The 47,449-nt window shown below is 72.8% G+C and carries 40 protein-coding genes; 18 read left to right on the top strand and 22 right to left on the bottom strand.

The annotated features are described in order from the left end of the window. Positions 1-81: 81 nt before the first annotated feature. Positions 82-543, bottom strand: a complete 462-nt coding sequence (locus ABZ234_RS26145) for a MarR family transcriptional regulator (protein ID WP_267949177.1) — start codon at positions 541-543, stop codon at positions 82-84. Positions 544-621: 78 nt separating this feature from the next. On the opposite strand from ABZ234_RS26145, the gene ABZ234_RS26140 reads away from it, so the two are divergent. Next, on the top strand, positions 622-1,713 hold the full coding sequence (locus ABZ234_RS26140; protein ID WP_355013782.1) for an NAD-dependent epimerase/dehydratase family protein: 1,092 nt from the start codon (positions 622-624) through the stop codon (positions 1,711-1,713). A gap of 50 nt (positions 1,714-1,763) precedes the next feature. Here the strand turns inward: ABZ234_RS26140 and ABZ234_RS26135 are convergent, their stop codons facing one another. The 6 genes from ABZ234_RS26135 to ABZ234_RS26110 all read right to left on the bottom strand — a co-directional run bounded on the left by ABZ234_RS26135 (position 1,764) and on the right by ABZ234_RS26110 (position 9,643). Continuing rightward, positions 1,764-2,624: a hypothetical protein gene (locus ABZ234_RS26135; RefSeq protein WP_355013781.1), complete on the bottom strand. Its 861-nt coding sequence runs from the start codon at positions 2,622-2,624 to the stop codon at positions 1,764-1,766. A 159-nt stretch (positions 2,625-2,783) separates the two neighbouring features. Beyond that, a complete protein-coding gene (locus ABZ234_RS26130; RefSeq protein WP_267949180.1) occupies positions 2,784-4,877 on the bottom strand; it encodes a 3-hydroxyacyl-CoA dehydrogenase NAD-binding domain-containing protein in 2,094 nt (697 codons plus the stop codon). Then, positions 4,874-6,049, bottom strand: coding sequence for an acetyl-CoA C-acyltransferase (locus tag ABZ234_RS26125; protein ID WP_355013785.1), 1,176 nt, complete (start codon positions 6,047-6,049; stop codon positions 4,874-4,876). Before ABZ234_RS26125 ends, ABZ234_RS26130 begins: the two co-directional genes overlap by 4 nt. A gap of 379 nt (positions 6,050-6,428) precedes the next feature. Then, positions 6,429-7,430, bottom strand: coding sequence for a tetratricopeptide repeat protein (locus ABZ234_RS26120; RefSeq protein ID WP_267950331.1), 1,002 nt, complete (start codon positions 7,428-7,430; stop codon positions 6,429-6,431). Positions 7,431-7,635: 205 nt separating this feature from the next. Continuing rightward, positions 7,636-8,886, bottom strand: coding sequence for a ribonuclease D (locus ABZ234_RS26115; RefSeq protein WP_267950332.1), 1,251 nt, complete (start codon positions 8,884-8,886; stop codon positions 7,636-7,638). Positions 8,887-9,067: 181 nt separating this feature from the next. Beyond that, positions 9,068-9,643: a DUF3000 domain-containing protein gene (locus tag ABZ234_RS26110; protein ID WP_267949182.1), complete on the bottom strand. Its 576-nt coding sequence runs from the start codon at positions 9,641-9,643 to the stop codon at positions 9,068-9,070. A gap of 298 nt (positions 9,644-9,941) precedes the next feature. On the opposite strand from ABZ234_RS26110, the gene hemE reads away from it, so the two are divergent. Continuing rightward, the gene (hemE, locus tag ABZ234_RS26105; protein ID WP_267950333.1) at positions 9,942-10,967 is read left to right on the top strand and encodes a uroporphyrinogen decarboxylase; all 1,026 of its coding nucleotides are present in this window, start codon (positions 9,942-9,944) and stop codon (positions 10,965-10,967) included. Between the two features lie 108 nt (positions 10,968-11,075). Here the strand turns inward: hemE and ABZ234_RS26100 are convergent, their stop codons facing one another. Beyond that, complete coding sequence (locus ABZ234_RS26100) at positions 11,076-12,206, bottom strand: DUF4349 domain-containing protein (RefSeq protein WP_355013780.1); 1,131 nt, start codon at positions 12,204-12,206, stop codon at positions 11,076-11,078. 231 nt (positions 12,207-12,437) lie between these two features. Between ABZ234_RS26100 and hemG the strand changes: the two genes are divergently transcribed. Together hemG and hemQ are read left to right on the top strand one after the other, a co-directional pair. Then, positions 12,438-13,934 carry a protoporphyrinogen oxidase gene (hemG, locus tag ABZ234_RS26095; RefSeq protein ID WP_355013779.1) on the top strand — a complete coding sequence of 499 codons (1,497 nt, stop codon included), beginning with the start codon at positions 12,438-12,440 and terminating at the stop codon, positions 13,932-13,934. Continuing rightward, complete coding sequence (gene hemQ / locus ABZ234_RS26090; RefSeq protein ID WP_344181695.1) at positions 13,931-14,641, top strand: hydrogen peroxide-dependent heme synthase; 711 nt, start codon at positions 13,931-13,933, stop codon at positions 14,639-14,641. Before hemG ends, hemQ begins: the two co-directional genes overlap by 4 nt. Before the next feature lie 361 nt (positions 14,642-15,002). Here the strand turns inward: hemQ and ABZ234_RS26085 are convergent, their stop codons facing one another. From ABZ234_RS26085 to msrB, 3 genes are all read right to left on the bottom strand, one after another. Next, positions 15,003-15,812, bottom strand: a complete 810-nt coding sequence (locus tag ABZ234_RS26085; protein WP_267949186.1) for a CDP-alcohol phosphatidyltransferase family protein — start codon at positions 15,810-15,812, stop codon at positions 15,003-15,005. Continuing rightward, complete coding sequence (locus ABZ234_RS26080) at positions 15,799-16,467, bottom strand: phosphatidylserine decarboxylase (protein ID WP_267949187.1); 669 nt, start codon at positions 16,465-16,467, stop codon at positions 15,799-15,801. The genes ABZ234_RS26085 and ABZ234_RS26080 overlap by 14 nt, the downstream gene beginning before the upstream one ends. Positions 16,468-16,735: 268 nt before the next feature. Continuing rightward, complete coding sequence (msrB, locus tag ABZ234_RS26075; protein ID WP_344181691.1) at positions 16,736-17,179, bottom strand: peptide-methionine (R)-S-oxide reductase MsrB; 444 nt, start codon at positions 17,177-17,179, stop codon at positions 16,736-16,738. A 256-nt stretch (positions 17,180-17,435) separates the two neighbouring features. Here msrB and ABZ234_RS26070 point away from each other — a divergent pair, with 256 nt between their 5' ends. Then, positions 17,436-17,816 (top strand): hypothetical protein, encoded by a 381-nt coding sequence (locus ABZ234_RS26070; protein ID WP_355013784.1) that lies wholly within the window; start codon positions 17,436-17,438, stop codon positions 17,814-17,816. Between the two features lie 76 nt (positions 17,817-17,892). Here the strand turns inward: ABZ234_RS26070 and ABZ234_RS26065 are convergent, their stop codons facing one another. The 9 genes from ABZ234_RS26065 to ABZ234_RS26025 all read right to left on the bottom strand — a co-directional run bounded on the left by ABZ234_RS26065 (position 17,893) and on the right by ABZ234_RS26025 (position 28,427). Then, on the bottom strand, positions 17,893-18,672 hold the full coding sequence (locus ABZ234_RS26065) for a GntR family transcriptional regulator (RefSeq protein WP_267949190.1): 780 nt from the start codon (positions 18,670-18,672) through the stop codon (positions 17,893-17,895). A 166-nt stretch (positions 18,673-18,838) separates the two neighbouring features. Next, a complete protein-coding gene (locus ABZ234_RS26060) occupies positions 18,839-19,645 on the bottom strand; it encodes a pyrimidine reductase family protein (RefSeq protein WP_355013778.1) in 807 nt (268 codons plus the stop codon). A gap of 78 nt (positions 19,646-19,723) precedes the next feature. Then, the gene (gene glgX, locus ABZ234_RS26055) at positions 19,724-21,871 is read right to left on the bottom strand and encodes a glycogen debranching protein GlgX (protein WP_355013777.1); all 2,148 of its coding nucleotides are present in this window, start codon (positions 21,869-21,871) and stop codon (positions 19,724-19,726) included. Between the two features lie 349 nt (positions 21,872-22,220). Then, on the bottom strand, positions 22,221-23,852 hold the full coding sequence (locus tag ABZ234_RS26050) for an acyl-CoA dehydrogenase family protein (RefSeq protein WP_355013776.1): 1,632 nt from the start codon (positions 23,850-23,852) through the stop codon (positions 22,221-22,223). 169 nt (positions 23,853-24,021) lie between these two features. Next, a complete protein-coding gene (locus ABZ234_RS26045) occupies positions 24,022-24,726 on the bottom strand; it encodes a pyridoxal 5'-phosphate synthase (RefSeq protein ID WP_355013775.1) in 705 nt (234 codons plus the stop codon). A 229-nt stretch (positions 24,727-24,955) separates the two neighbouring features. Beyond that, positions 24,956-25,729 (bottom strand): sirohydrochlorin chelatase, encoded by a 774-nt coding sequence (locus ABZ234_RS26040; protein ID WP_267949195.1) that lies wholly within the window; start codon positions 25,727-25,729, stop codon positions 24,956-24,958. Continuing rightward, complete coding sequence (locus ABZ234_RS26035) at positions 25,726-26,427, bottom strand: phosphoadenylyl-sulfate reductase (protein ID WP_267949196.1); 702 nt, start codon at positions 26,425-26,427, stop codon at positions 25,726-25,728. Before ABZ234_RS26035 ends, ABZ234_RS26040 begins: the two co-directional genes overlap by 4 nt. Continuing rightward, positions 26,424-26,630 (bottom strand): hypothetical protein, encoded by a 207-nt coding sequence (locus tag ABZ234_RS26030; protein ID WP_267949197.1) that lies wholly within the window; start codon positions 26,628-26,630, stop codon positions 26,424-26,426. The genes ABZ234_RS26035 and ABZ234_RS26030 overlap by 4 nt, the downstream gene beginning before the upstream one ends. A gap of 99 nt (positions 26,631-26,729) precedes the next feature. Continuing rightward, complete coding sequence (locus ABZ234_RS26025) at positions 26,730-28,427, bottom strand: nitrite/sulfite reductase (protein WP_344181675.1); 1,698 nt, start codon at positions 28,425-28,427, stop codon at positions 26,730-26,732. 387 nt (positions 28,428-28,814) lie between these two features. Here ABZ234_RS26025 and ABZ234_RS26020 point away from each other — a divergent pair, with 387 nt between their 5' ends. The 4 genes from ABZ234_RS26020 to ABZ234_RS26005 all read left to right on the top strand — a co-directional run bounded on the left by ABZ234_RS26020 (position 28,815) and on the right by ABZ234_RS26005 (position 33,487). Beyond that, positions 28,815-29,825 (top strand): YihY/virulence factor BrkB family protein, encoded by a 1,011-nt coding sequence (locus ABZ234_RS26020; protein ID WP_355013774.1) that lies wholly within the window; start codon positions 28,815-28,817, stop codon positions 29,823-29,825. Positions 29,826-30,010: 185 nt separating this feature from the next. Further along, positions 30,011-30,787: a hypothetical protein gene (locus ABZ234_RS26015; protein WP_355013773.1), complete on the top strand. Its 777-nt coding sequence runs from the start codon at positions 30,011-30,013 to the stop codon at positions 30,785-30,787. 460 nt (positions 30,788-31,247) lie between these two features. Beyond that, on the top strand, positions 31,248-32,714 hold the full coding sequence (locus tag ABZ234_RS26010) for a hypothetical protein (RefSeq protein WP_355013772.1): 1,467 nt from the start codon (positions 31,248-31,250) through the stop codon (positions 32,712-32,714). 47 nt (positions 32,715-32,761) lie between these two features. Further along, the gene (locus tag ABZ234_RS26005) at positions 32,762-33,487 is read left to right on the top strand and encodes a DNA primase (RefSeq protein WP_267949202.1); all 726 of its coding nucleotides are present in this window, start codon (positions 32,762-32,764) and stop codon (positions 33,485-33,487) included. A gap of 121 nt (positions 33,488-33,608) precedes the next feature. On the opposite strand, the gene ABZ234_RS26000 is transcribed toward ABZ234_RS26005, so the two are convergent. Next, entirely contained in the window at positions 33,609-34,808 is a 1,200-nt protein-coding gene (locus ABZ234_RS26000) for an MFS transporter (RefSeq protein ID WP_355013783.1), read from the bottom strand. Between the two features lie 301 nt (positions 34,809-35,109). On the opposite strand from ABZ234_RS26000, the gene ABZ234_RS25995 reads away from it, so the two are divergent. Together ABZ234_RS25995 and ABZ234_RS25990 are read left to right on the top strand one after the other, a co-directional pair. Next, entirely contained in the window at positions 35,110-35,670 is a 561-nt protein-coding gene (locus tag ABZ234_RS25995) for a GNAT family protein (protein WP_344181669.1), read from the top strand. Positions 35,671-35,803: 133 nt separating this feature from the next. After that, positions 35,804-37,111 carry a phosphoribosyltransferase family protein gene (locus ABZ234_RS25990; RefSeq protein ID WP_355013771.1) on the top strand — a complete coding sequence of 436 codons (1,308 nt, stop codon included), beginning with the start codon at positions 35,804-35,806 and terminating at the stop codon, positions 37,109-37,111. Between the two features lie 150 nt (positions 37,112-37,261). On the opposite strand, the gene ABZ234_RS25985 is transcribed toward ABZ234_RS25990, so the two are convergent. Further along, positions 37,262-37,561 (bottom strand): WhiB family transcriptional regulator, encoded by a 300-nt coding sequence (locus tag ABZ234_RS25985; protein ID WP_017588640.1) that lies wholly within the window; start codon positions 37,559-37,561, stop codon positions 37,262-37,264. A 788-nt stretch (positions 37,562-38,349) separates the two neighbouring features. On the opposite strand from ABZ234_RS25985, the gene ABZ234_RS25980 reads away from it, so the two are divergent. From ABZ234_RS25980 to ABZ234_RS25950, 7 genes are all read left to right on the top strand, one after another. Then, the gene (locus ABZ234_RS25980) at positions 38,350-38,757 is read left to right on the top strand and encodes a YccF domain-containing protein (RefSeq protein ID WP_267949205.1); all 408 of its coding nucleotides are present in this window, start codon (positions 38,350-38,352) and stop codon (positions 38,755-38,757) included. Between the two features lie 126 nt (positions 38,758-38,883). Further along, positions 38,884-40,212, top strand: a complete 1,329-nt coding sequence (locus tag ABZ234_RS25975; protein ID WP_355013770.1) for an AI-2E family transporter — start codon at positions 38,884-38,886, stop codon at positions 40,210-40,212. Positions 40,213-40,496: 284 nt separating this feature from the next. Further along, positions 40,497-42,095: an ABC-F family ATP-binding cassette domain-containing protein gene (locus ABZ234_RS25970; protein WP_267949207.1), complete on the top strand. Its 1,599-nt coding sequence runs from the start codon at positions 40,497-40,499 to the stop codon at positions 42,093-42,095. 218 nt (positions 42,096-42,313) lie between these two features. Next, entirely contained in the window at positions 42,314-42,520 is a 207-nt protein-coding gene (locus ABZ234_RS25965; protein WP_267949208.1) for a helix-turn-helix domain-containing protein, read from the top strand. A gap of 73 nt (positions 42,521-42,593) precedes the next feature. Then, a complete protein-coding gene (locus ABZ234_RS25960) occupies positions 42,594-43,433 on the top strand; it encodes an enoyl-CoA hydratase/isomerase family protein (protein WP_344181663.1) in 840 nt (279 codons plus the stop codon). A gap of 418 nt (positions 43,434-43,851) precedes the next feature. Next, positions 43,852-45,465 (top strand): DEAD/DEAH box helicase, encoded by a 1,614-nt coding sequence (locus tag ABZ234_RS25955; RefSeq protein ID WP_355013769.1) that lies wholly within the window; start codon positions 43,852-43,854, stop codon positions 45,463-45,465. A 289-nt stretch (positions 45,466-45,754) separates the two neighbouring features. Next, complete coding sequence (locus tag ABZ234_RS25950; RefSeq protein ID WP_355013768.1) at positions 45,755-47,359, top strand: amino acid carrier protein; 1,605 nt, start codon at positions 45,755-45,757, stop codon at positions 47,357-47,359. The last annotated feature ends 90 nt before the right edge of the window (positions 47,360-47,449 follow it).

The following is a 47,449-nucleotide window of genomic DNA, read 5'->3' as shown; positions in this document are numbered from 1 at the left end:
TGCCGGGGGGCGGCGGTATCGCCTGTTTGGCCGCCGGGGGGGGGGGGGCCGCCCCCCCCCCCCCCCACCGACCCCTCCCGGCTACTCCTGCTTGGTCACCCGGGGGTGGGTGGCGAGCAGGCGCCCCGCCAGCTCGTGCAGGGTCCTGACCTCCTGTTCCGACAGCGTGGCGAAGAACTCCGACTCCGCCTCGGCGACGGTCTCGCGGGCCTCCTCCAGGATGCGCGCCGCCTTCTCCGTCGTCGTCACGATGTAGCGCCGCCGGTCCCGGGGGTTGCGCTCCCGGACGGCGAGCCCCTGCTCCTCCAACCTGTCGACGAGCCCCACCATCACGTTGGGATCCACGCCCAGGACCCGGCTCAGCTCCTTCTGGGAGGGGTTGGACATCGACGCCGCCGCGGACAGGACGTGGAACTCGCGCGAGGAGATCTGCTGGGGTCCGAAGATCGACGCGGTGGTCGCCTGGGCCAGTTCGCCCAGCTTGATCAGCCGGAAACCGGTCGTGTGCCACAGGGGGGTGTCCCACTCGGCCGCGTTCTCCATAACTCGGTCACCCTCACTCCATAAATAATCACGAGTAATGATTATAGATCAACTATATAATATTTGGGATGTGAAACCATGGCGGACACCCACACCACACCGCTCCCGGGGAGGGAGAGGGCCCTGGTCACCGGTGCGACCGGTCTCCTGGGCAGCAACATCGTGCGACTCCTGCTGAAGCAGGGGCAGGAGGTCGTCGCCCTGGTCCGCGACCTGGACCGCGCCCGTACGCTACTCCCCGCCGATCCCCGCCTGCGCCTGGCCCCGGGCGATGTCACCGACCCCGACTCCTACCGGCCCCTCTTCGCGGGGGTGGACGAGGTCTTCCACACCGCCGCCTACTTTCGCGAGTACTTTCAGGACCCCTCCCTCACCGAGCCCCTGGAGCGGGTCAACGTCACCGGGACGCGCCTGGTCCTGGCCGCGGCGGCCGAGGCGGGGGTGCCGGTGTTCGTCCACACCAGCTCCATCAACACGCTGGCGCTGCGCGGGCCCGAACAGCCCGCCGACGAGTCGACCCCGCCCCCGGAGAAGTATGCGGGGCTCCGGGTCTCGGAGTGCTACCCCTCCAGCAAGGTCCGCGCCGAGCGGGCCGTGGACGAGATGATCCGATCGGGGCGGACCGGGTCCACCCGCGTCTCGGTGGTCCTGCCGGGGTGGATGTGGGGGCCCGGCGACGCCGGGCCCACCTCCTCGGGGCGCCTCTTCCTCGGCGTGGCCAAGGGTGCGGTCAAGGCGGTGCCCCGGCTGTCCAACTACGTGGTGGACGCCCGCGACGTGGCGTTCGCCTGCGTGGCCGCCGCCCGCGTGGGCCGGCACGACCGCTACGTGGTGGCCGGGGTCAAGCGGTCCGTGCCGGGGCTGACCGGGGCGGTCGCCACCGAGACGGGCGTGCGCCCGCCCCGGGCGGTCCCGGCCGGGCTGGCGCTGGCCGCGGCGTCGCTCATGGAGCTCCAGGCCCGCCTGGGCGGCGGCGAGCCGACGGCGACCCGCGCCGGGGTGCGGGTCCTGCGCGAGGGCGAGGACCGGTACATCACCTCGGGGCTGGCCGAGCGGGACCTGGGCGTGGAGTTCCGCTCCGTCGCCGAGACCGTCGCCGCGACGGGCGCCTGGTACCGGCAGCAGGGGACGCTGCCCGCGGGGCCGCTCCGGGCGGCCACCGTCCGCTGAACGGCGGCGGGTCCGGGCGCCGAGGCGCCCGGACCCGCCCCGGGTTCAGGTCACTCGTCGAACAGCTCGTCGATGTGGGTGATGGCGGCGGATTTGTCGGCCCACGCGGCGAGTTGGCCGACGTCGCGGCAGCGGCTGATCCGTTCGCGCGCCCCGTCCGGGATGTCGATGCCCTTGGCTGCGAGGATCCTCAGGAGCATGTCGGCCTCACCCTCGGCCCTGAGACTGTCGGCCCAGGTGCTGCTGTACTCGTACGTGTCCGCCATCATGAGTGTCTCCAGTGCCTTCTGTCCGTTGGTGTCGGCGAGCAGGTGCAGCGAGTATCCAATGTACTTCGCCGCCTTCTCCGGGTCGATGACGCTCAGGCCGCTGTGCAGGGCGTCCAGCACGTCGGTCCTTCCGGCCCCGTGAGCCGCCGCCGACAGCACGCCCAGTGTCGGTGAGGCCGCCACGGCGCCGGGGTCGGTGACGACGGGGATGTCGTCCGGACCCACCACGAGGGGGCGCAGGACGAAGCCGGGATGGCCCAGGTGGATCGGTTCGGCGTACCAGTCGGCCACGGACTGTCGCGGACAGATCGTCAGCAGGGTGACCGGGCACTCGTGCCTGGACCGCAGGCTGGCCACGTATTCGGGCCAGGTGAAGCGTTTTCGCTCCTTCTGATCGCGCTGGACCTCCACGACGATGCCCATCAGGTGGTCGTGGGGGTCGTCCGGGCCGGGGCCGCGCAGCATGATCGCGACGTCGGAACGGCGCTCCACGGGATCGACGTGGCCGAGGTCGCACGAGGTGACCTCGCTCCGTTCGTAGTCGGGAACGTTCACGCCGAGGTCGCGCAGGAAGCCGACGGCCATGTCCGGCGCGTCGGCGAACAACTCGGCGTATATCTGGTGCTCAGGGGAGATTGCCACGAGGCAGACATTACACAGGGTTGCTGATTGGTATGTTGGAGTAGTTGAAATGTCTGTGAAGTGCGATTTCGCGTTCCCGGGGAACGCGAACGGGCCCGGCCGCCCCCGCTGTTCCGGTAGGGGTGGCCGGGCCCGTCCGCGCCAGGCGGAGCTCCTCGGTCAGAACGCCTTCGGGGCGCCCTCGTGGAACCGCTTGCCGTTCACGGCCTCGGACACGCCGACCTTGTCCAGGTACGGCGTGATGCCGCCGGTGTGGAACGGCCAGCCCGCGCCGGTGATCAGGCACAGGTCGATGTCGGCGGCCTCGGCCACGACACCCTCGTCCAGCATCAGCCGGACCTCCCTGGCCATCGCGCGCAGCGCCCGGTCCAGGATCTCGCTCTCCTCGGACGGCTTGTCGCCGCCGGTGAACAGCTCCCTCACCTCGGGGTCGATGGTGAAGTCCGGTGCGAAGATCGCCGTCTTGCCCGCCTTGACGATCTCGGCCAGCTCGGCGGAGACCGCGAAGCGCTCGGGGAACGCCTCGTGCAGGGTCTCGGACACGTGCAGGGCGACCGCGGGGCCGACCAGCTGGAGCAGCAGGAGCGGCGACATCGGCAGCCCCAGGGGCGCGACCGCGCGGTCGGCGACCTCGGGCTCGGTGCCCTCGCCCACGGCGCCCAGGACCTCGCCCATGAACAGGGTGAGCAGGCGGTTGACCACGAACGCCGGGGCGTCCTTGCACAGGACGGCGGTCTTCTTCAGCTTCCGGGCCGTGGCGAACGCCGTGGCCAGGGAGGCGTCGTCGGTCTTCTCGCCGCGGACGATCTCCAGCAGCGGCAGGACGGCGACCGGGTTGAAGAAGTGGAAGCCCACGACCCGCTCGGGGTGGCGGAGCCCGGAGGCCATCTCGGTGATCGACAGCGAGGAGGTGTTGGTCGCGAGGATCGCCTCGGGGGAGACCACCGCCTCCACCTCGGCGAACACCTGCTGCTTGACCTCCATGTTCTCGAACACGGCCTCGATGACGAAGTCGGCGTCCGCGAACGCGTCCTTGGTCAGAGAGCCGCTGACCAGGGCCTTGAGGTGGTTGGCCTTGTCGTTGCCGATCCGGCCCTTCTTCAGGAGCTTGTCGATCTCGCCGTGGACGTAGGCGACGCCCTTGTCCAGGCGCGCCTGGTCCAGGTCGGTCATGACGACGGGGACGTCGAGGCGGCGGGCGAACAGCAGCGCCAGCTGTCCGGCCATCAGCCCGGCGCCGACGACGCCGACCTTGGTGACCTTGCGGGCGAGCGACTTGTCCGGGGCGCCGGCGGGGCGCTTGGCGCGCTTCTGCACCAGGTCGAACGCGTACAGGCCGGCCTTGAGCTCGTCGCTCATGATGAGGTCGGCGAGCGCCTCGTCCTCGGCGGCGAAGCCCTCGTCACGCGTGCGGTTCCTGGCCTCGGCGACGAGCTCGACGGCGCGGGCCGGGGCCGGGGCGGCGCCGTGCAGCTTGCCCTCGACGGTGAAGCGGGCCATGTTGACCGCGTTGTCCCAGGCCTCGCCCTCGTCGACCTCGGGGCGCTCGACGACGACGTCGCCCTTGAGGACCTTCGCGGCCCAGCGCAGGGACTCCTCGACGAAGTCGGCGGGGTCGAACATCGCGTCGGCGATGCCCATCTCGAAGGCCTGCGGGCCCTTGAGCATCTTGTTCTGGGCCAGCGGGTTGTCGATGACGACCTTGAGGGCCTTCTCGGCGCCGATCAGGCGGGGCAGCAGGTACGTGCCGCCCCAGCCGGGCACCAGGCCGAGGAAGGTCTCGGGCAGCGAGAGCGCCGGCACGCCCGAGGAGATGGTGCGGTAGGTGCAGTGCAGCGCCACCTCGACGCCGCCGCCCATGGCGGCGCCGTTGACCAGGGCGAAGGTGGGCACGTGCAGCTCGCCGAGCTTGCGGAACACGTCGTGCCCCAGCTTGCCGATGGCCAGGGCCTGCTCGCGGGTCCGGATCGCCGGGACGCCGGTCAGGTCCGCGCCGACGGCGAAGATGAACGGCTTGCCCGTGACGGCCACGGCCGCGATGTCGGTGCGCGCACGGGCGGCCTCGATCGCGGCGTCCAGGCTGAGGAGCCCGCCGGGGCCGAAGGTGTTGGGCTTGGTGTGGTCGTGCCCGTTGTCCAGGGTGATCAGGACCGCCGTGCCCGCGCCGTGGGGGAGTTCGACGTCGCGGGAGATCGCGTTGGTGACGACCTCGTCCTTGAACAGTTCCCGCGCTTGTTCGATCGCGTTGCTCACTTGCCCCCCTCGTAGTTGGTGTTCTCCCACAGGACGGTCCCGCCCATGCCGAGGCCGACGCACATGGTGGTGAGGCCGTACCGGACGTCGGGGCGCTCGGCGAACTGGCGCGCGAGCTGCATCATCAGGCGCACGCCGGACGAGGCGAGCGGGTGCCCGATGGCGATGGCGCCGCCCCACGGGTTGACGCGGGCGTCGTCGTCGGCGAGGCCGAAGTGCTCCAGGAAGGCCAGCACCTGGACGGCGAAGGCCTCGTTGATCTCGATGAGGCCGATGTCGTCGATCGAGATGCCCTGGCGGGCGAACAGCTTCTCGGTCGCGGGGACGGGGCCCACGCCCATGACCTCGGGCTCGACACCGGCGAAGGAGAAGTCGACCAGGCGCATGCGGGCGTCGAGACCGAGCTCCTCGGCGACGTCCTCCGCGGCCAGCAGGGCGCCGGTGGCGCCGTCGTTGAGGCCCGCGGCGTTGCCGGGGGTCACGTTGCCGTGCGAGCGGAACGGGGTCTTGAGGCCGGCGAGCGACTCCATGGTCGTGCCGGGGCGCGGGGGCTCGTCACGGGTGGCCAGGCCGTAGCCCTTCTCCAGGGAGCGGACCAGCATCTCGACCAGGTCGGGCTGGATCTTGCCGTCGGCGTAGGCCTTGGCGACCTTCTCCTGGCTGCGCACCGCGTAGGCGTCGGCGCGCTCCTTGGTGATGCTCGGGAACCGGTCGTGCAGGTTCTCGGCGGTGTTGCCCATGACCAGTGCGGACGGGTCGACCAGCTTCTCGGAGACGATCCGCGGGTTGGGGTCGACCCCCTCACCCATGGGGTGGCGGCCCATGTGCTCCACGCCGCCCGCGATCACCACGTCGTAGGCGCCGAAGGCGATGCCCGCGCCCGAGGTGGTGACGGCGGTGAGCGCTCCCGCGCACATGCGGTCGACGGAGTAGCCGGGGACGCTGCGCGGCAGCCCGGCGAGGATCGCGGCGGTGCGCCCGATCGTGAGGCCCTGGTCGCCGATCTGGGTGGTGGCGGCGATGGCGACCTCGTCGACGCGCTCCGGCGGCAGGCCGGGGTTGCGGCGCATCAGTTCGCGGATGACGCGGACGACCATGTCGTCGGCGCGCGTCTCGGCGTAGAGGCCCTTGCCTGACTTGCCGAACGGGGTGCGCACCCCGTCGACAAACACGACATCGCGGGCAGTTCGCGGCACGATGGGCCCTCCTTCTCCAAGGGTGAGTGGACTTGTTGCGCCCATGCTACTCGTCAGTAACAAATTGTGCGAGCGGCGGGGCCGACGTCTTCGCGACATCCTGGGAACGGGTCCGGCCCATGGCCGCCGGCGGCGGTCTCCGACCCGGCGCGGTGCGGCCCCGGCGTGCGCCGGCGCCCCGGGGCGGACCGCTGCGGGCTCGGCCAGAGGGGCCGCGGGGTGCGCGCCGCCGCTCCGCACCGACCCGAGGCCCTGCGGGGACCGCGGCCGGGACCCGGCGCGCACAAGCGTCGGGGCCGGGGTGGTCCACCCCGGCCCCGATCGGACCCCTTCGCCTTCCGCCCCGCCTGCGCCGTCAGAGCAGCGCGTTGGCCTCGCGGTGGCGCCCGGCCGCGTTGTAGGCGCCGGCCAGGTCGCGGCGCAGCCGCAGGGTCAGGCGCCGCACCTCCGGGTCGCCGGAGGAGTTCAGCGCCACCCGGTAGGCCTCGCGCAGGCTCTCCACCGCCTCGTCGGTGCGGCCCGCCTGCGTGTAGGCGCGGCCCAGCCGGTGGTGCACCGCCAGGGTGTCCAGGTGGCCCTTGCCCAGGCGGCGGCGCCGCGCGGCCAGGACCATGCGGAGCTGGTTGATCGCCTCGTCGTAGCGCCCGGACATGTTGTGCGCCGCGCTCAGCCCCAGCCGCAGCTCCTCGCGCCGCTCGGTCGAGGCCACGTCCTCGATCGCCTGCTGGTAGTGCGCGACCGCCGCGTCCAGGCGGCCGCTGCGCCGGTAGCAGACGGCCAGGCGCATGCGCGCCTCCACGGTGTCCTCGTCGGAGGCGCCGAACTGGCGCTCGCGCTCGCGCAGCAGCAGCTCCCACTGCCCGGAGGCGTCCGCCGGGCGCCCGGCGTCCTCGTAGGCCCAGGCCAGGTTCTCCCGGATGATCTCGGTGCGCGGGTGCTCGTCGCCGAAGACCGCGACCGCCTCGGACAGCGCCAGCTCGAACTGCTGCACCGCCGCCTGGCGGCGCCCCATCTGCGCGTACTTGGTCGCCAGGTTGTTGCGGGCGGTGATGGTGTCGGGGTGCTCGGTGCCCAGCCGCTCCACGAGGGAGCGCAGGGCGCGCTCCAGGGAGGCGGCCCGCATGCCCGACGTGGGCGCGGGGGCGCCGTCCGGGGTGCTCTCGGAGCGCTCCTCTGCCAGGGAGAGCGTCTCGAACCCCCCGCCGCCGACGGGGGCCGGACTCGGCACAGGGGTCTCGGCCGGACGGGTCACGGACCGTTCCTCGCGAGCGGGTACGGCGCTGGCGGAATCGGCGGACCGTGTCCTGGTCGCACCCGTCAACCCGGTCTCGCGCAGCAACGCACGCCAGAACGACAGCAGACTCACCACATTTCCCTGATCGCGCAACCGCGGCCTCGCAGCCGACGGCCGTCACACCCGTAAGAGGTCAAGAAGCCCTGATATTCCAAGGCACGTTTCTATAACTTAATCGGACACGGGGCTACGGAACAGGCGTCAAACACCCTTATGGGTCGGTGACTTCCGTCACGTTTGGATTGATTGGGTGAGAAGCGGGTAAACGCTAGCTTTTCTCCGCGTCCCGCAAGGCCGTGGCCAGGGGTTCCGCGGTCAGGCCCACCTGCCACTCACGTGCCCCGCGCTCGCGCAGGAAAACCCCCACGGCGTCGGGGTCCACGGTCTCCGGGGGCGCCCAGGCGAGCCGGCGGACCGTGTCCGGCAGCAGGAGGTTCTCCGTCGGCATCACGATCTCCTCGGCGATGCCCGTGACCGTGGTCCGCGCGGCCTCCAGCCTCCGCGCGGCCTCGGGGGCCCGGTCCGCCCAGCGGTTCACCGGCGGCGGGCCGTCGCCCGGCGCGTTGGGCCGGGGCAGGTCGGCCTGCGCCATGTCGCGCGCGCGGTTGACCGCCTTGATCCACGTCGTCAGGTAGCGGCGGGCGAGCTTGATCCCGAACTGCCGGATCTTGGCCAGGTCGGTCGTGGAGCGGGGCATCGTCGTCGCCGCCTCCACGATCGCCGCGTCCGGGAGCACCCGCCCGGGCGAGATGTCCCGCTCCTGGGCGATGCGGTCGCGTTCGTACCAGAGCTCGCGCACGGCGGCCAGGGCGCGCTGGTTGCGCACCCGGTGGATGCCCGAGGTGCGGCGCCAGGGGTCGGTCCGCGGCTCCTTGGGCGGAGCCGCCAGGACCGCGGCGAACTCCTCGCGGGCCCAGCCGAGCTTGCCGGTCTCCTCCAGCTCGGCCTCCAGGGAGTCGCGGAGCTCGATGAGGATCTCCACGTCCAGGGCCGCGTACCGCAGCCAGTCCTCGGGGAGGGGGCGCTGCGACCAGTCCACCGCGGAGTGCTCCTTGGCGAGCCGGATGTCGAGCATCCGCTCCACCATGAAGCCCAGGCCCACCCTGGGATGGCCCAGGAGCCGCCCGGCCAGCTCGGTGTCGAACAGCCGCTTCGGGCGGAGGTTGACCTCGGACAGGCACGGCAGGTCCTGGTGGGCGGCGTGCAGCACCACCTCGGCCTCGCCCACCGCCGCGTCGAGCCCGCTCAGGTCCGGGCACGCGATGGGGTCGATCAGCGCGGACCCCGCGCCGTTGCGGCGCAGCTGGACGAGGTAGGCCCGCTGTCCGTACCGGTAGCCGGAGGCGCGCTCGGCGTCCACCGCCACGGGGCCCGTGCCGGCGGAGAGCGCCGCGATGACACCGGCCAGGGTCTCGGCGTCGGCGGTGACCTCGGGCAGGCCCTCACGGGGTTCCCGCAGCAGGGGCGCCCTCTCAGCGTCGTCGTCGCCTGGTTCGCGGGGGTCTGTCTTGGAGTTCAACGCGTTCGCCACACCACTACGGTATGCGCTGTCGCCACCGGACGTGGAAATCGGGTGGCTTCCGCGCAGCCGCGCACCCCTCCGCGCGCCCGGCCCCCGCCACCCGGGAGCCGGGGCCCCGCGGGCACGGGAACGGGCCGCCGGGCGCGCACCGCCGCCCCGGCGGCCCGACCGCCCCGGGTCAGGGTCGCGAACGCTGGCGGCGTATGTCGGCGACGTCCAGCGGGGGCAGTCCCGCCGCGGAGGCGAGCAGCGCCGCCCACGCGTCGGCGTGCACGGACAGGTCGTCGGACTCCGGGGTCCACGAGGCGCGCATCTCGACCTCGGTGGTGGAGCCCTGGTCCGACTTCGTACCGAAACCCTCGGTGGTCGCGCGGGTGACGGTGCCGCTCAGGGTGTGGTGCGTGGCCGCACTCGCCTCCAGGGCGTCGGTGAGCCAGCTCCACGCGACCGGTCCGAGCAGCGGATCGGTCGCGATGTCCGACTCCAGTTCGGAGTTGACCTGGCAGACCACTCGGAAGGGGCCGGGCCAGTCGCGGGTGTTCTCGGGGTCGTACAGCACGATGAGACGGCCCCAGGCGACCTCCTCGCCGTCCACCGTCACCTCGGCGGACACGGCGGCGGAGTGGGGGGCCAACCGCTGGGGGGCGGGTATCTCCCGGACGGTGATCTCGGGGCGGTGGAGGGGTGAGTGCAGGGCCTCGACCGCTCGCCGGAACGTCTCATGCGCGTCCTCGGCGCTACCGACATCGGGCATGGTGGAAACGTCAGCCTTCGTTCTCTGGTGATCACGCACCGGCGGGTGTCGTCTGAACGTGCTCCGCCGTCCCGCCGCGGGCGGGGGGAGGGGCACGCACCCGACCGTGGCACGAGTCACCGGTCGCGGGTCGGAGTTGGAGCGGCGTGTCGGTGTTTTGTGATGATCTTGGGACCGGGTCGCCTTCTACCGCGCCGGTTCGGGACCTTCGGCCGTCCCGGGGCCCCGCCGCCGCCACCCCGCTCGGGCGATCCGAGTGGGAGTACCGGGGAGGGCATGGCACGATCGAGGGGTGACCCTGCAAGAATCTCCTTTCCTCCGCGCCTGCCGGCGCCTTCCCGTGACCCACACGCCGGTGTGGTTCATGCGCCAGGCCGGGCGCTCCCTGCCCGAGTACCGACGGGTGCGCGCCGACGTCCCGATGCTTGAGGCGTGCGCGCGCCCCGACATGATCACCGAGATCACGATGCAACCGGTGCGCCGGTACGACGTCGACGCCGCGATCTTCTTCAGCGACATCGTCGTGCCGCTCAAGGCCATCGGCATCGACCTCGACATCAAGCCCGGGGTCGGCCCCGTGGTCGCCGACCCGATCCGGGAGGCGACCGGGGTCAAGCGGCTCCGCGAGATCGAGCCCGACGACCTGACCTACGTGACCGAGGCGGTCGGCCTGCTGGTCGACGAGCTGGGCGACAAGCCGCTCATCGGATTCGCGGGCGCCCCGTTCACCCTGGCCTCGTACCTCATCGAGGGCGGCCCGTCCAAGAACCACGAGCACACCAAGGCGCTCATGTACGGCGAGCCCGAGCTGTGGGACGAGCTGATGCGCCGCCTGGCCACCATCACGCTGGGCTTCCTGCGCACCCAGATCGAGGCGGGGGCCAGCGCGGTCCAGCTCTTCGACTCCTGGGTCGGGGCGCTCAGCGCCGAGGACTACCGCGCCTCCGTGCTCCCGTACACGTCGTGGATCTTCGGCCAGCTCAGCGAGTACGAGGTGCCGCGCATCCACTTCGGCGTGGGCACCGGCGAGCTCCTCGGCCTGCTCAGCGAGGCGGGGGCCGACGTCGTGGGCGTGGACTGGCGGGTCCCCCTGGACAAGGCCGCCCAGCGCGTCCAGCCGGGCACCGCGCTCCAGGGCAACCTGGACCCCGCGACGCTGTTCGCGCCCTGGGAGGTCGTCGCCGAGCGGACCCGCGACATCCTCTCCCGCGGCCGCGCCGCGGACGGGCACATCTTCAACCTGGGCCACGGGGTGCTGCCGAGCACCGACCCGGACGTGCTCCAGCGCCTCACGGCGTTCGTGCACGAGGAGACCGCCGTCTAGACGACGCGTGCGCTCCCGGACCGGACACGGCGGGAGCCCCCGGCAGCCGGGGACCGCGGCACACATCGGCGGCGCCCGCCCCTCGGGGCCGGGCGCCGCCGCGCGCGGTCAGCCGCCGCTGCCGTCCTTCGCGCCGGTCCCCTCCCCGGGGTCCTCGCCGTCGGCGGTCCCGGACGGCGCAGGGGACGCCGCCGCGGCGCTCCCGCCGCCGGCCGCCCGCTCCGGCGCACCGCCGCCGGGCTTGCGCGGTGCGGCGGCGCCGCTCCGCGCGGCCTCGGTCCCGCGGGGCCTGCCCGAGGCCTTGCGCCCGGGGGCCGCGCCGCGCCGGCGCGAGCGGTACCACCACAGCGGGCCGGCGCCGAGCACCGCGGCCGCGACCAGGAACGGCAGCAGCCAGCCCGCGACCACGGCGACACCCCCTCCGAGGGCCACCAGCGCGCGCCAACCGCGCTCCAGGCCGCCGAGGAAGCCGATGCCCTCCTCCGACGGCTCCTCAAGGTAGGTCTCCGGCGGGGTCAGCCGCAGGTGCACCGTCGAGTACGCGGTCTGGTTCGTCAGTGTCTCCAGACGCGCCTGGAAGGCCTCCAGCTCCGACTGCCGCGTCTGGATCTCGCTCTCCACCCGCAGCAGGTCGTCGACGTCACGGGCCTCCTCCAGGTAGCCGCGCAGCGTCTCCAGCGAGGCCTCGGAGGACGCGATGCGGCTCTCGACGTCCGCCACCTCCTCGGTGACGTCCTCCACGGACCGCTCCAGGTTGGAGCGGTCGCCCAGCTCGCCCAGGGCCTCCAGGGCCCCCTCGTAGCCGTCGTTGGGCACGCGCAGGGTCAGGTTGCCCTCGGGGGTGCCGCCGGCGGGCGTGGAGAGGCTCTCCGAGGCGATGTAGCCGCCCGCCCCGATCGTGAGCTCCTTGGCGAGCTCGGAGGCCTCCGACACGTCGTCCACCCGGACGGTCAGGTCCGCGGTGTGGACGAGGTCGCGCTCGCCGACCTCGACGTCGGCTCCGACCGAGGAGGAGGGGGCGTCCTCCTGCTCGACGCCCCCGCCCCCGTCGTCGGCGCCCACGGCGCGCTCCCCGGCCGCGGCGGGACCCTCCTCGGAGCCCCCGCCCGCGAAGCTGTCGGAGCTGCCGGAGCTGCTGAGCCCACTGGCCCCGCAGGCCGTGAGGAGCAGGGCCGCGAGGCCCACGGAGAACGCTGCCCCGGCGACACGCCGCGCCGGGGGGACCGCTGAAGTAGCCATGAACGTTCGACGCGCCCGGCTCCGCGCCCGGTTGCGGGCCTTCGGTAACGACCCCGCAACAGGGCCGCCGGGACGGCCGGAACCCGTGGGAGGAGGGGCGCCGGAGCGCTCCGCACCCCGCCGCCGGAAGGGGGCGCCCCCGCCGCCGCACCGTCCCGGCCCCCGTCGCCCGCTCCCCGGCGCCGGAGGGGGACCGAGGTCACCGGGTGCCAGGAGGTATGGCGGATCACTGTGACCCCCGACATCTGGGAAGCTGGAGACATGCCTGAAGCACCGCACGTCGTCGTGGTCGGCGGAGGGGTCTCCGGACTCACCGCCGCGCACCGCCTCCGTGGTCTCGGCGCCGCCGTCACGGTGGTCGAGTCCGCCGACCGCCCCGGGGGGAAGCTGCGCGCGTCCCCGGTGGCGGGGGTGCCCATGGACGCGGGCGCCGAGGCGGTCCTCGCCCGCCGCCCCGAGGCCGTCGACCTGTTCTCGGAGCTCGGGCTGGAGGACCGGGTGGTGCACCCCGGGCCGGGCGCCGCCGCCGTCTACAGCCGGGGCCGCGTGCGCCCCCTGCCCCGGGGCCAGCTCATGGGGGTGCCGGGGGACCTGCGCGCCCTCGCCCGCAGCGGCGTGCTGTCGTGGCCGGGCACCGTGCGTGCCGGGCTCGACCTGGTCCGGCCGCGCACGCCCGTCCGCGGCGACGTGTCCGTCGCCGCCTACGTCGGCGCCCGCATGGGCCCCGAGGTCGTCGACCGCCTCGTCGAACCCCTCCTGGGCGGTGTGTACGCGGGCCGCGCCGACCTCCTCTCCCTGGACTCGACCCTGCCCCAGATCGCGCCGATGGCGCGCGGCGACCGCTCCCTGATGAGGGCGGTGCACACCAGCCTCCGGGGTCGGGGCGCCGCGCCCACCAGGCCGGGACCGGTGTTCGCCTCCCTGCGCGGAGGCGTCGCGGAGCTCGTCGCCGCGCTCGCCGAGCGCCACGCCGCGGACCTGAGGACCGGGACCCGCGCCGCCTCCCTCGAACGCCTCCCCGAGGGCTGGAGGGTGCACCTGGACGGCGGCGAGCCGGTCGCCTGCGACGCCGTCCTCCTGGCGTGCCCCGCCCCGGAGGCCTCCCGCCTGCTCACCGGGCACGCGCCCGGGGCCGCACGCGACCTGGGCGGGGTGCGGTACGCCAGCATGGCGCTCGTGACGCTCGTCCTGCCCGCCGCCGCCTTCCCGCGGCCCCTGACCGGGACCGGGTTCCTGGTCCCGGCGGGGGAGGGGCTCACCGTCAAGGCCGCCACGTTCTCCAGCAACAAGTGGCCCTGGCTCGCCGAGGCGCTGGCCGAGGCCAACCCCGGCGAGGACCTGGTGGCCGTGCGCTGCTCGATCGGCCGGTTCGGCGACGACGCCGTGCTGGAGCGCTCCGACGGGGAACTGGAGGCGGCGGCGCGCGCGGACCTCGCACGGGTCACCGGCATGGCCGGCCGCCCCGTGGACAGCCGGGTCACCCGGTGGAACGGCGGGCTGCCCCAGTACTCCGTCGGCCACGCCGACCTCGTCGAGCGCCTCCGCGCCGACGTGCACCGCATCCCGGGGCTGGGGGTGTGCGGCGCGGTCTACGGAGGCGTCGGCATCCCCGCCTGCATCGCCGACGCCGACCGGCAGGCCGAACGCCTGGTCGGCGCACTCTCGACCCACGGACGCAGCGGCGGCGGAGACGCCGCCGGAACGAACCAGCAAGGAGTCAACCCGTGACGGGCCAGCAGAACGAAGCCGTCGGCCAGGACGGCGCCGACCTCAACAAGCTCATCCGCTACACCATGTGGTCGGTCTTCAAGGTCGACCGCCTCGACGGCGTCGACCGGGGCGCGGCCGCCGACGAGCTGCGCACGCTCCTGGACAAGGCGGCCGAGAGCGGCGTGACCACCCGGGGCGCCTACGACGTGCAGGGCTTCCGGGCCGACGCCGACATCATGTTCTGGTGGGTGGCGGACACCCCCGAACAGCTCCAGGAGGTCTACACGGCGTTCCGCCGCACGGAGGTCGGGCGCGCCTCGAGCCCCGTGTGGTCGGTCATGGGCCTCCACCGCCCGGCCGAGTTCAACCGGGGCCACGTCCCGGCCTTCCTCGCCGGGGAGGAGCCGCGCGACAACATCTGCGTCTACCCGTTCGTGCGCTCCTACGAGTGGTACCTGCTGCCGGACGACGAGCGCCGCGCGATGCTCGCCGAGCACGGTCGCATGGCCGCCCCCTACCCGGACGTGCGCGCCAACACGGTGTCCTCGTTCGGCCTCAACGACTACGAGTGGCTGCTCGCCTTCGAGGCCGACGAGCTGTACCGCATCGTGGACCTGATGCGCCACCTGCGCGGTGCCAAGGCGCGCCTGCACACCCGCGAGGAGCTGCCGTTCTACACCGGCCGCCGCAAGGGCGTCGCGGAACTGGTCGACGCCCTGCCCTAGGTGTAACGGCCGTGGAGGCCGGTGACACCCGCCCCTGCAGTCACAGGCGAAGAGGGCCTCCGGCACCGGTGCGGACGGCGACGTCCGCCACCGGACCGGAAGGCCCTCGACGCCCCTCTCGCACCCGCCGGACGCCTGGTACCGGCCCGATGCGCGGTCGAGGACCGATGGCCGCTGCGACGTCCCGCAGGCCCCGCCGCTCCACCGCCCGCGCCGACGCGCCCCCGCTCCCCGCGGGGCCGTCCGCGCGGGCCCGCCGCGCCGTCGGGGACGGTCGGGGAGCCGGGGCGGCCCGGGAACGCGGAACGCCCCGGGCGGAGGCCCTCGCCTCCGCCCGGGGCGCTCCCCGTGTGTCCCCGCCTCAGCCCCGGGCGGAGGCGGACCTCCGCGTGGCCAGCACGTAGAAGGGGATCGTCACGATGAAGCCCAGCACGAGCGCGCTCATCAGGTAGATGAGCGACTGCCCGGCGGGGAGCCCCATGCCCCAGGCGGCCATGAGGGCCACGCCGAAGCCGAGCACGCCCAGGACCGCGTAGGCCTTGCGGCCGCGGGGCTTGGGGTACTCCATGCGGCTCACCATCAGCCAGGAGATGAGCAGCACCGCCGCGACCCCCGCGAGCAGGGGCGGGTCGAGCAGCACCACCGTCACCACCGCCATCGCGCCGAACGGGCAGGGCAGCCCGGTGAAGTAGTCCGCGCCCGGGGCCTGGCAGGAGAACCGGGCCAGCCGCACGATCACCGCGAGCAGCACCGCGCCGCCCGCGGCCACCGGCAGCAGGCCGGCGTCCCCGGCCTGCATGGCCCACACGACGAAGAAGAACGCCGGGGCGAACCCGAAGCTGATCACGTCGGCGAGGTTGTCCAGCTCGGCGCCCATGCCGCTGCCGCCCAGCTTGCGGGCGACCCGGCCGTCGAGCACGTCGAGGGCGGCCGCGACCATCATCAGGCCCACGACCGTGGCCATCGCGGTGCGCGGCAGCGGGCCGGCCGCCCCGGCGGCGGCGTGGGCGGTCTGCGCCACGACCAGCGCCCACACGGCGAGGAAGCCGCACAGGGCGTTGCCCAGGGTCAGGTAGTCGGCCACGCCGAGGCGCAGCAGGGGGGCCGCCTCGACGGCGCCCGCGGGCCGTTCGGCCGCGGCCACGCCCTCCGCGCTCTCAGTCGGCGTCAAGACGGGTTTCTCCGGAGCGGACCTTCTGGCCGATCTCCACCGCCGGGGCGACCCCGGCCGGAAGGTAGACGTCGACCCGGGACCCGAACCGGATGAGACCGATCCTCTCGCCTTGTTCGACCTTCTGCCCCGCAGCGAGATACGGGACGATACGCCTGACCATCGCGCCGGCGATTTGAACGACCGTGATCTCACCGATCTCGGTTTCAAGGGTCCAGATGACGCGCTCATTACGCTCGCTGTCCTTGTCGAATGCGGGGCGGAAACCCCCGGGGCGGTGCTCGACACCGGTCACCACACCGGCGAGGGGTGCACGGTTGACGTGCACGTTGAGGGGGTTCATGAACACCGCGACCCGGATCCGCCCGTCGGGCTGGAGGTCGAGGCTCTGTACGACGCCGTCGGCCGCGGACAGCACCCGCCCGGTCGCAGGTCCCCGTTCGGGGTCACGGAAGAACCAGGTCATCCCAGCCGCGAGGGCGACCACCGGGACGGCGAGCGCCGTGCGGGCCCGGGAGCCCCGTGCCGCCAGCACGGCGGCTCCGGCGGCTCCGAGAGCGGGGAGCAGCCAGGGGCCCGACCCCTGGGCCATGCCGAACCGGGGGCGTGCCGGGGGGCGGTGGGTGACTGATGAGGAAGGTGAGTCGTCGGTCATCGAGCGCTTTCGTCGCGGGTCGGTCGGGTCGCCCGCACATCGGTTGCCGCTGTGAGGGGTCGGCCCGGTGGCTGAGGGCCGGCTGGTGCGCGGAGGACCCGGTGTGGTCCGGGGGCCTTCGCGCCGCGCCTCGCGGGCAGCCGAGGGGGCCGACCGTTGACGCGCTGGATGCGATTATCCCCGATCCCGTCGCGGGCGGGTCGCGGGCGCACGGTGATACGCGCGCCGACCGCCCCGGACCACGCGTCCGGGGCGGGGCGGGGAGGTGCTAGTCGGCCGGTTCGAGGGTGAGCGCGACGGAGTTGATGCAGTACCGGGCGTCGGTCGGGGTGGCGTAGCCCTCGCCGTGGAAGACGTGGCCGAGGTGGGAGTCACAGGTGGCGCACCGCACCTCGGTCCGCACCGCGCCCAGGGACCTGTCCTCGTGCAGGGTGACGGCGTCGGAGTCGGCCGGGTCGAAGAAGCTGGGCCAGCCGCAGTGGGAGTCGAACTTCTCGTCGGAGCGGAAGAGCTCCGCCCCGCAGCCCCGGCAGCGGTAGACGCCGCTGGTCCTCGTGTCGACGTAGGCGCCGCTCCAGGGGCGCTCGGTGGCGGCCTGCCGGAGGACGGCGTACTCCTGGGCGTTGAGCCGGTCGCGCCATTCCTGGTCGCTCTGGGGAAGACGTTCGGTCCCGTCGCCGGTGTGCGGGGCCTGGTCCGATGAGTCAGCCATGTGACGACGCTACCCCGAATCGTGTCCTGATGCTGCCACGGCGCCCTCTGTCGGACGGACCGGTACATAGAGCCTTTGGTGCCGGTAAATCATCCTTCATGGCTATATCCGCCTAACTTCACCTCTGGCGACGTTCAGTGGCCCGGGCGACGGGTACGGCAACCGACGAGGTCGGTGGTCGTACGGTGCGTGTGAGGCGGGTGGCATGGCGGTTGCAACGCAACAGGCACTCGGAGTGAGCAGACGGCCGCTGCGTGTGGGCAGGATTCGATACGGGCTGTGGTGGCTGGACCGGACCACCTCGGGGGTACGGGGGCGGGCCCGGGCGCTCGCCGGGGGCGCGGCCGCCGCGGGCCGCGAGCTGGCGTGGGCCGCGGAGCTGAGCCTCCGCACCACGACGAGGCGGGCCGAGCTGGCCAGGCCCGAGCCCTGGAGCGACCGCAAGCTCCTGGTCTCCGCCACGGTGCTCGCGGTGTGCGCGCTCGCCGTGGCGATTGTCCTGGGGGCCGGCATGGCCCGGTGGGCGATGACCGAGTCGAACTCCCTGCTCTTCGCAGCCGCCGGGGCGCCGGCGGTGGGACTCGTGTTCCTGTCGCTGGCGTACCTGGTGTTCGCTTCCAAGCGGGGCTGTCGCTGAACCGGGTTCGGGGGAGGGGCGCCGGGAACGGCGCCCCTCCCGCCGTGTACGGGCCGGTGCGCGGGCGGGGCGGCGGTCAGGCGTCGAAGTCGTACTGGAGCACGTACGCCGAGCCGTCCATCGTGATCTCGTTGAACTCCACGGGGCGGTGCTCGGAGGTGAGTGCGGTGCGCGCCACCTCCAGCACCGGTGTCCCGGGCGCCAGCCTCAGCTCCTGGCTCTCCTCCGGGGTGGGCATGCGCACCCGGATCTCCTCGGTGAAGTGGGCCGGCGCCTGCCCGAGCTCGGCCAGCCGCGCGTAGATCCCCCCGGGGCCGCTGTCGTGCTCACGGACGCGCCTGGCCGCGGCGGAGTCCACCAGGACCGTCAGGGGCAGGTACGAGACCGCGCGCTGGACCGGCCTCCCCTCCACGAGGTAGCGGCGCGAGCGCCGGAGCACCCCGCCCCCCTCGGTCAGCCCCAGGGCGCGGGCCACGTGCCCGTCCGCGACGGTCTCGTCCACGCACAGCCCGTCGACCTCGTAGCCCCGTTCCTCGCCGTCGGTCTGCCAGATCGCCCGGCCCTGGCCCCACAGCTCCTTGGACAGGCGGCGCGCGCCGTGTCTTCGCACCGGCCGGAACAGGCGGACGTAGATGCCCGAGCCGCGTACGGCCACGGCCAGGCCCTCGTTGATCAGCACGGAGAGCGCCTGCCGGGCCGTCGCCCGGGCGACTCCGTGACGCTCCATGAGGGTGTTCTCCCCGGGAAGGCGGTCGCCGTCGGCGTACCGCCCGGAGCGGATCTGTCCGCGTAGTTCCTCGGCTATCTCCCGGTAGACCGGAGGGGACCCGTTTTCGGACGTCGGCACTACGTTCATCCTCTCGGCCGGGGGCCAAGCCGGTAAGCCCCGTCAATGCGGTGTGTCCCGTGGCGGTGATTCCAGTGGAGGGCACACATCGGGTATGTCCGATTGCGGGATGGTTCATGCGTCGTTGTGGGGCGGCCGAAACCGACCGGTTACAGCCGCGTCCCCGCGAGACGCCCTAGCCCCTGACGTAACGCGCGAACAGGTTCCCCTCCGCCTCCAGCAGGTGCGCGATGCGCACGGGTGTGCTCTGTTGTGACCACGCCTCCGGCGCTCCGGGGGCTCCGGGGCCTCCCGCCACGATGCGGGGCGGCCCCGATCCCAGCAGGTGCGGGCTCAGGGTCAGGCAGAGCTCGTCCAGGAGCCCGGCGGCCACGAACTCGCCCAGCAGGTGCGGTCCCCCCTCCGTCAGGATCCGGCGCATCCCGCGCGCGGCCAGCTCCCCGACCACGTGCGCCGGCGTCACCGACGCCCCGTCCACCACCACGACGTCGGCGTACCGGGCCACCCGCCGCCGCCGCTCCTCCGGTGCGCCCCGGGTCGTGAGGACCAGTGTGCGGGCGTCCTCGGGGGCCTCCGTCAGCAGCTCCTCCGGGAGGTCGAGCGAGCGGGAGACGACCGCCACCGCGGGGGTCCGGGCACGTCCGGCGCGCAACCCCTCCCACGCCTTCCTGGCCCGGACCGGGCCGTACCCCTCCGTGCGCGCCGTGCCCGCTCCGACCAGCACCACGTCGCACAGGCCGCGCAGCACCCCCATCAGCCTGCGGTCGGGAGCGGAGGACAGGTCGCGGCTGCGGCCCGAGGGCCCCACCGCGCCGCCGTCCGCGCTCGCCACCATGTTGGCGCGCACCCAGGGGCGGTCCAGGTCGGGCGGATAGGCGTACGCGAGGGCCGGGTCGACGTCCGCGGCGCCCGGAGAGGGCAGGAGTTCGCGGAACGTGACGGGAGCGGAGGTGCCGGCGCCGCCGGCGTGTTCGGTCGACATGGTCACTCAGCGTAGGGGGTGTGGGGGCGGGTCGCCCGGGGAGGGCCGGGGTCGGCCCCGGCCCTCCCCGGGCCCGGGTCAGGAGTTCCTGTGCGACACGCGGCGCAGCAGGAGCAGCGCCCGGTCGATCACCCGGACCGGTCCGGAGGCGGCCACGAACGGCCTCCCGGACACATCCGGCTCGGCCGTGTCCAGGACGGTCTCCCACGCCATCCCGTACTCGGTTCCCGGGACGGTGAAGTCCACCGCGTCCGCGCCGCTGTTGAGCAGGAGCAGGAAGGAGCTGTCCCGGATGCGCCGCCCGCGCGGATCGGGCTCGGTGATGGCGTCCCCGTTGAGGAACACCCCCAGCGCCTGGCCGGCCGAGTCCCAGTCGTCACCGGACATCGGCCTGCCGTCCGGCCGCAGCCACGCGATGTCGGTCAGGCCGCCCTCCCCGGCGGCGGCCTCCTCCACCGGGCCGCCGCGGAAGAAGCGGCGCCGCCGGAAGACCGGGTGGTCGCGCCGCAGGCGCGCCAGCCCGCGCACGTAGTCCAGCAGGTCGTTGTCGGGCTCCTCGTCCTCCCCCAGCCCGGCGCTCTTCCAGTCGATCCAGGCGATCTCGTTGTCCTGGCAGTAGGCGTTGTTGTTGCCGCCCTGGGTGCGGCCCACCTCGTCACCGTGGGAGAGCATCACCACCCCCTGCGACATGTACAGGGTGGTGAGGAAGTTGCGCACCTGGCGGCGGCGCAGCGTGATGATCGCGGGGTCCTCGGTGTCGCCCTCCACCCCGTGGTTCCAGGAGCGGTTGTCGTCGGTGCCGTCGCGGTTGCCCTCGCCGTTGGCCTCGTTGTGCTTGTGGTCGTACGAGACCAGGTCGGCGAGCGTGAAGCCGTCGTGGCAGGTGATGAAGTTGATCGAGGCCACCGGGCGGCGGCCGTCGTCCTGGTAGAGGTCGCTCGACCCGGCCAGGCGCGAGGCGAGCTCGCCCATCACGGGCTCGCCCCTCCAGTAGTCGCGGACGGTGTCGCGGTACTTGCCGTTCCACTCGGTCCACAGCGGCGGGAAGTTGCCCACCTGGTATCCGCCCGGGCCCACGTCCCAGGGCTCGGCGATCAGCTTCACCTGCGAGATCACCGGGTCCTGCTGGACGATGTCGAAGAACGTGCTCAGCCGGTCGACGTCGTGGAACTCCCGGGCCAGGGCCGAGGCGAGGTCGAACCGGAACCCGTCCACGTGCATCTCCAGGACCCAGTAGCGCAGCGAGTCCATGATGAGCTGCAGCGAGTGCGGGTGGCGGACGTTCAGGCTGTTGCCGCACCCGGTGTAGTCGAGGTAGTAGCGCTGGTCCTCGTCGCTCACCCGGTAGTAGCTGAGGTTGTCGATGCCGCGCAGGGACAGCGTGGGGCCCATGTGGTCGCCCTCCGCGGTGTGGTTGTACACCACGTCGAGCAGGACCTCGATGCCCGCCTCGTGCAGGGACTTCACCATCGCCTTGAACTCCTGGACCTGCTGGCCGCGTGAGCCGCGGGCGGCGTACCCGCTGTGCGGGGCCAGGAAGGAGAGGGTGTTGTACCCCCAGTAGTTGGTCAGCCCGCGCGCCACCATGGCGTGCTCGGGCACGAAGTGGTGGACGGGCATGAGCTCGACCGCCGTCACCCCCAGCGAGGTGAGGTAGTCGATCACCACCGGGTGCGCCAGTCCCGAGTAGGTGCCCCTCTGGTGCTCGGGGATGCCCGGGTGGCGCATCGTCAGGCCGCGCACGTGCGCCTCGTAGATCACCGTCCGGTGGTACGGGGTGCGCGGGCGGGACTCGTTGCCCCAGTCGAAGAACGGGCTCACCACCACGCACTTGGGCACGTAGGGGGCGCTGTCGTCGGTGTTCTTGCGGTCGGGGTCGGCGAAGCGGTAGCTGAACAGCGACTCGTGCCAGGTGAGATTGCCGTTCAGGGCTTTCGCATAGGGATCGGTGAGCAGTTTGTCAGGATTGCACCGCAAACCGTGCTCCGGGGCGTAGGGGCCGTGCACCCGGTACCCGTACTGTTGTCCCGGGCCGATTCCGGGCAGGTACCCGTGCCAGACGAATCCGTCGTATTCGGTCAGCGGTACGCGCGTCTCCTCGCCGTCGTCTTCGAACAGACACAGGTCCACCCGTTCGGCGGCTTCGGAGAACAGGGAGAAATTGGTGCCGGACCCGTCGTAGGTCGCACCGAGCGGATAGGAACTACCTGGCCAGACTTCCACCATAGGATCTGTCGGTCTCTTGGTGTCGGGGCCTTCGGGTCTGGACGGGACGGCGCGAATCCGTTCCGTTCGGAAGGGTGGTCGTCCGTCACGCCCCTGCCCGAAAGCGGGCGGACGTGTTTCGTGACGACTTCTTCCTTCCGCCGCGACGGGCGAAGTATGCCGACCCCGGGCGATGATCGTCGAGGGGTGTCCCTCTTCGTGTCCTTTGTGGGAATTGTTATCACCGGCTCGGCGGGCGGCCCCCGGAATTCCCCGTGCGGCGGCCGCCGCACGGGGAGGGGCGGCGGGACGGCCGACCCGGCGTGCGCCGTGCGCGTCCGGCCCGCGGGCCGTGCGGGCCGGACGCGGTTCAGCTGCGCGGCCGGGCCCGGTCCAGGATCAGCCCGGTGTCCGTCCCCCGGGGCAGGGTGCCGAACACGTGCCCCCACTCGCCGCCCAGACGCGACGCGGTGAACGCCTCCGCGACCGGGGTCGGCGCGTACCGCAGCAGCAGCGACGCCTGGAGGGTCAGGGCCATCAGCTCCACCACGGACCGGGCGCGGTACTGGACCTCCTCCTGGTCGCCCAGGGACTGCTCCAGGCGCTTGACGGCCGCGTCGTAGTGGTCGTCCACACCGGCGGCGGTGCCCAGCTCCGCGAAGAACGCCTCCACCGACTCCGGGCTGCGGCCCATCGCGCGCAGGACGTCCAGCGCCGCCACGTTGCCCGAACCCTCCCAGATCGAGTTGAGCGGCGAGTCGCGGAACAGGCGGGGCATCCCCGACTCCTCCACGTACCCGTTGCCGCCCAGGCACTCCAGGGCCTCCGCGGCATGGGCGGGCTGGCGCTTGGTCACCCAGAACTTGCCCACCGCCACCCCCAGGCGCCGGAACGCCGACTCCGATCCGTCGCCGCGCACCGAGCGGTCCACCGCCCCGGCCAGGCGCGTCATCAGGGCCGTCGCCGCCTCGGACTCCAGCGCCAGGTCGGCGAGCACGTTGCGCATCAGGGGCTGGTCGACCAGCGCTGCGCCGAACGCCCGGCGGTGCTCGGCGTGGTGCAGCGCCTGCACGACCGCGGCGCGCATGCCCGAGGCCGAGCCGATCACGCAGTCCAGCCGCGTGCTGTTGACCATCTCGATGATGGTGGGCACACCCCGGCCGGGTTCGCCGACCAGGTGGGCGACGGCCCCGTCGTACTCCAGCTCGGCCGAGGCGTTGGACCTGTTGCCCAGCTTGTCCTTGAGCCGCTGGACGGACAGCCCGTTGCGGCTGCCGTCCTCCAGCACACGGGGCACGAGGAAGCAGGTGAGCCCCTCCGGGGCCTGCGCGAGGGTGAGGAAGAAGTCGCTCATCGGCGCGGACGTGAACCACTTGTGCCCGGTGAGCAGGTAGTGCCCCCCGGAGGAGGGCACCGCGCGCGTGGTGTTGGCGCGCACGTCCGAGCCGCCCTGCTTCTCCGTCATCGACATGCCCGCGAGCAGCCCGTGCTTGGTGTGCGGGGCCCGCAGCCCGAAGTCGTACGTACGGGCCGTGAGCAGCGGCTCGTACCGCTGCGCCAGCTCCGGGGCGTGGCGCAGCGCGGGCACCACCGCGTAGGTCATCGAGACGGGGCAGCCGTGACCGCTCTCCGCCTGGGACCACAGGAAGAACTTGGCCGCGCGGGCCACGTGCGCGCCCGCCCGGTCCTCCGCCCACGGGGCGGCGTGCATGCCGTGCTCGACCGCCTGGTCCATCAGCACGTGGTAGGCGGGCTGGTAGTCGACCTCGTCCACGCGGTGGCCGTAGCGGTCGTGCGTGCGCAGCACCGGGGGATAGGCGTTGGCGGACTCGCCCCAGGCGCGCACCCGCTCCGACCCGGCGGCGTCGCCGACCGCGCGCACGTCGGCCTCGGCCCACTCGGCGCCCTCGCGCCGCAGTCCTTCGAGGAGGGCGGGGTCCTCCCCGGCGCTGTAGTCGCCGAGCGGTGCGGCCTGGTTGAACACCTCGTGTGTCGGGGGCATCGACCTACCGTCCTTCTGGCTCGGTGTTCGGAGGGTTCCGGAATCCTACCCGTGCCCGGGACGCCGAACGGAACAGGATTCGGTAACGCTGTGGACACACGTTTCCCCCGCCCCCTGCCTGATCAGACCGGGCGCGGCGGAACGCGGGGCATGGGAGCCCTCCCACGCGTCAGGGCCAGAGCAGACCGCGTTCCCAGGACCCGTCCGGCCCCGTGCGGGAGTAGTGCAGGCGCGTGTGGCGCCGATCCGGGTCGGCCTGCCAGAACTCGACCTCGGCGGGGGAGACCACGTACAGGCCCCAGTCCCCGGGGGCCAGCCCCGGCTCGCGCTCCAGGAGCTCCCGGCCCCGGTCCGCGGCCCTGTCCACCTCGGCGGGATCGGCCAGGGGCCGGCTCTGCCTGCCGTGCAGACCGGCCACCCGCGACTCCAGGGGACGCGCGAGGAAGTCGGCCGCGCACTGCTCCGGGGAGGCGAGCTCCACCGAGCCCCGCACCCGCACCTGGCGCCCCTGCGGCCCCCAGTGGAAGAGCAGTGCCGCGGCGGGGTTGGCGGCCAGCTCCCGCCCCTTGCGGGAGGTGGTCGTGGTGGCGAACCACCATCCCCGCTGTGTGAAGTCCTTCATGATCACCACCCGCGCCGACGGGGCGCCCGCCTGGTCCGCGGTGGCCACCGTCATCGCGTGCGGTTCGGGCACCCCGTCCCGCAGCGCCGCGGTGAACCACTCCAGGAACAGCTCCGCCGGGTCGTCGGGCGCCGCGGCGGGGTCGAACCCCGGCAGCGGGCCCGCGAACACCGGCAGCCCCCTCAGCAGGTCCCTGATGCCGTCCTCCGCCGGAGCCCCCTGCGGCTCCGGCGCGCTCTGGTCCCCGGGCACGGCCACCTCCACGGCTCGTACGGCCGGCGGCGTCCGGCCGGAGCGCCGCCGGTCCTGATTCTTCTCGCCCGCGCCGCCCGGCACAAGGGACACCCCCCGCCTGTGGACGACCGTGTCGGGGGCGTCTGCACCGGTCAGGGGGCCGGGGCGGCCGGGAGCGGCGACAGGCCGGCGGACGCCGGACCGGGGCCGGCGGGGGCGGGCCCGGACCGGGCCCGCCCGCCGCCTCTCAGGCGCGGACCACCGCGCGCCGGACCGCGACCGCGGAGTCGTACCGGTCCAGGACCACCCGGGCCAGCTCCGGCACGTCTCCCAGGGCCTCGGAGACCACGGAGGCCCCCGCGGACAGCGACTGCGAGCGGATGCGGTCGGCGAAGAAGCCCGGGGCCAGCAGGTAGGTGGCCACCGCTACCCGCCGCGCCCCCCGGCCGAGCAGGGCGGCGACCGCCTCGCCCGGCGAGGGGCGGGCCGCCGAGGCGAAGGCCGCCACCACCTCGCGCCACGGCCCGCGCTCCGCCAGCCGTTCCGCCAGGGCCCCCACGGTCGCGTTGGCCTCCGGGTCGCCGGACCCCGCCGAGGCCAGCACCAGCGCCGTCCCCGGCCCGGCGTCCGCCCCCGCCTCGGCCAGGCGCCGCTCCACGGCGTCCAGCAGCAGGGGGTGCGGCCCCAGCGTGTCGGCGTAGTGCACCCGCAGCCACGGGCTGCGGCCGCGCGCGGCGGCGAGCGCCCTCGGCAGGTCCACCTTGCTGTGGTAGGCCGCGGTCAGCAGCACGGGCAGGACCACGGCCTCGCCGGCGCCCCCCGAGGCCAGCTCTCCGAGGGCCTCGTCCGCGCCCGGCGCGACGTGGTCCAGGTAGGCCGCCCGCACGTCCAGCCCCGGGCGCAGCGACCGCACCCGGTCCAGGACCGCGGCGACCGTCTCGGCCGACCGCGGGTCCCGGCTGCCGTGCGCCACCGCCAGCAGGGGCGCCGACGGGCGCCACCCCGGCGTCCCGGCGCTCATACGTGGATCCCGCACTCGGTCTTGCCCGTCCCGGCCCAGCGGCCGCTGCGCGGGTCCTCGCCCGGCTCCACGCGCCGCGTGCACGGCTCGCAGCCGATCGAGGGGTAGCCGTCGTACTGGAGGGGGTTCACCATCACCCCGTTCTCGGCCATGTAGGAGTCGACCTCCTCCTGGGTCCAGCGGGCGATCGGGTTCACCTTGGTCATCCGGCGCCGCTTGTCCCACTGCACGACGGGGGTGTCGCGGCGGGTCACCGAGTCCTCGCGGCGCAGGCCGGTCAACCAGGCGGCGTAGGGCGCCAGCGCCCGCTGGAGGGGCTCCACCTTGCGCAGGTGGCAGCAGATGCCGGGGTCGCGGCCGTGCAGGCGCGGCCCCAGGGCCAGGTCCTGCTCGGCCACCGTGCGGACGGGTTCGACGTTGATCAGGTTGATGTCGTACACGGAGGAGACGGCGTCGCGGGTGCCCAGGGTCTCGGGGAAGTGGTACCCGGTGTCCAGGAAGATCACGTCGATGCCGGGCGCGGCCTTCGAGGCCAGGTCGACCATGAGCGCGTCCGCCATGGACGAGGTCATGCAGAGCTGGTCCCCGAAGGTCTCCGCGGCCCAGGCGATGATCTCCTGGGCGGAGGCCTCCTCCAGCTCGCGCGCGGCGCGCACGGCGAGCTCGGGGCCGCCCGCGGCGGTGATGGTGGAGTTCATGAGTTCCCTTCCGTCGGTCTGGAGGGGGCGTCCGCGCCGGAGAACGACGCGGAGCGCAACCCGACGTACTTGACGCGGAACACGCGGGCGCAGGACAGGCAGGCCCAGGGGTAGCCCTCGCCCTTGACGGCGGCTCCCTCCTCCGGAACCAGGTCCTCGTCACCGCAGTAGGGGCAGTAGTGGGGCGCGGCCCTCTCGGACATGGCGCACCTCTTCCTTCGTCGTGTTCCACGGGTCTTGCTCGGGCACGGCCGGGGCGGCCCGCGGGGCGGGAGCCCGCCCCGGCCGGGCCGCTTCGGTCGCTACTTCAGGTCGGCGTCGTCCGCCCGGCCGACCCAGGACGCGAAGGACTCACCGTCCTTCTTCTGGTCCTGGAACCGGCGCAGCACCCGCTCGACGTAGTCGGGCAGGTCGTCGGCGGTGGTCTTCAGGCCGCGGATCTTCTTGCCGAAGGACCGGGTCATGCCCATGCCGCCGCCCAGGTGGATCTGGTAGCCCTCCACCTGCTCGCCGTCGGCGTTCATCACCAGCTGGCCCTTGAGGCCGATGTCGGCCACCTGGATGCGGGCGCACGAGTTGGGGCAGCCGTTGAGGTTGATGGTCAGGGGCTCGCCGAAGTCCGGCAGCCGCTTCTCGAGCTCGTCGATCAGGGTCGAGGCGCGGGCCTTGGTCTCCACGATCGCGAGCTTGCAGAACTCGATGCCGGTGCACGCCATCGTCTGGCGCCGGAACACGCTCGGCTCGACCTGGAGGTCCTCCGCGCCCAGGGCGGCGCGGATCGAGTCGATCCGCTCCTCCTCGACGTCCAGGATCACCAGCTTCTGGTCGGCGGTCGTGCGGATGCGGTCCGAACCGTGCTCCTCGGCGATCTCGGCGATGCGCAGCAGGGAGGTGCCGGAGACCCGCCCCACCCTGGGAGCGAAACCGACGTAGAACCGCCCGTCGTTCTGGCGGTGCACGCCCACGTGGTCGCGCTCCAGACCGGGGTCCAGCTCCGGGGCGGGGCCGTCCGGGAGCGCGTACCCCAGGTACTCCTCCTCCAGCACCTGGCGGAACTTCTCCGCGCCCCAGTCCTTGATGAGGAACTTGATCCGGGCGCGGGTGCGCAGGCGCCGGTAGCCGTAGTCGCGGAAGATCGAGCAGACGCCCGCCCACACCTCGCTGACCTGGTCGGGGCGGACGAACGCCCCGAGGCGCTGGGCGAACATCGGGTTGGTGGACAGGCCGCCGCCGACGAAGAGGTCGTAGCCGGCCTCGCCCGCCCCGTCGCGCACGCCCACGAACGCGATGTCGTTGATCTCGTGGTTGACGCAGTGGGAGCTGCACCCCGACAGCGAGGTCTTGAACTTGCGGGGCAGGTTGGAGTACAGCGGGCTGCCGATGTGCTCGTCGTAGATCTGGCGGATCTGCGGTGTGGGGTCGATGACCTCGTGCTCGGCGACGCCCGCCAGCGGACAGCCCATGATCACACGGGGGGTGTCGCCGCAGGCCTCCGTGGTGGAGAGGCCGACCGACTCCAGCTTCTCCCAGATCGCGGGCACGTCCTCGACCCGGATCCAGTGGAACTGGACGTTCTGGCGGTCGGTGATGTCGGCGGTGTCCCTGCCGTGGTCGCGGGAGATCTCGCCGATGGCGCGCAGCTGCGCCGCGGAGAGCTGGCCGCCGTCGATCCGCACGCGCAGCATGAAGTAGCTGTCGTCCAGCTCCTCCGGCTCCAGGACGGCGGTCTTGCCGCCGTCGATGCCCGGTGCCCGCTGCGTGTACAGCCCGAACCAGCGGAAACGCCCCCGCAGGTCGGCCGGGTCGATCGAGTCGAACCCGCGCTTGGAGTAGATGTTGATGATCCGATCGCGGACGTTGAGCCCGTCGTCGTTCTTCTTGTTCTCCTCGTTCTTGTTCAGCGGCTCGCGGTAGCCGAGGGCCCACTGGCCCTCGCCACGGCGGCGTCGCGGCGTGGCCGCGGTCGCTGTCCTGCCGGGCTGCGCGGAAGAGGGAGGCATCGCGGGTGTCTCCGATGGGGTCGCGGGGTGCTCACAGTCCCGGCGCCCGCACCGCCGGCCCGTGGGCGCCGCACGTCGTCGTGTCGGGCGTCACGGGTGGGATCCGCGTGTGGGGAAGCGAAGAAGGGGGAGAGCGCCGGGGCCGCGCGCACCCCTGGGGTGCGTCAAAAGGCGGCGAGATTAACCGACGCTGCAACAGATGGCACTGCGGACCCGAAGAAAGTCCACGTGGCGGCGCACGCAGAGCATGGGGTCCAGGGCAGCGATCATGCAATGAGAATGTCACGGGCTTCCGGACTTTGTCCAGACGCGCCGAAAGGCCCCCGACGTGAGTCACGTCACTCACCGCGTCGCCCGTTGGGGCCTGTGCCCGCTAACGTTCTCCCCGTGGTGGGACTCTGGGAGGCGCTGTGGCACGCCGTCGACGCATGGCTGAGACGGCACCCCCGCGCGCACGGCGGAATGCTGCTCGTCCTGCGCACCGTGCGGGCGTTCGCCCGGGACCGGGTGGTCGGCCTCGCGGCCGAGTCGGCGTTCTTCACCCTCATCTCGCTGCCCGCGCTGCTGCTGTGCCTGCTGGGGGCGCTGGGGCCGCTGGCCGCCGTGCTGGGCGACGACATCGTGGAGGAGATCCGGGTCTGGATCCTGGACCTGGCCGCGCGTGTGCTCACCCCGGGCACGGTGGACAGCGTCGTCAGGCCGCTCGTCGACGACTTCCTCGGCGGCGCCCAGGGCGGGCTCCTCTCGGTGACGTTCGCGGTGTCGCTGTGGTCGGGGTCGCGGGCGATGAACGTCTTCATCCGCTCCATCACCATCTCCTACGGGCTGGACGAGCTGCGGGGCTGGATACGCCAGAGGGTCCTCGCGTTCGTCGCCTACCTCGGGGGGCTGCTGTTCGCGGTCCTGGTCCTGCCGGTCCTGGTGGCCGGGCCCGACATCGTGCACGCGCTCCTGCCCATCACCGTGGGGCGCCTCAACCTCCTCTACTGGCCGACCGTGGTGCTGCTCGCCATCGCGGCGGTCACGCTGCTGTACGCGCTGAGCGTGCCGGTGCGCACCCCGCTGTGGCGCCACCTGCCCGGCGCGCTGCTGGCCACGCTGGTGCTGATCGGCGGGTCGGCCGCCCTGCGCGCCTATCTGGACGCCTCCCTGGGCCAGGTGAGCATCTACGGTTCGCTGGCGGCGCCGATCGCCATCCTGGCCTGGCTGTACGTGATGGCCGTCGCCGTCCTGGTCGGGTCCTCGTTCAACTCCGAGATCGACGCCATGTGGCCGACCGTCCGCACCGCCGCGGCCAGGGCCGAGCTCGCGAACCGCCGGTTCGAGCGGGCGGACCGCCTCGTCCAGCGGCGTGAGCAGGCGGTCATCGACACGATCGCGGAGGGCAACGGCCGCTGAGGCCCGCCGACTCGCCGAAGGTCGCTCCGCCCCGGTACCGTCGCTGAAACCGTCCGGGAGGAGGGCCGCGGCCCCGCGGCCCCGGGTCCGGACGCCGCACCACGAGAGGTCACCCCCATGACCGTCCCCCCGTCCCCCGCCGGCCCCCGGCCCCGTGTCGCCGCCCCTGAGCGGGGGTACGGCGGATGAGGGCGTCGCCCCTGCTCGCCGCCTGTGCGAGCGCAGGCCCTCTGGCCTGCTTCGTGATCCTCCCGGTGGTGCGGTTCACGGGGAACCCCGTGCCGGTGGCGGCCGGGATCTTCCTCGCCCTGTTCCTCGGGTGGGCCGCCGCCTGCTGCACGACGGTCGCCCACACGGAGATGACGTCCTCGGAGAGGATCCGCTGGGCGGAGGGAGAGCATTTCTTCTCCGTGACGACCCGGTTCAACCTCGTCTCCTCCGTCCCCCTCACCCTGCTCGCCCTGGCGTTCGTCGTCTTCAACTCCGCCTGGACGATGATGCCCCTGCTGGCGGTCTCCTGCGGGTCCGCCGTCCTGGCCTGGGTCCACCTGAGGAGGGAGCGTGCGGCGCGGCTGGAGGCCGCGGCGGAACCGGTGCTCACCGGGCCGAAGGTGATCGGCCTGCGCAGCCCGGGACAGGTGCCGCGGGGGTGGGTGCCGGTGGTGGTCCACCGGCCGCATGCGGGCATGCGGGACATGCTCGTCGACTATCGGGTCCACGTGGACGGCGACAGGGTGGGGACGGTGGCTCCTGGGGAGAGCCTCGTCGTGGGCCTTCCCCCGGGGCCGCACAGCGTCCGGTGCGTGTGCGCGGGCTTCTCCAGTGTCCCGGTGTCCTTCGCGGCGGTCCCGGGCGTCCCCGTCCACCTCGTGGGCGAACCGGGGGGAACGGCCGCCACCGCGGCCGCCGACCAGCGGAACCGGCCCCAGGAGTACATCAGGCTCTTCAGGCTCCCCGGTTGACCGGTACACCGCCCCGGCGGGGCCGACGCGCGGTCCCGGAACCGCGCCGGCCGTGGTCGGCCGGGGGCCGTGCGCGTTCCGGGGCGGATCGAACCGCGGGACCCTGGCCGGATCCGGCCATTTTCGGTGTGAACCTCACGACGGGTCGGAGGGTCCACAACAGGGGCGGGACAGCGCGGAAAGTCCGGTCCGCATCCCGTGCCGGGGTGATCTTGCAGGTCGGGGGAGGGACAACGGAAACACTGTCGGAAGTTTCGCAGCGGATACCGGGTCCACCGGCCCATGGCCGGAATAGGTCCGGAGGACGACCATCAGTATCATCTCCAGCAGCATCGACTACGCGTGTGCCGGCACCACCGCTTGGTGACCACCCAGGCCGCGACCTACCGTCACCGCTGACCGAGGTCTCCCGTAACCCGTACACGAACAGGTCCACGTTTCCCATGCCTTCGGAGGCACCATGAGCCGGGCGTCCCGACCGGGGCAGTCCCGGCCCACCGCCGTCATCGTCATCGCGCCCGACGAACACAGCGCCGAGATCGTCATCGAGGGGCAGCGCCAGGTCGTCACCGGCCGCGCCCCGAAGGAGACCCGGCGCGCGGCCCTGGACGTCGCCACCGGCTATGCCGCCAGAATCGGGCAGCCGGTCCTGGTCGACGCCCGTGACGCCAACGGCGTCTGGCGCCTCGTCGCCACGCCCGACGGGGTGGTCCAGGCCGCCGAGCCTCCCGCGCCCGTCGCCGCCCCGGTCCCGCCCCCGCCCGCGGCCCCCACGACTCCCACGCCTTCCGCGAGCCCGGCCCGGCCCGCGGGCTCCGGGCGCAGGCGCGGCCTGGTCATCGCCGGGGCCGCGGCCCTGGCCCTCGTCCTGCTCGTGGGCGCGGGCGTGGTCGTGACGCGCTTCCTCCCGAGTGGCGGCGCCGACCCCGCGGAGCAGGCGGCCGACGACGTCACCCTCAACCACCCCGCGCCGCCCCACTTCTCCGAGACCGTCGACTTCAGCGAGGCGCTCGCCACGGGGAGCCAGCCCGGGGTCAGCCGCGACGGCGAGCTCCTCGCCTACGTCGACCCCGAGGACCGGCTCAACCTGTTCGACGCCGACGGCTCACGCCTCTGGGCGGCCGACCTGCCGATGGGCTCCGGCGAACTCCTGGGCTCGCCCAGGTTCGTGGAGTACGGGGGCGGGCCCGCGATCGTGGCGGAGACGGCGGGAACCCTCTGGTTCTGGCCCGCGGACGGCGGGGAGCCCGTCGACATCCCGATCCCGGAGAACGCCTCCGCCCAGTACGTGGGCAGTTCGGTGCTCGTGCGCAGCGAGGAGGAGGCCTACGTCCCGGTCGCGGACGCGCTGGAGCCCGTGGAGGTCCCCGGGAGCGCAGCCCCGATGCTGGCCGAGGGGGAGAACGTCCTCGCCGCCGTCCTCAGCGGGCCCTGGACGTGGGTCTCCCCGGACGGCGACCCGGTCGAGGTCAACGCCGAGCGCCCGGACGAGGCCGGTGAGATGGAGTCGGTCGTCACCGCCCTGCGCGACTACGTCATCGTGCGCTGGGAGCCCCGCGAGGGCGACGAGACGATCCTGGCCTTCCACGACAGCGAGGACGGCAGCGTGATCGGTACCGCTGCCGTCGACCCCGCCCTCCTGGAGGACGTCCGCCACCGCTCCGGCCCCGTCGGGACCGACGTGGTCGCCTACGGGCCCATGGTCCTGGACCCGGCGACCGGCGAGTCCGCGGTGGTCCCCGGTTTCATCCCCGAGATCGCGGTCGGCGCACGGGTCTTCGGCCGGCTCGACGGCTCACTCGTCGCCGTCGACGCCTCCGGAGAGCCGTCCGAGGCCCCCGAAGGCTCGGTCCAGCCCAACGGCCTGCTCGGTGAGCGGGCCGTGGTGGTCCACGACGACCACCTCTATGCCATCCCCCCTGAGTAGATCTCTCCCCCTGAGCAGATCACTCGCAGAGAAGAGAAAGGAGTGGGATGTCCCCCAAGAAGCGCGTTCTGACCGTGACTGCGGCCGGTCTGTTCATGGCCGGTTTCTCCGTCAGCCCGGCGTTCGCCGTGACCGGTGACGAGACCACCCCCGACGTCGCCCCCGCGGTGACCGAGGCAACGGTCGAGTCCCCTGTCCTCCCCGTCCTCGACGAGGTCGTCCTGGAGGACGCGCCGATCACTGTGCCGGACCTGTTCCCGGCCGACTTCCCCCCTTCCCCGGAGAACCCGGGCGATGGTGAGAACCCGGGCAACCCCGACCCGCCGGTCGACCCGGACCCCGGTGACCCGGGTGACGGCGAGGACCCCGGAGACGGTGAGACGCCCGGACCCGACCCGGACCCGGACCCGGACCCGGACCCCGACCCGGATCCCGACCCCGACCCGGATCCTGACCCCGATCCGGACCCGGATCCTGACCCGGATCCCGACCCGGACCCGGATCCCGACCCCGACCCGGGCCCCGACCCGGACCCGGGCGAGGGCACCGACCCCGGTGACGACGACGGCGACGAGAGCCAGGCCCCCGGCGGCACCACCCCCGGTGGTACCACCACGCCCGAGGCCCCGGCTCCCGTCAACAGCGGCGCCGACGAGACCCTCGCCCAGACCGGCGTCGACATGCAGGGCTTCGTGCTCGGTGGCGCCGTCGTGACGGGCATCGGCGTTCTGGCCCTGTGGGCCGGTGCGCGGCGCCCGTCCCCGGTCGCTTAGAGGTACCCGCGTCCCACGGTCCCGACCGTGGACGCACCAGGGCCCCCGGTCGTGTCCCACGACCGGGGGCCCTGCCCGTGTGCCGGGGCGGGGGCGCTCCCCGCCCCGGCACACGGCTCGCTCACCCGCGCGGACGCAGTGCCGCCGCCAGCAGGAACGCGGTGACGCCCGCACCGGAGATCACCCACAGGGCCGCTCCCAGGCTGAACGAGTCGGCCAGGAGGCCGATCAGGGGCGGGAACCCGAGGAACCCCGCGCGTCCCAGCCAGCCGACGACGGTCACGCCGTCGCCGGTGCGCACCCCCGGCACGTTCCCGGCCGCGGCCAGGGTGAGCGGGAACAGCGTGGCCACGCCCAGGCCCATCACGCCGAAACCGATCACGGTGGTCACGGGGTGGGGGAGGAGCAGGGCGAACGCGATCCCTCCACCCGCAAGCAGCCCGCTGGCGCGTCCCACCGCCACCGCGCCGAACCGGTCGGTCACCCGGTCGCCGGCGAGCCTTCCCAGCGTCATCATCGCCTGGCAGGCCACGAACGGCAGTGCGGCGAGGAACAGCGACGCGTCCAGCTCCGAGGTCATGTACACCGCGCCCCAGGACGCGGCCGAGTCCTCGATGCCCCCGGCGAACATCAGCAGCACGCCGAGCCCGACCAGGAGGGCCAGCGCGCGGCCGGGGACGCGCAGCCGGCGCCCGTCCTCGCCGCCGGTCCCGTCCTCGCGCTCACTGCTGTCCGGTCCGGGCAGCAGCATCTGGCTCACCACGAGGTTCACCACCAGCAGCACGGCGGACACGGCGCCGAGGTGCCACAGGAGCGGCACCCCGAGTCCGGCCATCGCCGCGCCCAGCAGTCCTCCCGCGACCGCCGCCAGGCTCCACACCGCGTGGAAGGTGTTGATGATGCTGCGCCGGTAGCGCCGCTGGACGCGCAGCCCGTGCGAGTTCTGCGCGGAGTCGGTCCAGGCGTCCGCGCTGCCCAGGACGAAGAGCGCGGCCGCCAGCATCCACCAGTTCTGCGCCAGGGCGATGAATGGAAGCGCTCCCAGGGAGACCAGGCTGGTCCCGACGGCCGCCCGGCCGCTGCCGAACCAGTGGATCAGCGGCCCCGCCAGCATGCCGGTGAGGATCGCCCCGGTGGGCATGGCCGCGATCGCCAGGCCCAGTTCGGCGTTGCTCAGCTCCAGCCGGTCCTTGATCACCGGCAGCCACGGCACCGCGTTGGTATAGGTGAATCCGTTGACGAAGAAGAGGGTGGAGACCGCGACCCGGGCCCGGCGGGCCTCCGGGGGCGGTGCTGCGGTCTTCTCGGCGGACGTGCTCAAGGCGGCTCCCACGTGGACGGTTCCGTGCGCGCAGATGCTATCCAGTCCGCTCATGGGACGACAGACGTTTTCGGCCACCGCGTCGGGCGGGCTTGCCATAGGACGCGGACCCGATTTACATAGGGGGTCCGCTCCGTATCCGAGAGGCTTCCGACCCGGACCGCTCGGCCACCCCGAGACCCGGGGCCCTGACCCGGCCCGCCCCGGGGCCCGCTCCCGCGCGGGGCCCCAGCCTGCCGTCCGCCGTCTCCCCCACGCCGGGAACCGCCACACGCGGGCCCGGACGGAACCGGAAGATCCCATGATCAACACGAGCGCGCTGCGAGAAAAACCCACTCTCACCGGGGAACGCGTCCATCTGGTGCCCCTGGGGCCGGAGCACACCGACGCCTACTTCACCGCAGGCCTCGACGAGGAGGTCCGCAGACTCACCGGCACCCACCGCCACCTCACCTACGCGGAGGCCAGGGAGTGGTGTGCGACCCGGGCGGGCAGCACCGACCGGCTGGACCTGGCCATCCTCGCGCCCGGGGACGGGCGCTACCTGGGAGAGCTGTCCGTCTACGCCGTGGCCGCGGAGAACGAGAGCGCCGGCTACCGCATCGCCCTGTCCGCCATCGAGTTCACCGGCCAGGGCCTGGGCCGGGAGGCCACACAGCTCGTCCTGGAGTACGCCTTCGAGCGCATCGGGCTGCACCGGGTGTGGCTCCACGTCTACGCCTTCAACATGCGTGCCATCGCCGTCTACCGCTCCTGCGGCTTCTCCGTCGAGGGGCGGATGCGCGACTCGCTGCTCTGGGAGGGGCGCCGCCACGACGAGCTGCTGATGGGGGTGCTCAGGAGCGGGTTCCGGCGGACCTGAGCCATACGGTTTTTGCCCGGTGCCGGGGTTGGGACCGCGGGGTCGGGGGGTATGCCGGTAGCACTTTCCAGCGGCTCATCCACACAGCCGAGAGGAGCGGTGCCGGGGCCCCGGTCCCGGTGCCGGTGAGGACATGAACCCGGTTCCCGTTTCACTGCCCTTCGCCGACCGGTCCGAGGCGGGGCGCCGCCTCGCAGAGCGGGTGCGCCCCCTCGTGGTCGACGACCCCCTCGTCCTGGCCCTGCCGCGCGGCGGGGTCCCGGTCGGGGCGGAGCTCGCCCGGCGGCTCGACGCCGACTTCGACGTTCTCATGGTCCGCAAGATCGGGCTGCCCGGCCGGCCGGAGACGGGGGTGGGGGCCATCGCCGAGAACGGGCAGGTGTTCTTCGACGACCGCGCCCTGGCGCGGATGCGGGTGCCCCGCCAGGCCCTCTCCGAGACCGTCGCGGCCGAGCGCGACGAGCTCGACCGCCGCCGCCGGGTCTACCGGGGCGAGCGCTCGGCGCCGCGCATCGCCGGGCGCGACTGCGTGGTCGTGGACGACGGGGTCGCGACGGGCGGCACCGCCCGCGCCGCGCTGCGGATGGTGCGCCGGGCCGGGCCGTCCCGGCTGATCCTGGCCGTGCCGGTCGCGGCGCCCGAGGCGGTCGAGGCGCTGCGGGAGGACGTCGACGAGATGGTCGTGCTCGGCGCGCCGGACAACTTCCACTCGGTGGGCGAGTGGTACCGCGACTTCGGCCAGCTCTCCGACGGGAACGTCACCGCGATCCTCGACGAGCACGGCCGTGTCCGTCCCCCGGGGGAGGAGGCCCGCGGCGTGCGGCTGCGCGCCGGCCGGGTCTACCTCGACGGCGATCTCACCGTGCCCCCCGCCCTGCGCGGCGCGGTGGTCCTGGCCGCGGGGGAGGGGAGGTCGGACCCGCGCCGGAGGGTGGTCTCGTCGGCCCTGCAGCGGGCCGGGTACGCGACCCTGGTCCTGGACCTGCTGACCGCGGAGGAGCAGGCGTCGGGTCCGGCGGACGCCGACGCCGGTGCGCTGGGCGAGCGGCTGGGCGCGGCCGTCGGCTGGCTCCGCAGCGCGACCGACGCGGCGGACCGGCCCCTGGGCGTGCTGGGGTCGGGGAGCGCGGCGCCGGCGGCGCTGGTCACCGCGGCGGAGCGCCCCCGGGAGGTGGCCGCCGTGGTGGTCCACGGCGGGCGGATCGACCTGGCCGAGCCGCGCCTGTCGGACGTGCTGGCCCCGGTCCTGGTCCTGCTGGAGAGCGGGGACTCCTTCGTCCGCGAACTGGGGGAGTGGGCCCGGGGCCGGATGGGCGGGACGACCGACCTGCGGGTCGTGCCGGGCGTCGAACAGCTGCTCCCCGGCGCGCAGGAGTGGAGACAGGTCGCGGTGGAGGCCCTGGGCTGGTTCGACCGCCATCTCGGGGGCCGGGAGGGGTGACCCGGCCGCGGCTCCGGCCCGCGGACCGCGTCCCCGCCGGGCACGAGAAAACCCGCGGCGCCCTCGACGTTGCTCGTCGGGGCGCCGCGGGTTGATCGGGGGCCGGGGCCACCGGGGGAGATCCGCTGTGCCGTGGTCCGTGGACCTCGGTCAGGCAGCGTTGGCGCGGCGCATACGGCGACGGCGCTCGGAGGCGCGCTCGTCCTCGTTCAGACCGCCCCAGGTACCGTACTTCTCCGGACGCGAGATCGCGTAGTCCAGGCAGTCGGTTCGCACAGGGCAGGCCGCACAGATCTCCTTGGCCTTGCGCTCCCTGATCTCCCGCTCCGGCTGGCGTTCGCCGTCCGGGCCGAAGAAGAGCACAAGGTCCTCGCCCCGGCACGCGGCGGCATCCTGCCACCCCCAGCTCGGGCGGGGGCGCAGCGCGGCCTGCCGACGTACCTGAGACATGCTTGAACCACCTCTACTGAAATCACTAGTAAGCTGTCGGAAAAAGCTTCAGTCACCAAAAGATTGGTCATGCGGCGTGAGCCACCCCGCACGACGCAAACGCCGGACGGTGCAGACGATGTTCCCCGGTGTGGCTGAGACCACGAGAAGCACAGACCACGCGGCAGGATGTGCTGCTGACGGAGTGCTCTCACGCGAACGGCTGCGGAGGCGGTGACGGCCTCCGTCCGAGCCGGTACGTAATCATGCCATCCCCACTCCCGATCCTGCACGGGGGGTGGGGAAATTACTCGCCCAACCGTTACCGAAACCTGATGTCTACTGACCGGTCTTCGGTCGTTTGTCCGAGTTTGTCGTAAATCACAAGATCTACGGTCTTAAGCAGGACACAGCACATCGTATGGTGTGATGTCCCTCCTGCCTAGGGGGTTCTCCTGATGCGCCGATCACATTGTGGTCTGCTTGGAGCTCCGAGATATGGCGTGACCGTATGTCCTCACGCTGCGTCGCACCAGCCGGGGGGCGCCACGCCCGCCGGCGACCCCCGGTGAACCGGGTCGACCCCTTCCCCGGTCCTCCCCGCCCCCGCGCGACGCGCCGTCCCGCACCCGTGCCGGGAGGCCCCGCGGCCCCGCCCCCTTGCCCCTAGGGGAAGGACCAGGGGAACCGCCCGGAACGGCTCGTGGTGCGGCGGCGTCCCAGACGGTAGAAAGCAACGGGTGCGGGGACTCTTCCCCCAGGAGGTCGCGCACCCGCGACCGGGACCCGATCGAAGGAGACGAAACACCGTGGCCCTCTTGCGGCTCATCCTGAACGTCATCTGGCTCTTCGTCGCCGGCTTCTGGCTGGCAGTCGGCTACGTGATCGCCGGAGTCATCTGCTGCATCCTGATCGTCACCATCCCGTTCGGGATCGCCTCCTTCCGCATGGCCAGCTACGCGATCTGGCCCTTCGGTCGCGAACTGGTGCGCAGGCAGGGGTCGGGCGGCGGCAGCACCTTCCTCAACGTCATCTGGCTGATCGTCGCGGGCTGGTGGCTGACGCTCGGCCATATCGCCACCGCGATCGGCCTCGCCGTCACTATCATCGGGATTCCGATGGCGTGGGCCTCGCTGAAGATGATCCCCGTGGCGCTCGCGCCGTTCGGCAACGAGATCGTGCACAGTGGCCGTCCCAGGGAACCCTGGCAGTTCTGACGCCGTTGAGTTCCCGACGGACACGGGAGAACCAGGACCCTCGTCCGCGCATCCCCCCGGTACCGCCCCCGCGTGTCCGTCGCCTCCCGTGCGGGCACCACGCAGCACCCCGAGAATGGAGTCCATGTGCAAGCCCAACGGCCGGGAGTGTGGGCGCTCCTGAACAAATGGCTCACCGCCCGCAGGGCGCGAGCCGAGCGCCTCGCCCAGTTGGAGGCTCAGAAGGAGCACTCCGAGCCCGAACCCCAGTCCCCGGACCAGGGGCCGGCCGAACAGGACGACGTGGGCGCGGGGGACATCCTGAAGTCGGTCAGCGACGTCGCCTGGCGCTTCCTCCTCATCGGTGTCGTCGCCGGGCTGCTCCTCTACGGGCTCGTCTACCTGTCGGTCGTCACCCTGCCGATGATCCTCGCGGTGTTCATCACCGCCCTGCTCATGCCGCTCGCCAACCTGCTGCGCCGCAAGGGCCTGGGCCGGGGCACGTCGACGACGGTCTCGATCCTCGTCGGGCTCATCGTGTTCGGCGGCGTCATCTCGATGATCGTCACGCCCGCCGTGCAGGGGTTCGGCCCCCTGGTCGACAGCGTCACCAGCGCGGTCAGCGAACTCCAGGACATCCAGGTGCCCTTCGGGCTCGACCCGGCGCTGTTCACCGACATGATCGACGACGCCTGGGTGCAGATCCAGGCCATGATCAGCGAGAACCAGGACCAGCTGCTCAGCGGCGCCTGGACCGCGGGCGCGGCCGTCATCTCGGTTCTCGTCGGCATCGTCCTGATCATCGCCCTGACCGTGTACTTCGTGCACTCGGGCGACCAGCTCATGGACTGGTTCCTCACCCTGTTCCCGCCGCGGTCCCGTCCGGGCCTGCGCCACGCGGGGGACGTCGCCTACGGCGTCATGGGACGGTACGTGCGCGGTGTGGCCGCGGTCGGCTTCTTCGACGCCGTCGGCATCGGCATCGCCCTGGTCTTCCTGATCGACATCAACCTGGCCATCCCGCTGATCGTGCTGACCTTCGTCGGCGCCTTCCTGCCGATCATCGGCGCCTTCCTGACCGGGCTGCTCGCCGCCCTGGTCGCGTTCGTCACCGAGGGCTGGATCGTCGCGCTCGTCGTCGTCGGCGCGGTGATCCTCGTGCAGCAGCTGGAGAGCAACGTCTTCGCGCCGCGCATCTACGGGGCCTCGCTCGACCTGCCCTCGCCCGTCGTGCTGATCGCGATCTCCGTCGGCGCCGTGGTCGGGGGCGTCCCCGGCATGTTCCTGGCCACGCCGGTGGCCGCCGTCCTGGCGGCCCTGCTGCGCAACCGCCCGCCGGGCAAGCCCGGGGACTCCGACGAGGAGTCCCCGGAGGGCACCGGGGGGGAGCCGCCCGTCGCGGCGGCGGTCGTCGTGGCCAAGGTCCCCAAGGACAAGGAGCCCGAGGGCGCGCACCCCGCTCCCGAGGAGGAATAGGGCCCCTCAGGAGCGGCGGGGCGTGCGACGGGGTGACCGGCGCCGCCCGGCCGCGGGGAATGCGGCGCGCCCCCGCACCCGTTGACCGGGTGGCGGGGGCGCGGCCGTGTCCGGGGGCCTCCCGGAAAACGGATCGCCGCACCCCCCGCCCGTGCCGTTAGGCTGGGTCGGTCGGCCCGAAGGCCACCACCCCCCACCCACGCGGAGGAGCCGCCGCTCCCGTGCACCGCGGGTGCGCGTCCGGCCGTACCGAACCGTCCCACCACCTCGTAGGAAGCCCCACCATGCTGATCGCCACCGACCTCGAACTGCGTGTCGGTCCTCGACTCCTGTTGGAGCCGACCACCTTCCGCGTCGCCGCCGGGGACCGGATCGGACTGGTCGGCCGCAACGGTGCGGGCAAGACGACCATGACCAAGGTGCTGGCGGGCGAGGGCCTGCCCACCGGCGGCACGGTCACCTCCTCCGGCACCATCGGCTACCTGCCGCAGGACCCCCGCACCGACGACCCCGACGTCATCGCCCGCGACCGCGTGCTGTCCGCGCGCGGGATCGACGAGGCCCTGCGCGGTATGCGCGAGGCCGAGAAGAAGATGGCCAGCACCGACACCAAGACCCGGAACAAGGGTGTGCGCGCCTACTCCCGGTGGGAGGAGCGCCTGCACGTGCTGGGCGGGTACGCCGCCGAGTCCGAGGCCGCCGCCATCGCCTCCAGCCTGGGCCTGCCCGACAAGGTGCTCTCCCAGCCCCTGCACACCCTCTCCGGCGGTCAGCGCCGCCGTATCGAGCTGGCGCGGATCCTGTTCAGCGGCGCGGACACGCTGCTGCTGGACGAGCCCACCAACCACCTGGACGCCGACTCCATCGTCTGGCTGCGCGACTTCCTCAAGTCGCACCAGGGCGGGCTCATCGTGATCAGCCACGACGTGGACCTGGTCGAGCACGTGGTGAACAAGGTGTTCTACCTCGACGCCAACCGCAGCGTCATCGACATCTACAACATGGGCTGGAAGCTGTACCTGGAGCAGCGCGAGGCCGACGAGCGGCGGCGCAGGCGCGAGCTGGCCAACGCCGAGAAGCAGGCCGACACCCTGCGCAAGCAGGCGGACAAGTTCCGGGCCAAGGCCTCCAAGGCGCGCGCCGCCCAGCAGATGCTCAACCGGGCCGACCGGCTCCTCGACGGCGTGCAGGGCGTCCGCAAGTCCGACAAGGTCGCCAAGCTGCGCTTCCCCGACCCGGCTCCCAGCGGCCGCACGCCGCTGATGGCGGAGGGGTTGTCCAAGTCCTACGGCTCGCTGGAGATCTTCACCGGTGTGGACCTGGCGATCGACCGGGGCAGCCGCGTGGTGATCCTGGGGCTCAACGGCGCCGGCAAGACCACGCTGCTGCGGCTGCTCGGCGGAGTCGAGGAGCCCGACCGGGGGGCCGTGGTCCCGGGGCACGGGCTCAAGCTCGGCTACTACGCCCAGGAGCACGAGACCCTGGACGTGGGCCGCAGCGTGCTGGAGAACATGATGAGCGCGGCCCCGGAGCTCCCGGAGGTGGAGGCGCGCCGCACGCTGGGCTCGTTCCTGTTCACCGGTGACGACGTCGACAAGCCGGCGGGCGTGCTCTCCGGAGGCGAGAAGACCAGGCTGGCCCTGGCCACGCTGGTCGTCTCCAGCGCCAACGTGCTCCTGCTCGACGAGCCCACCAACAACCTGGACCCGGCCAGCCGCGAGGAGATCCTGGCGGCCCTGCGCAACTACAAGGGCGCGATCGTGCTGGTGACACACGACGAGGGCGCGGTCGACGCCCTCCAGCCCGAGCGCGTCATCCTGCTGCCCGACGGCGTCGAGGACGTGTGGAACGCCGATTTCGAGGACCTGATCTCGCTGGCGTGAGCCGGGGGCCGTGAGGGCCCCGGCGGCGGAGGTGGACGCCCAGCATGCTGGGAGGTTCACCTCCGTCCTTTTCGGACGACGTTTGCGGCGCTCCGAAACCCGGGCAGGGAAGGGGGCGCCCGGCGCGGCGCGCGGCGAATGTGGCGGGGCGTGAGCGCGATGCCGGATCATGGCAGGGATTCCAGAAGCGTTGACCGGACGACCCGGAGGAGTGGACTGTGGACGATGCGCTGAGGAAGGGCACCCGCGTGGCGGGAACGGACCGCTCCGAGCTCGCGGCCCAGCTCAAGCGGCGCTACGACTCGGGGGAGAGCATCCGCATGTTGGCGGCCGCCACCGGGCGTTCCTACGGTTTCGTCCACCGGCTGCTCAGCGAGGCCGGGGCCGAGCTGCGCGGCCGGGGCGGGGCGACCCGCAAGGCCTGAGGCCCCGCCCGCGCGACCGGTGGTTACCGATGGGTAATATCGAGGGTGACACCGAGCACGACGGAGGAACCCCATGGCACAGGCGTCGAACGGGCCCGGGCGGCTGCCCACGGAAGCGGAGCTGACCCGGGCCGGGCTCGGACTGGCCGTGGAGGGGCCGGTCGCCCGCATCACCATCAGCCGCCCCGAGCGGCGCAACGCGATGACCGGGCGCACCTGGACCACGTTGGCCCACATCGGCCACACCCTCCCGGCCGATGTCCGAATCGTGGTGATCGCCGGCGAGGGCGACATCTTCTCGGCCGGGATCGACCTCGGCATGTTCACCCCCGAGGGCGTGGACGGCGAGCGCTCCATGGTCGGCGGCATCCTCGACGGCTCCTCCACCGGGGCCGACGTCGAGGAGTACATCGCCGGCCTCCAGGAGGGCTTCCTCTGGCTGCGCCGTCCCGACCTGGTCACCGTCGCCGCGGTCCGGGGCCACGCCATCGGCGCCGGCTTCCAGCTGGCGCTCTCCTGCGACCTGCGCATCCTCGCCGACGACGCCAAGTTCTGCATGAAGGAGCCCGCGCTCGGCCTCGTCCCCGACCTCACCGGGACCAAGCCGCTCGTGGACATCGTCGGCGTCCACCGCGCCGTCGAGATCTGCCTGACCGCCCGCCGCGTCGGCGCCCAGGAGGCCCGTGAGCTCGGACTGGCCGAGCTGGTCGTGCCCGCCGACGAACTCCCCGGCGCCGTGGACGACGTCGTCGCCGCGCTGCTCGCCACGAACGCCGAGGCGGCCGCCGCCACCAAGGCCCTCCTCCAGCAGGCCGCGGGCAACACGCTCGAGGAGCAGGCCGCGGCCGAACGCCGAGCGCAGGTCGCCCGCCTGACCGCCCTCGCCGGGACGATGGCGGCCGACAACCGCTGACCCGGCGGGCCCGGCGCCGCACCGCGCCGGCGCCGCGCCGCCCCCGGAGGGATGGGGGAGACCCGTATCACCGGTGAAAAACCCCCATCCCGTCCCCGTTTCCGGACGATGTCTAGTACGCTTCTGCAAGCGGTCGTCCAGTAATGCCGCGCGCATCCGAGCGCGCCGAGGCCGCACAAGACGCGGAGAGCGTGTCGACCCCGTCGGCGCCACTCTTGCCAGAAGAGTTGCTCGTATCCACTCAGTGGGATGCACCGAGCACAGGAGCCCCGAGAATCGAAGGGGTCCGCTTCCGCGTGTGATCAGGCGCGTTTGTGTGATTTCTTCGCTGGGTCCGCTGTGGCCGTGTGGAGCCTTCCTCGAAACGCCGCCAAACGATGAGGAAGGTACACGTCACTTGACGACGGACACTGCCGTAATGCCCGCTTTCGACTCCCTGGGTCTGCCCCAGGACATCGTCGACGAGCTGGCCAAGAACGGTGTGACCACCCCGTTCCCGATCCAGGCCGCCACCATTCCCGACGCCATCGAGGGCCGCGACGTCCTCGGCTGCGGTCGTACCGGATCGGGCAAGACCCTGGCCTTCGGCCTGCCGGTCCTGATGCGCGCCGCAGAGCGCCGCGCCGCCGCCAACCGCCCCAGGGCCCTGATCCTGGTGCCCACGCGCGAACTCGCCCACCAGGTGCGCGACGCCCTTCGCGGCTACTCCCGCATCGTGGGCGTGCGCGTCGGCGACGTCGTCGGCGGCAGCTCCTACACCCGCCAGATCAACGAACTGCGCCGCGGCGTCGAGATCCTCGTCGCCACCCCGGGCCGCCTCAGCGACCTCATCGACCAGGGCGCCTGCGACCTGAGCGACGTCGAGGTCTCGGTGCTGGACGAGGCCGACCAGATGTGCGACATGGGCTTCATGCCCCAGGTCAGCGAGCTCCTCGACCAGGTGCGCCCCGACGGCCAGACGCTGCTGTTCTCGGCCACGCTCGACGGCGACGTCGACAAGCTGGTCCGCAAGTACATGAACGACCCGCAGACCCACTCCGTGGACCCGCCGGTCTCCCAGGTCACCGCCATGGAGCACCACCTGCTCAAGGTGCTGCCCCGTGACAAGAACAAGATCATCACCCAGATCGCCGCGCGCGACGGCCGCACGATCCTGTTCGTGCGCAGCAAGTACCGCGCCGACGCCATCAGCGAGCAGCTGGCGGCGGCGGGCGTGCCCTGCGCGTCCCTGCACGGCGGCAAGACGCAGAGCGTGCGCACCCGCACCCTCGCCAAGTTCCGCGAGGGCAAGATCCAGGCGCTGGTCGCCACCGACGTCGCCGCCCGCGGCATCCACGTCGACGGCATCGACATGGTCGTCAACATCGACCTGCCCACCGGGCACAAGGACTACCTGCACCGCGGAGGCCGCACGGCCCGCGCCGGCGCCTCCGGCCTGGTCGTCTCCCTGGTCGCGCCCAACCAGCGCCGCATGGCCCGCCGCCTGCTCAGCGACGCCGGCGTCGACGCCAAGCAGCACCTGGTCAACCCGGGCGACGAGCTGCTCACCGAGGTGACCGGGGCCAAGGAGCCCTCCTGGGAGCCGTGGATCGAGCCGCCGGAGCCCGTGCGCGAGCGCCGCGGACGCGGCGGCCCCCGCCGTGGAGGCTACGGCGGCGGTGGCGGCGGCTACCGGGGCGGCGGTTACCGCGGTGACCGCAGTGGCGGTGGCGGCGGCTACCGCGGCGGCTACCAGGGTGACCGTCCCCGCACCGACCGCGGCGAGGGCGGCGGTTTCCGTGAGGGCGAGCGCCCCCGCGGCGAGGGCGGCGGCTACCGCGGCGGCGAGCGCCGCGAGTACGCACCGCGCTCCGAGGGCGGCTACCGCGGTGACAACCGCGGTGGTGGCGGCTACCGGGGCGGCAGCGGCGGCGGCTACCGCGGTGACCGCAGTGGCGGTGGCGGCGGCTACCGCGGCGGCAGCGGCGGTGGCGGCGGCTACCGGGGCGACCGTCCCCGTACCGACCGCTACGACTCCGCCCCGCAGCACTAGGGTGTGAACGGACCCGGGCCCGGCAGGATCTCCTGCCGGGCCCGAGCCTTTTCCGGGGTTGTACACCTCTCTCGGACAGCGGCGCCCCGCGCGGGTCCGAGCCCCGGGACGGGGCGGTCGGAGGGAGGGCCGCCGCGCGGCCACGGGCCCGCCCGGGGGTGGTGACCCATTACGGTCCTTTACCGCCCCTTCGCGTGTCCGAATCGCCCGGAACCGCAGGGGGCGTGGACAGTTGCGGGACAGCCCCGATGTCGCACTCGGGACCACCACGCCGCCTGAAGGGGAACGCGTGAACGTCCTCAACGTCCTTCTCGTCACCGTCAACGACTTCTTCTGGAGCTACCTCCTCATCCCGCTCCTGGTCGTTCTCGCCGTCTACTTCACGGTGCGGTCGGGTTTCGTGCAGCTGCGCCTGCTCCCCGAGATGTTCCGGGTGCTGCGGAGCAGCCCGGGGACGGCGCCCGACGGTGGCAGGGAGATCTCGTCCTTCCAGGCCTTCGCGATCTCCGCCGCCTCCCGGGTGGGGACGGGGAACATCGTCGGCGTGGCCACCGCGATCATGCTCGGCGGGCCGGGCGCGGTCTTCTGGATGTGGGCCATGTCCTGCGTGCTGGGGGCCGCGGCGTTCGTGGAGTCGACGCTGGCCCAGCTGTACAAGGTGCGCACCAGCACGGGGTTCCGGGGCGGACCCGCGTACTACATGCTGCACGGGCTGGGCCAGAGATGGATGGGCGCCCTCTTCGCGGTCCTCATCACCGTCACCTTCAGTCTCGTCTTCAACTCCGTGCAGGCCAACAGCATCACGGGCGCCATCTCCACCTCTGTGCAGGAGCTGGGCGCACCCACCGGCTGGTTCCTGAGCGTCTTGGTCGGGCTGGCGCTGGTCGGGCTGACCGCCGCCGTCGTCTTCGGCGGGGTGCGGCGCATCGCGACGGTCGCCCAGGCGCTCGTCCCCCTCATGGCGATCCTCTACATCCTCCTCGGCCTGGCCGTGGTGGTCCTCAACATCGGCGAGCTGCCCCGGGTCGTCGGCGACATCTTCGCCTCCGCGTTCGGGCTGCGCGAGTTCACGGCCGGCGGCGTGGGCGCGGCGCTCGTGCAGGGCATGCGGCGGGGCATGTTCTCCAACGAGGCGGGCCTGGGGTCCGCCCCCAACGCCGGAGCCACCGCGTCGGTCTCCCACCCCGCCAAGCAGGGGCTCGTGCAGACCCTCGGCGTGTACTTCGACACCTGGCTGGTGTGCTCGGTGACCGCGTTCATCGTCCTCGTGTACAACCCCGACTTCACCACCGAGACCGGGGCCGAGGTCACCCAGCGGGCGCTCCAGTCCTCCCTGGGGAGCTGGTCGGTGCACGCCCTCACGGTGATCCTGTTCCTGCTGGCCTTCACCTCCGTGCTGGGCAACTACTACTACGGCGAGTCCAACCTCCGGTTCCTGGACGCCGACCCGCAGCACATGACCTACTTCCGCTACGCGGTGCTGGCCGCGGTGTTCATCGGCTCCGTGGCGCCGCTGACGCTGGTGTGGAACCTCGCCGACATCTCCATGGGCGTCATGGCGACCGTCAACCTCGTGGCACTGGCGCCGCTGTCGGCCGTCGCCTTCCGGCTGCTGGGCGACTACAGCCGCCAGCTGCGCAACGGGCTCGACCCGCAGTTCACGCTGTCCAAGATGCCCGACCTGCGGAACGTGGAGTGCTGGGGGCCCGCGTCCGGCTCCCTTCCCGACGACGTCCAGCGCGGGGAGGGGGAGGCGCCCGGCGACCCGGCCTCGGCGCTGGCGGAGCGGGACGCGGACACGCGGGACGGCGGGGCGGGCGGAGCCCACGCGGACCCCGGTGAGGAGGAGGGCCCCTCCGACGACGGCCGCGACGAGGGCCCCGGGGAACGCTAGGGCCTGTTTGGTAACCGGTGTGATCAGGGGCAAAAACACCGATCCGGTAACACCAGGCGTGCCGCCTCCACAGACAAGCGAAGCCTTCGG

It is taken from the genome of Nocardiopsis sp. NPDC006198 (assembly GCF_040613895.1).
Taxonomy (GTDB): Bacteria; Actinomycetota; Actinomycetes; order Streptosporangiales; family Streptosporangiaceae; genus Nocardiopsis; species Nocardiopsis tropica.
This window is presented reverse-complemented; position numbering and strand designations above follow the sequence as displayed.

Coding starts and splice junctions, on each gene's coding strand:
- ABZ234_RS26145 (WP_267949177.1), bottom strand. CDS start 543: ATGGAGAACGCGGCCGAGTGGGACACCCCCCTGTGGCACACGACCGGT.
- ABZ234_RS26140 (WP_355013782.1), top strand. CDS start 622: ATGGCGGACACCCACACCACACCGCTCCCGGGGAGGGAGAGGGCCCTG.
- ABZ234_RS26110 (WP_267949182.1), bottom strand. CDS start 9,643: ATGCCCGATGTCGGTAGCGCCGAGGACGCGCATGAGACGTTCCGGCGA.
- ABZ234_RS26100 (WP_355013780.1), bottom strand. CDS start 12,206: ATGGCTACTTCAGCGGTCCCCCCGGCGCGGCGTGTCGCCGGGGCAGCG.
- ABZ234_RS26080 (WP_267949187.1), bottom strand. CDS start 16,467: ATGACCGACGACTCACCTTCCTCATCAGTCACCCACCGCCCCCCGGCA.
- msrB (WP_344181691.1), bottom strand. CDS start 17,179: ATGGCTGACTCATCGGACCAGGCCCCGCACACCGGCGACGGGACCGAA.
- ABZ234_RS26065 (WP_267949190.1), bottom strand. CDS start 18,672: ATGAACGTAGTGCCGACGTCCGAAAACGGGTCCCCTCCGGTCTACCGG.
- ABZ234_RS26060 (WP_355013778.1), bottom strand. CDS start 19,645: ATGTCGACCGAACACGCCGGCGGCGCCGGCACCTCCGCTCCCGTCACG.
- glgX (WP_355013777.1), bottom strand. CDS start 21,871: ATGGTGGAAGTCTGGCCAGGTAGTTCCTATCCGCTCGGTGCGACCTAC.
- ABZ234_RS26050 (WP_355013776.1), bottom strand. CDS start 23,852: ATGCCCCCGACACACGAGGTGTTCAACCAGGCCGCACCGCTCGGCGAC.
- ABZ234_RS26040 (WP_267949195.1), bottom strand. CDS start 25,729: ATGAGCGCCGGGACGCCGGGGTGGCGCCCGTCGGCGCCCCTGCTGGCG.
- ABZ234_RS26035 (WP_267949196.1), bottom strand. CDS start 26,427: ATGAACTCCACCATCACCGCCGCGGGCGGCCCCGAGCTCGCCGTGCGC.
- ABZ234_RS26030 (WP_267949197.1), bottom strand. CDS start 26,630: ATGTCCGAGAGGGCCGCGCCCCACTACTGCCCCTACTGCGGTGACGAG.
- ABZ234_RS26025 (WP_344181675.1), bottom strand. CDS start 28,427: ATGCCTCCCTCTTCCGCGCAGCCCGGCAGGACAGCGACCGCGGCCACG.
- ABZ234_RS26015 (WP_355013773.1), top strand. CDS start 30,011: ATGAGGGCGTCGCCCCTGCTCGCCGCCTGTGCGAGCGCAGGCCCTCTG.
- ABZ234_RS26010 (WP_355013772.1), top strand. CDS start 31,248: ATGAGCCGGGCGTCCCGACCGGGGCAGTCCCGGCCCACCGCCGTCATC.
- ABZ234_RS26005 (WP_267949202.1), top strand. CDS start 32,762: ATGTCCCCCAAGAAGCGCGTTCTGACCGTGACTGCGGCCGGTCTGTTC.
- ABZ234_RS25995 (WP_344181669.1), top strand. CDS start 35,110: ATGATCAACACGAGCGCGCTGCGAGAAAAACCCACTCTCACCGGGGAA.
- ABZ234_RS25990 (WP_355013771.1), top strand. CDS start 35,804: ATGAACCCGGTTCCCGTTTCACTGCCCTTCGCCGACCGGTCCGAGGCG.
- ABZ234_RS25985 (WP_017588640.1), bottom strand. CDS start 37,561: ATGTCTCAGGTACGTCGGCAGGCCGCGCTGCGCCCCCGCCCGAGCTGG.
- ABZ234_RS25970 (WP_267949207.1), top strand. CDS start 40,497: ATGCTGATCGCCACCGACCTCGAACTGCGTGTCGGTCCTCGACTCCTG.
- ABZ234_RS25960 (WP_344181663.1), top strand. CDS start 42,594: ATGGCACAGGCGTCGAACGGGCCCGGGCGGCTGCCCACGGAAGCGGAG.
- ABZ234_RS25955 (WP_355013769.1), top strand. CDS start 43,852: ATGCCCGCTTTCGACTCCCTGGGTCTGCCCCAGGACATCGTCGACGAG.